Raw genomic sequence first — 45000 nt, 5'->3', positions numbered from 1 at the left:
CCTATCATATTCGCTATCACGAAGTTCCGTGACTTCAAGGAGACCTTGAAGCCACTGGATGTTCAGATTAGCTGTGTTTAGGAAAGACAAGGGTATTGACTGCCTTGCGGCAGACTTTACCTTGCCCGTATCACAAGCTTTCTATTAGCTGGCACACTATTTTCTTGTCAAAGAGCGATAAGTCTCCCGAACCGGGAGCCTCGGAACGCTACCAGTCACAGTCGCAAATCCTTTGTGAAGGAACAACTGCCCGATCAGCGGACGACCAATATACGTATGGCAAGGGCGATGTCAAGGGGATTGATTGAGAAATTTCGGAAATATTTTAGGCAGGGTGAAAGTGTCCGGTTTTCGGGGGGATTGAAGCAGGTCGTCAAATCCATTCGTTGGTTGGAGTCGATGTTTGTGGGGGCGGGCAGTGGCTCGATAACGTGCGGAGGTCGTTGAGAGAGACGGGATTTGACCTACGAAGCTGAGAATGTGACATAGCTGAAAGGAGATTGCTTCGTCGCCAGCACGGGCGGAGACAGGTTGCGTGAGCGTTGGCTCCTCGAAATGACGAAACTCACACGGTGCGGGAATAGTGAGGTTGCAGAGAGGTCAAGGTTTCCCACCGTTCCAGTGGGGTACATCGACAGGATCGGCCGGGTAGGGGCTTCCCTGCCCGGCCGGATTCGAAGTGCCCCGCAACAGTCAGTCTGAGCTAGTTCAGAAGCTCCATCTTCCGCACGGCCTGGTTGGTGCAGTGTGGATCCGGCTTACAGCGGGCTGGAGAGGACTTTGAGGATGGGGTTTTTGAAATTGCTCCAGCCTTTGGAGACATTGTCTTCGGTGGCGATTTCGACGACGGCGTCTCCGTACATCCAGTAATCTTTGGCGCCTTTGAGCTTGAGGTTTTCGGCGGCCTTGTGGACGCACTGGGTCTGGCGGGCTTCGTTGGGATGCCAGCGGTACTTGTTGCGGAAGTTGAGGCGATACTTGGTCGTGCCGGGCACGACGCTCCAGTTGATGTTCATGCTGCCGATGGCAAACTGCCAGTCGTGGTTGGAATACTTGCTTTGCGGGATCGCGACGGAGCCGGAGGTTCGGCCTTTCTGGACGGCGAGCATGATTTCGCGGGTGACTTCTTCGCGAACGCCTTCGTCGTCCACCAGGACCTTGCTCAGATTGACTTTCATGTCGATGCCGGTGCCTTTGAGGTAGGCATCGAGATGGAGCTGGGCGTTGCCGCCGGGGTCCATCGTGATGTAGCGCGCCAGCGCCAAAGTGTTCTCGTCGGAGAGTGTGGCGCACGCGAAGTCAATGAATATTTTGGTCGGAGGTGGGTCGCCCATAGTGCTTTCCTATGCGATTGGCTTGATTTCCGTAATTGTGCCGGTCCAGGGGTTGGAACCGAAGTTAACCTCGACCTTATCGCCCACCTGCTTGCCCATCAGCAAACGCGCCATCGGAGCCGAGATCGTGACCATATCGGAGACCAGATCGAGTTCGTATTCGACCGGACCGACGATGTTGAAGGTGTGATTGGCGCCGGACTTGTCGTCGACGACCGTGACGGAACAGCCGAAGGTGATCTTCTCGGGACGGTCGCCGTTGAGGTCGATGATGCGGCCACGGAGGTAACCGTTGAAACGCTGCATCCGTTCGAGCAGGAGCACTTGGCGTTCGCGTGCGCTGTGATAAGCGGAATTCTCCTTGAGGTCGCCCAGCGCAGCGGCAGCGCCGATATCTTTGGAGTTTTGGTCGATATCCTTTTTCAGGGCGGCAATACGTTCAGTCAGGGTTTTGTAAGTGCTTCTGAGAATCGGGACCTGCATTACGCCTCTTTCATTACCTTGGCAAGTATCGGCAAAACTGCGGCACTCGTCAACAGTTGACGCGCCTTCGGGTCAGTGCCAATGCTTGAGCCGTATTGACCGTTATACGCAACATTACTCCCGCTCATTGCAGGCTGCCGGCGAGAATCTCGCGGGATACCCGCCTGAGTCAAGCGGCCCGGGAGCCCAAATCGGGCTCCCGGGTTGTGTTGGACGCTTCGCCCCGCTACGGACAGCCCGCGCACGGACGCGCACCGCCGGCGAAGATATAATTGATCAAGAAGACGGCATCGGAAATCGTCACCTGATTGCTGCAGTCGGCATCGCCGGCCAGAACCGGATTCGGAGGCGCACCGCCGGCGAAGATGTAGTTGATCAGGTAGACGGCATCGGAGATCGTGACGGCACCGCTGGCGTCGGCATCGCCGCAGATGTAGCAGCGGGAGCAATAGCCGGCGTTGCAGACAGCCTCGCAGTCGTCAGGGACGCCGTTGCCGTTGGCATCCAGCGACGTGCCCGCGCCGATATCGACCAGATCGTCGACACCGTTGCCGTTGCAGTCGACGATCGACAACGGCTGTACCGCGCCGGCGCCGATCGGGTCATAGACGCCATCGTTGTCGTCATCGACGGAAAAGAGGATCGTCGGCATCGTGAGTGCTTCGAATTCAGTCAGAGCCAACTCGACCTGGATGTTGTCGGTTGAACCAAGACTGATCGAGCGCTGGCCCAGAACCGGTTCGCCGGGAGGCAGGCCGTTGAGGCTGACGATGCCGGACGGTAACTCACCATGGTCATCGAGCGCGTTGATGCGATAGCGCAGTATTCCCGAGGAGTCCTCGTCGTTGAGGAGGTTAAACAGCATTGCCTGCGGCTGCCCAACGCGCAGGGGACTCGGGAAGTTCGGCTCGACCGCGATGAAGCACCACTTCCCTGGCGCCACGAACTTGCCCGAACAGGTCGAGCTGGCACCGGTGACGGGATCGATAATCGAGACCGAGAAACAAGCGATGTTGCCGGCTACGAACGAGAAGGGCCTGGTCACGGTGATCGGGATAGTGATGCACTGCCCCGGCGCCAGCAGCGGCGTGGTGCCGTTGGCGGGTGAGAACGTGAAGCCGATGCCGGAAACGTTGCAGCCACTTCCGGAAGCCATGCCGGCCAGCGAGTAATTGATAGTGGCCGGCGAAGCACCGTCGTTGCAGATCGTCAGGTTCAGAATCTTGGTGTTCTGTCCCTTACAGAAGATCAGCATCGACGGAATCTTGCAGTGCACGCGGCATTTGCCGGAACTGCCGGCGGCGTAAAGCGATTGGACTTCGCTCTGGGCAAGAGCGCGGTTGAACAGTTCCAACTCGTCGATCCAGCCGTCGAAATAGCGGTTGGTCAGGTAGCAGCTGCCGGTGTTCAAGAAAGTACCGTGGCCGATGTCGAGGATCGGTCCGGCATTGGTGCTGAAGAGCGGACCGGCGATCGGCGTGAAGGTGCCGACGACAACGCCGTTCAAATAGAACGTGCCGACGCCGGTGCTGCGCGAGACCGTCACAGCCACGTGCTGCCACTGATTGAGAGCGACCACGCCGGGGGGTGTCATGAAGGTCGTCTGCGGAGTCGGGAAGCTGCTCATCACCAAGCCGAGGTTACCGGTGTTGGTGCCCTGGCCATCATCCTTGACGAAGAAACAGACGCCATCGAGACCCGAGCCGCCGAAGAACCACTGACGGTTGTCAAAGATCGGGTCAACGCACGGCGCATTGCCGGGGTTGGTCAGGAAGACACTGCAATTGGCGCTGAAGCTGGTCGGATGAATCCAGGCATCGGCGGAGAAATCGCCGCCGGCAACGGTGACAAACGGATCGCTGTAAACGCGAACGATGTCTTGATTCGCCAGTGTCGGACCGAAACGATAGGCGCCGTTCACCTGTCCGGGACCAAACGAAAAGGTCCCCAGATGGGTGCCGGGATTGTCGCCGCCGGCAAGATCGAAGGCCGTGGCCGGAGCGGTTTCGTCAAACGAGTACCAGGCAATCATCTGCCCCGGGACGCGGGCGCAGCAGGTGTCCGCCGGGTTGTCCGAGCACATGAAATTGCCGAAGTCGATGTTCGTCTGGTTGGTACCGGAGCCGAGAGTGAGATTGTGAACGCTCGGCGACGGATAGGTTTGCACCCAGTTGGGCTGGTTGACCTCGACCACCGTGAAGGTCGTGCAGGGCAGATTGGTGAAAGCATAAGCACCATTGGCGGCGGTGGTAGTGCTGGCGTAAAGCGGGCCGCCCTGATAGTAGAGCTCGATCGTCCAGCCGCCGAGACCCGGCTCGCCGGGATCGTGCACGCCGTCGCGGTCGTAATCGTTCCACTTGCGGCCGCTGATGCTGCAATCGTTGGCGGCACCGGGGCAACAGCGTCCGACTTCGAGGCGCAAGAAGTCGATCATGGTGTCGTCGTGCAGGAGGAAGTCGATCTTGCCGTCCTGCAGGAGCGGCATGACGCTGGTGATGAAGCCGTACGGCGGAAGATTGGCCAGATCGAGGCAGACGGTCATGGTGTCGCCTGGATTCCAGATCGTGTCGGCGCCGGCGGTGTGGATCCCGAGCAATTGGCTCAAGCTGAGATGATAGATGCTGGCCGTACCGGGATAGTCGCCCAACTGCAGGTCGTCATCCTCGCAGCCAGCGTTGATCCCCATCAGGCGCAGGCAGAGCGTGGCGGAGACGACACAGCAGGAGGTATCGAAGCAGTTATTGAAGGTGTGGCCAAAGCACTGATTAAACGCCGGTTGGTCGAATGCCAAATTGGGCGCGCCCTGACACAGCTCAGCCAAGAAAGTCTGCAGTGCCGGTGAGGGCGTCGGCAGTTCCGGCGCATCGGGCTGGAAATGGTCCGGCTTGCCGGCAACGCAGGTATCGTATGCGATCGCGGCACACTTGGAGGTGTCGAGGTTGCCAAAGTCATAGCCGGTCATGATCGAGTTGTAAAGCGGCTGGTAGACGTTGTACTGGATCGTAGACGGCGCGGTCTGAATCCAGCCCGGCTGCTGTGTCTCGTAGACAAAGTGGAGGTAGGTCGAGGCCAGACCGTAGATCGCGTAAGCACCGGTGGCATCGGTCGTGTCGCAGAACGTTCCGTAGTAATCGGTCGTGCAAATGATCCAGTTAGCGAGCCCCGGTTCACCCGGATCGTGCACACCGTCGCAGTCTAAGTCTTCATACTTCACACCGTGAAGTTCGCCTTGCGGCGTGGGTCAGCCACCGCTGCAGCCGCCGCCGGAGTAGTCGACCTCGGTATTGTTACGCAGATAGATATCGAGGTCGCCGTCCTGAAGGGCGGCCATGATGTTCGTGATGCCACGGTCGGCGAGAGGCAGATTGGCCAGATCGAGGGTAACCGTCATCGTGTCGCCCGGATCCCAACTGACATCGGCACCGCCCGTTGCCAGTTCCAGCAGATTGCTAAGACTCGCATGCCAGATGCTCCCCGGACTCGGCCAAGCGCCGAAGTGGAGTTCGTCATCCTGACTGCCGGCGGCCGAGGCGCGCAGCCGCATTTGAATTGTCGCCCGGATCGGGGCGCATGTTCCCCAACAATTACTGAGGGTATGCCCGAAGCAGGCATCGGCACCCGCCGGTTGATCGAAAAACGTCAACGCACTGCCGCAGGAATTCAATTGAGCCAGCAGGCCGGCGCTGGGCGAGGCCGGTTCCGGACCGTTGCCGCCGTCGAAGTTGTCGTTAACGCCGCCCAGACAGGAAAAGGTCTGGGTCGTGTCGCAAGTGGCGATCGCTTTGACTGCGAAGGTCCGGCCGCTGACAACATCGCCGGCGCCGAGCGTCAGGCGATAGTCGACCGAGTGAGGGGCTGACTGCAGGTAACCTGGTCGCTGTTGAATCGCGACAGCATAGTCACCGGCCGGCAGTCCGGCGAAGGTGAAGAGTCCGTCGGTTGTGGTGGTCGCCGAGTCGAGGCTGGGCGGCAGACCGCCGCCGATTGCGCGCAGATAGACAGTCCAACCCGGCAGCGCCGGGTCGAACGAGTCCTGGCTGCCATCGCAGTCGCGGTCGGTAAAGACGAGGCCGGAAATGGTCGCAGCTCCGGCCCATGCCGGCGTCGTGGCCATCAGGCAGACGAGGATCAGGCGCCAACTTAGAGCTTGCCGCCGATCACGCCAACTTGCCATGTTCCCTCCAGAGGAAGCAGATACAGTACTTGCGGCCGGTCTGGTTACCCACCAGTGCCGACCAGTGGCTATGTGAGCAATGGATTTATGAAAATGGGAAGCGACTTTCGTCGATACTCAGAAGCAAGTTAGCCTAAATGGGGCTGTTTAGTCAACAATAATTTATTAAGACTTCGTCCGAAGCCACTTTACAGGGAGCGAGGTTGAGGAAAGATCCGCGCTTAGATAAGCCACCCATCGGATTCGAACCGATGACCTGCTGATTACGAATCAGCTGCTCTACCAGCTGAGCTAGGGTGGCCGATAAACAGGCGGTGCGAATAACGATCGAAACAGCAAGGGATTCGATCGATCAAAGTGGCGCCCCCCAGAATCGAACTGGGGACACGCAGATTTTCAGTCTGCTGCTCTACCAACTGAGCTAGGGCGCCAGTTTGCAAGGCGGGTAATCTATCGATTGAATTCAAAATGTCAACGATTTTAGCAGTTGCCTCGCGACAGGCGCGTCTGCCTCCGTGCAGAGGTTTTGCAGGCGGGCAAGTCTTCCGCGCCTCTGCCTACCCAGGAGTCGTGAAACCCCGGACGGCGGTGAGTTTGAGAAGATAATCTAATTACTTGACAAAATCGATCTATGATGTACAGTGTATTACAGGACGGCAACACCCCTGCGCCGCGCTTCGCATGCGCCCAGTATCACCGGCGACTACCAAGGCACGAGAGGTGACGCCGTCAGGGCGCAAGTTACGACTCAATCCCTAATCGGGAAATCACATAAATCGAATCATGGAGGCGTGACTATGCGTGTTTCTCTAACGGCGGCCGCTCTGGCGATGACGTACCTGGTGCTCTTCGCTCCACTTCAACCGGTCCGGGCCAAGATTGTCAATCTTTCCAAAATCGTGTGCGGTGATGCCGACAGCTCCGGTACGGTCAATCTCGCGGACGTGAATTTCACCGTGAACTATCTCTTCAGTGGGGGGCCGGCGCCCGATCCGCTCGAGCTGGGAGATCAGGACTGCAGCGGCGCCATCGACATCGCCGATTGCGTTTACCTGATCAGCTATCTCTACGACCTTGGCGGGCCGGCGCCTTGTTGCCCAACCGGTGCCGACTATTGTCCGCGCCCGACAACAACATCATTTGATCTGGTCACGGCACTGCAGATGGCTAAACTCGCGAATCACGCCTACAAGGCCGGACCGGCGCTTTCAGCGGCGGATATTATTACGAGTTGCTGGGAGGGAATCAGGTTTCTCCAGTCCGACCCGAATTTCGACTGTGATGTTCCGCAAATTCCCAGTTTTGAGGATACGCAGTTGTTTCTGGCACGCGATCCCTGGACGGGAGACATTGTCGTCTCGTTTCGCGGCTCGGGCACGCTCCAGGACTGGATCAGCAACGCGCAATTTGCTGATGCGGTTGACTGGCAGTTCGACGATGGCACGATCATTCCCAATTCGGTACACAAAGGATTTCTCTGCGCCTACCAAAGCGTGGAGGCTGCACTGAAGACTGAGCTCGAATCTGCTATCGACGAACTCGATGAGGTAGCGAATGTACGCGTCTACTTCACCGGGCATAGCTTGGGTGGCGCGTTGGCGACGATCGCTGCTCTCGATCTCGTCGACTGGCTGGTTGACACGAAGGGGTTTCAACGCGATCACGTCGTGATGTATTCGGTGGCGGCGCCACGGGCGTTCAAGCCGTCATTGCAGGGTTCGTTTTCGGCGCGAGTACCCAACAGCTGCGCCATCATGGAAAAGACCGACCCCGTGCCCTACCTGCTCCCGACGTATGAGCATATTTGGCGCGTTGCCATCATCAATTCCCGCGTCTCGGGCACCGGCGCGATCACGGCAACACGCCTCGAATTTGCGGGGGGCGAAGACATAAGCGACTGCGGGCCGGTTACACAATTGGTGCCGTGGAGTTATGAAGCATTGGTCGGTCACGATCGCGAGAAATACATCACGCGGTTGGAGGAGGTCGAAACACCCGGCTTGCCGACTGTCGCGATCAGCGTCGACAACGGCCGCATGAAACTCGCTTGGAGCGGCGTCGTCCAGGGGCCCTGCGATCGCGTCATTCTCTGCGACAATTGCCCTACGGAGATTGACTTTTTCAACCCCCTGGCGAACGATTGGGAATGGGTCGTCAAAGCCAGCTCCAAGCAAACTCCGCAAGCCAAGAGCGAAGGCCTTCGGGCAGCCTATGTTGACGGTTTTGGCCGCGTCATTGCCCGCTCCGCGCCGTATACCGCGAAAACGCCAGCAAAGCTGACGCTGACGCGCCGGCCGCTGGGATTTCTTGAAGTTACCTGGAAGGTGAGCGATGAGGGGCTTTACGACTACGTCGCGTTGTACAAGCAGAACCCCAACACGGCCGGCCCCGATGGCTATGTTGCGGGCAGCAAGCACCTGGTCTATTCCGACACTGACGATGTGTGGTCATCGGTGCGCCCCGGCGGGCCATTCTGGGTGGCGTATGTAACAGCTGACGCCCTTGTCGGCGGCCAGCGGCGGATCCTGAGGGTTACCGGTCCGGTGGAGTAGGATCGGCGGCAGAGAGTTCGACAATGGCGAACGGATTGCGTTAGTCCAGTTGTTTGAAAGCCCAGTCGAACAGCTTCTGCGCCTGCGTGAAGCGCTGGCCGTTGGAATGAGCGCCGAGCACCACGGCGGTCAGGTCGTGGCCGTCGCGGTCGGTAGCGCGGGCGGTGAAACACCAACCGGCTTCTTCGATGTAGCCGGTTTTGCCGCCTTCAACCTCGTAGCGGCCGTGCAACAGGCGGTTGGTATTGCCGAAGGTATATTGGCGGTGCTTGTTGACCGAGGAAAACGTGTACTGCTTCTCCTGCAAGATTTGCGAGATCGTTTGGTTGTTGGCAGCGGTATTGAGCAGACGAGCGACGTCTTCGGCATTGGCGACGTTATTTTCCGACAAGCCGGTCGGTTCTTCGACGTGGATCGACAGCAGTCCCAGTTCGCGCGCCTTGGCGTTCATGGCGATGACGAAGGAATCGGGGCTGACGCCGGTCGAGCGCGCCAGAGCACGGGTGGCGCGGTTATCGGAGCCCATCAGACTAGCATGGATCAGGTCACGGACGCGATAGATGTGTCCGGCACGGAGCACCGAGCGGCTGGAGTTCTCGACGTCAGCCATGATCATCGGGACCTCCTTGTTCCAGTCGACTTTATAGTCGAGGAAGGTGAGTGCGGTGAGAAGTTTGGTGATGCTGGCGATGGGGCGGACAATGTGCTCATCCTTGCCGTAGAGTTTGATGGAGTTGTAGTTGTCGAACAGGCAGGCGGATTCGCAGTTCAGATACGGCGCTGGTCGGGTGATATCCACTTTCGGTGGCAGCGGTCCGACGAGGCCGCTGGTGATAGCGAGATTGGCGGGGGACACCAAGGCGACCATCAGCGTAAACGCCGTGGCTCCCAAGAGGAGGAAGATTCGCTTTAGTGCCTTAAGAGACATCAAGCATCTCCAGAATCTGCCGGGCATTGGTAACCGCTTGCCCTTGATGGCAGTTGTTGAAAAACAAGTACACGGTCTTTGCCTCTAACCGCAGTGCCTCGATCTTAGTTATCCACTCTTGCAATTCCGATTCGCTGTAGAGATAGTCATAGCGATCGGACCCCTCACCGGTATACCATTTATCGGCATTTCGGCCGTGGAATCTGACATAGCCGACCGGAATCGTGGCCACCGCGACCGGCGGAACCATTTGTTCCAGTTGGGGTTCGTCCACAGAAACGAAGCCGATCTCCAAGGCGCGCAATAAGTCAAAGATCTCCGTTCGAATCCAGCTGGCGTGCCGGAATTCGACGAACAAATTATAATCGATTAAAAGCTCGCGGCAAGTCTTAATGTGATCCAGATTTTGCGGGTTGCGCACGAACGACCACGGGAATTGCGCCAAAATCCCCTGAAGCCGCCCCGATTCAGCCAGGGGAGCAATAGCGTCGCGGAATACCGGTGTCAGTTCGCGAGCCTGGTGCCGTTTGTGGGTGAGCGATTCGTGCGCTTTGACCATGAACTCGAAGTGGGGTTTGGTGCGCCTGACCATACTTGCGAATGTCGGCGGCGGCGGGATGCGGTAGTAAGTGGCGTTGATCTCGACAGTATCGAACTGGGTGGCATAATAGTCGAGCATTTTGGCCTTGGGCAATCGCGGCGGATAGAACACGGTTTGCCAGTCGGCGAACGAGTAGCCGGAAGTTCCGACTTTGACAGTGCCCTTCGTCGTCATTCGCTCTTTCCTTTCGGCTGCTGAAAGCGTACCCGGCCGCAGCGGGGACAAACCCATTTGCGCTGTTTATGGAAGGAGCGTTTTTCTTCCTTCATGCGAACCTTGCAGCGCGGACAGGTCATAGCAGTTTCAGGAAGTCCCCCAGCAGGAATTCGATCCGGCCGATCAGCAAAGTGATGCGCGAGGTCACCGTATAGCCAAAAGTTGCGCCAAAGAAGATCATCAGGAAATATACGCCGACATTGCTGCCCCAGCGAGCGAGGCCGCGGTTACTGCGGGTGTAGAAGAAATACACCATCACGCTCAAACAGCCGATCAGTCCCACCGATGCGTCAATCAGCAGCCCCCAATCGGTGCCGGGAGCTGCGCCGATGGCGGCGAAGGGGGCGATTGTTGCCGTCATCTGCTTGAGGATGCGCGCATCGAGCATGGCAGGGATCGAGAGTCCGGCGCCAGCGCCGATGACCAGCGCAATTACTGGTCTGCTCAAGCCGACCCAGGCGGAGCGCAAGCGGAGCAGCATCAGCAGGCTTAAGGCCAGGGGAATCAACGACCAGAGATTTCCCTGTCCAAATAACGGCAACAGCAGTTTCGGGCGCAGCACGGAAGTCCACAACAACACGACGGTGAAGCCGACGGAAAGGCCAATCAGGATGTGTTCGGCCGCACGATAGAGAGGGTTGTCGCGATATAGGAATGAAAGGATCGCGATCGTTGCCGCGGCGGCTGCGAGGGTGGCCCAGTCCATCAGTTCCCTGCTTCCGGCGATGTGCTTCGACGTCGACGATCGGCGACGTTGCCGGCAACGATAATCAGGACGATTACAATTTGGGCGACGGAGAGTGCAAACATGCCGCGCGCCCCTGCGGCCGGTTGTTTCAGGAGGGTTTCGTATTCAGCGGCGCCCTTGAGTCCCGACGCCAGGGCCACAATCTGTCCCGAAGAGATATAGGGTGAAAACGAGGTCGCCATGGTTGCGGTCAACATCGTCAGGAGACGAACTTTGTAAGGGAGCACGGCGTGTTCGACCCAATAGGTCGGCATCGAGCCATCGGCGAGCGAGACGACAAAAGCCAGGTTGTCGTAGTTGACGACTTCGCGCAATAACGGCAGTCCTGCGGATCTTCGGCCGTAGTAATCGCTGGGAAACTCCTTGGTGATAGTATCGGCCAGAGCGAGGATTGCCGAGCGAAATTGCGGGCGAAAGCCGAGGAAAGCGTAGTCGACGCCGTACGTTTTGCCGGCTTCATCAGCGGCGGATTGCAGCAATTGCGCGCCGAGGGCGGTGCCTTCGGCAAAGAGTGACAGCCCGAGGATGCGGACGTTGCGCGCAAATGCGTGCCGCACCAACGCATCGCCAAGCGGTTTAATTTCGGCGTAGGCCGAGGCCTCGAAATCGAAGGAAACCAGGATGGTCGCGCCGGCCGGCAACGAGTCAATCGCGGCAAAGAAGTTGCGAGTTTCGTCGGACGGCTCATTCGCCGGGTGCAATTGCAGCAGCACCGGCAACGTGACGGCGAGGGCGACGACGAGGAAGACGATTTGGCGGCCGCTCGGTTTGGTCATGATTGCCTCAACTGTAGCTCCGTTCGACGCCGAGGATTACGCGCAAGGCGGTGGCGACCGAGCCGAGTCCGACGCCGATCAGGAGCCCGCGTTTGGCGGCCGAGGAGGGGTTGTTGAAGATCCAGGCGGCGACATCGGGGAGCACCCGGCTGACGGTTTCGCCGATGACATTCCGGCCAAGCAGGACGATCACCGCCGTCAGCGCCAGCACCAACGCCGGCCGGGAGCGCACACGGAAGCCGCGATAGGCTGCCGAGGCCACAAAGAAGGCCAGCAAAGAAAAGGTGGTGGCCTGCAGTGGGGCTTGCAGATTATTGAAGGCCCACTGATACGGCGAATTTGCATCGATGCCGAAGATGGCGGCGGCGATGACCATGAACAGCAGTGAGGCAATCGTCAAGCCGCTGTAGATCGCAGCAGAGCGGCCGGCCCGGGCTCTCAGGGCGTGATGCTTGAGCACGCTAATACCGCCAACGACCATTGTCGCGGCAAAGATGATCTGGTAGTAGTCGAGCAAGGTGCGATAGATAGTCGCGGTGACGCCGGTCTGAACGAAGTATTGCGCGACCATGAACAGCCCGACGATCGTGGCAACGATAGCAGCCAAACGCGCACTCATGGCAATAGACTCCGGTGTCCATTAATGCCGAATAGCGCCAGTACCGGCAACAACAACAGCAGCGCCACCAAGAGCAAGCGGAGAGCATCCTGTGCGATCATCGAAGCGCGCACTTTCTCGTCGGCGGTCAAATACGCCGAGGCGGTAAACAGCTCCTCGCCGATGAGGGTGTAGTCACAAGCGACGATGAAAAACGACAGTTGAATCGTCGAGTCGGTACCGGCAATTTGCAGGGCGCCGTTGATGTTGCCGGTTTCGGCGAGAATCAGGGCCTCACCTTCGAAACTCCCGAGGAGAAAGAGCGCGCCCGGTTTTTCGCGGGAGACGATGCCGTCGACGCCGGCGGCATAGCCGAATTGCGAGGGCGACACAAAGACGATATCGTCTTCGCGGAACAGGTCGGCATGTCCCTGCTCGGCGTAGGCAGCCTTGATGATCTCGCGGGCGGCCTCGGCGATCACCGGGTCGTGTGTCGGAAATATCAGACGGGTGCCATAACTGGCCGCTCGGGCAGCGACGGGGCGCAGCATATTGAGCGCCGCGATAGTCGTGGCGCGCTGGATATCACCGCCCCAACCGGTCGTGAAGACGATCGGGCGGCCCTGCTCGGTCGATCGGCCGATGGCCTCGTCAACGGCTTTGAGGCCGGGGATCATCCGCAGCTCGCGGCGGAGGGCGCGCGGCCGCAGGGTAAAGAACAACACGACGGCGGCGACGAGCAGAACCCAGATCAGGAGCAATAGATTTGACTGCGGCAAGTGCGCTCCGTTGGCCGCGGACAACGGCAATCGCGACGCAGGGCCGGATGCCGTGCCCGGGCGGAATGATTAATCGCTCAGAATTCGGTCGTTGCCAAAAGCAGTGAGTATCATGGCTGCGCCAGCGAGGGCGGTCAACAAAAACTTGGCGCCGGAGTTACAGTGTTTTGGTTGATTTGCGTGCCGCAAGTCGGCACAGTTGTGGCATGATGAAGTCTCGACTCTTATTGCTAATCATGATCGGCCTGATGGGGGCCGGGTGTTCGCAGCAAGCCGGCGGACCGCAGCAGTTGACCTGGTGGCAGTTCTGGACCAGCCCCGATGTGCGGCCGGTGGTCACGAGGATGGCGGCGGATTTCGAAGCCAAGGCGGCCGCGAAAGTCCAGTTGGGCGATCTCACCTGGGCGGATGGCCACGAGAAGATCGCGATCGGACTGGCCGCCAGCGGTGGTCCCGACGTGATCGAGCTCGGCTCCGACTGGGTGGCCGAATTCGCGGCGGGCGGGCGATTGCTGGATTTGACGCCTTACCTTGGGGGCCTGCGCGACAGTCTGCTGATGTGGGAGCCGGCGGAGTTTGCCGGGGGGACTTATGCCGTGCCGTGGATGCTGGGGACACGGGTCTTGTTCTGTAACAAGTCATTGCTCGCGCAAGCGGGGTATCCGCCGGAATTTGTACCGAGGACGTGGCCGGAGCTGCTGGATGCGGCGCGCAAGGTGGATGCGCTCGGCAACGACATTTTTGGTTTCGCCAGCAATTCGGCGGAGCGGCATCGGCTTTACAAGAAGTTCCTTCCCTTCTTCTGGAGCGCCGGCGGCGAAGTTTTCGGCGTCGACCAAGCCTCCACGCAGTTCAGCAGTTCTGCCGGTCTGCGCAGTCTGGAATTCTACTTGCAGTTGTCCGATGCCGGCTTGATCGAGACGCAAGCGCGGTTGGAGGAATATTTCGTGGCCGGCAAGGTCGGTTTCGTCATTTCCGGAGAGTGGCTGGTGCGCCGCCTGCGGCAGGATCGCCCCGCGTTGCAGTGGGAAGTGGCCGCGATGCCGGCCGACACGGTGACCGGAGTCGGCGTCTCGTTTGTCGGCGGCGAATACCTGGTCGTGAATACGCAGAGTGCAAATCCCGCATTGGCGATGGCACTGCTGCGTCACTTGACACTGCCGGAGAATGACGGCAAATTCGCAGCGGCGACGGGGAGTTTTACGCCGGTGAATCGTTATTCCCCGTTGCCGTTAGACTCGGCGCTGGCGCCGGTTGCGGCGGTGTTTCAGCAGCAGCTGAAGGTATCGCGAGCGACGCCGGTGCACCCGGATTGGGTGGCGGTTGAGGAGATTCTGGAGCGGGGGCTTGAACAGGCAATTTTCAAGAAACTCTCCGCCGCCGAGGCGCTCGCGATGATCGACCGCGAATGCGGCGAGGTGTTGCAGCGTCGTTATGGCCGGTAATTCACGGAGTTTTCGCCGCACCGATCTGCTGTTTCTCTCGCCGTGGCTGGCGACGCTGCTGCTGTTCTGGCTCTTCCCGATCATCGCTTCGTTTGCCGTTTCGCTGACGGACTACCAACTCCTCTCGGGGAACTTCGCGTATGTCGGCTCGGAGAATTTCCGCCGGCTGTTTGCCGACGATGTCTTCCTGCGCGCGATCCTGAATACGGTGGTCTTCACGGTGGGCACGCTGCCGGTGACGACGGCGTGCGCGATTCTGCTGGCATTGTTTCTCAATGCCAACCTGCCGGCGCGGCGGTTCTTTCAATCGGTTTACTTTTTCCCATCGGTCGTCTCGCTGGTCGTGGTGGCGCTGATTTTCAGTTCGCTGTATGCGCGCGGCGGGTATATCCAGATGCTCGGCGAACTGGCCGGTTTGAGCGCGCCGGAACACGGTTTTCTCTTCTCGCAGATGACGGCGCTGCCGGCGATCATGGCGATGGATATCTGGATGTCGAGCGGTTACTACATGCTGTTGTTTCTGGCGGCACTGCAGTCGATTCCGCGCGAGCTGTACGACGCCGCCGCGCTGGAGGGGGCCTCGTGGTGGCAGCGGTTTCGGATTGTGACGTTGCCGCACCTCAAACCGATGCTCTTGTTCGTCGTGATTCTCAACACGATCAAGTCGTTTCAGATCTTCGTCGAGGTTTTCGTGATGACGAAAGGCGGACCGTTGAATTCGACGATGACGATCGTCTATTTCGTGTACGAGGAGGGGCTGCACAAGTTTAACATCGGATATGGCGCAGCAGCGGCCAATCTGCTCTTCGCGCTGATCGCGCTGATCGCCTGGCTGGAGTTGAAGTTGATCCGGGAGCGGACGGTGTAACGTGAAGCCTCAGCCCCTGAAGTCAACCCTGCGAATCCTGATCGCACTCGTGATTGCGGCGGTCTTCGTGGCGCCGTTCGTTTACATGCTGATCGGCTCATTCTCCACCGCGTTCACGTTAACGGGGACTCTCGACTGGAGCGCAATTACGTGGACGCTGACCAACTACGCGTTCCTCTTCTCGCAGTCGCAGTTGTACATCCCGCTGCTGAATTCCCTGCTGGTGGCGGCCGTGGTCACGCTGGGCAATTTGTTGTTTTGCACGCTGGCCGGCTATGTCTTGGCGCGGCGCGAGTTTCGCGGCCAGAAGCTGGTGATGTTGTCGGTGATCCTGGTGCTGATGATTCCGGCGCACGTGGTCATCATTCCGATGTATCTGCTTGCGAACTGGCTGGGGATTTTCGACACGTACCTGGCGTTGATCCTGCCGTTCCTCGTGTTGCCGCTGGGCGTGTTCATGATGCGGCAGTACATTTCCGCAATCCCGGCCGACATGGAAGAAGCGGCGCGGATCGAGGGCGCGAGCGAGTGGACGATCATCTGGCGGGTGGTGATGCCGCTGTGTCGACCGGCGCTGGCGGTGTTGGGCGTGCAGGTTTTTCTGGTCAACTGGAATTCCTTCATCTACCCCTTCATTCTGACGTCATCGGAGTCGATGCGCACCCTGCCGGTGGCGCTGGCGCTGTTACAGGGTTATCAGAGCATCAATCTGCCGCAGTTGTTTGCCGCCGCCACGATTTCGGCGTTACCGACGATGGTGCTGTTTGTGCTGTTTTCGCGCCGAATCACCGAGGGGATCATTGCCGGCGCATTGAAGGGCTGATCACTTCCCGATCGCGGCGCGCGCGCGTTCGCGTTCAATGAAATCGCAAATGCCGTCGGCGATGGCCTGCGCGATCCGGTGACGAAACGCCGTCGTCTGCAGGTCGATCTCATGCTCCGGCAGCATCATGAATGCGCACTCCACCAGAATTGACAGGTAGCCGGTGGGACGGATCACGGCGAAGTTGCCGTGCCAGAGGCCGTAGTCGTTGTAGCCGGTGGCGGCGACCATGCGGCGGTGAACCGTTTCGGCCAGTTCCATGGACTGCGGGTGATAATAGAAACACGAGGTGCCGTTGTTGGTGAAGGGATTGACGCCGTCGGGCAGGGCGTTGTTGTGCACCGAGACGAAGATATCGGCATTGAAGGCGTAGGCGCGCGGCGCCCGGTCGTGCAATGCCAAAGGCGTGTCGCCTTCGCGCGTCATCAGCACCGAGGCGCCTTTCTCGGTCAGGAGATTGCGCAGTTCCAGCGCGATTTGGAGATTGGCGTCCTTCTCCTTGAATCCGGTCGGTCCGATGGCGCCGGGATCGGGCGAATGGCCGGGATCGACAGCGATGCGCAACCCGCTGAGAGCGGTGTCCAAGTGGGGTCGGTCATCGAGTTTCAGGTTGAGTTGGGTTTGATCGTAGTGGCAGTCGTAGCCCCAGAGCGTGCGCGAGAGATCGATTGCGAGCTCGACGACGCCGGTTTGCGGTTGGTCGTACCGAATCGAGGCGATCAGGCTGTCGCTGGTGTCGTAACGCACCCAGTCGATATTGGAGGTGCAGTTGTAAACCCGCAGATACAGCCGATTGGCGAGGCGGTCGTATTCGACATCAAACGGCAGCTTGGCGCCCGGGTTGAGCGTGATAACTACGCCGCCGTCGGTCTTGCGAGTGCGGATCAGGCTGAATTCGCCGCCGGGAATACGGCTTCCCTCCGGAAGCAGTTTCAGGCTGGTGTCGGCGATCCAGACGTCCTGGCCTTCGACCAGGCGCGCGCGATACGAGTTATTGGCGAAGCCGGTGATGCGGAAGCGCAGGCCGCGCGGTTGAAACACGGAGAAGTAGCCCTTGCGCGGGCCAACGCGCAAGGTTTGCAGCGAGTCTTTCAATTCACCGACGACGACTTTGTTTTGGGGCCAGACGGTAAGAACGGCATCGCTTTCGCGCGTCACGCAACCGCAGGTCTCAAGCTGTCTCTTGAAGCCCCGCTCTTTGCTGTCGAGGTCTTTGAGCGGCCTGCGACAGAGGTAGTAAGTCACGGTGAGCGAGTCGCTGACGTGCCGACTTTGCAGCACACTGCTTCCGGTGAAGCTGCCCTTGACAAGCAGAGAATCCGGAACTTCGCCTTCGCCGAAGAGCGCCTGTGCCCAGTAGCTTTGCGGCGCCGGGGGAGATTCGGTCATTACGCTCAGTCTCTCGTCGTGCGAGAGGCGAAAATAGGCTTTCAAGCCGGGGGTGCCACGGAAGGCGAAATTGACGAGGTCGCCTTCCATCCAGGTTTGTCGGCCGCTCGGCACCAGGTAGCCGGGGACAATCACGGTCGACTCGGCCGGCGGTATGCGGTAGGGTTCGGGTACAATGATCGCTACCTCGTGCGTCTTCTTCTGGCCACCCAAGGCGGCTTCGAGCCGGAAGGTGAAGCGCCCCGAGGAAATCGGCAGGAAGGCCAGGAACGCGCCGTTGGAATAGACCGGAACCGAAGTGCCGTTGATCGTTAGCGTGGCGCCGGGGGTGACGTTGCCAAAGATGAACTGCGAATCGACTGCGGCGATGCGCTGGTTCTGGGTGGGGTAGATGACATCGATCTTAAGGGTAGGCTGCGTTTGCGCCGAGGTACCAGCCAGCCAGAGCAACGCGATGAGCGATGCAAGTCCGGCGATGCGTCGGGATGAAGAATGAGTTGCGATCGCCTTAGGCAAGAATGGTCTCCTCGCTGGCGATGCCGATGCCGCTGCCGCCCGGAAGCAGCAGCCGGTCGCATTCAAAATGCGCGCCCCAGAACGGGTCGTCTTCGGTCAACAGGATGGCATCGAGGTCGAAGTAGTCAAACAGCGACGCCAGGTGCAGGGCCGCGGTGATACCGATCGCTGATTCGATCATGCAGCCCAAGAGCAACTTGAGCCCGTGCGTGCGTGCCCGTTTCGCCATCTCGATGACTCGGGTGATGCCGCCGCACTTGGACAGCTTAAGGTTGATGCCGTCGCAGACGGAGCGGAAGGTCTCGATGTCGGCGATGGTCTTGATGGATTCGTCCAGAATCAGGGTACACTCCGCCCGGGTTTTGATCTCGTCGAGATCGCGCAGTGCCGGTTGTGGCAGGGGCTGTTCATAGAAGTCGATCGGATAGCCGTTCAGGGCCTTGATGCGCGCGATGGCTTCCGATTTCGTCCAGCCGCCGTTGGCATCGAGCCGCAACCGTGCTTCGCGCAGTTTGAGCACTTCATCGACAAAGCGCAGATCATCCTTGAATCCGACTTTCAGCTTGAGGGCGCGAAACTCCCGAAATTCATCCATCTGCCGCTTCAGTTCGTCAGCGGAGCCGGGCGTGACCGTAGCCGAACTGGCGATTTCGCCGGGCGGATCCAGTTCGAGGAAGTGGTAGAGGGGGAGCTCGCGGCGGCGCGCGTCGTGATCGAGCAGGGCCATCTCGATGGCGCAGCGGCTGACGTTCAGGGACGGCGGGAGGACGGCGACCTGGCTTTCAAGCGAGGCGCGCGCGGGGCTGTCACCCAGCCGCCCCAGCAGGTCGTTTGTCAGTTGCAGACACTCGGCGCTGGGGACGCCGTAATGAATCGACGAGGAGCCCTCGCCGCGGCCGCTGCCATAGCGCGCGACCAGCGTCTGCTTGGTTTCCGCGCTCCCCTGCGACAGATTAAACGCCTTCTTCAATCGCAGCTGCACGAGGCGCAATTCCAACCGGGGATCAGCCAGCCGTGACCTCCTGCAGTAGTGTCAGCGACCTCGATTTGGTATCCAGGCGGGCGCGCGCGCCATACGGAATCGTGATCGACTTGTCGATGTGCCCGAACGGCACGCCGAACAAGATCGGGATTTCTTTGCGGAAAATCGTCCGCAGGCGATCGCAGATCAGGGAATTGGTCTTGCGCGCCGACAGCTTCGCTTCGGTTTCCCGCCAACTGATGTCGCCGACAATGACGCCCTTGACCCCGTAGAGGAGCCCGGCCAGTTTGAGGTGATGCAGGAAGCTGTCGATATGATCCACCGTCTCGTTGATATCCTCGAAGAAGAAGATCGCGTCATTCAGGCGCGGCAAGAAACCGGTACCGATTAATTGTACCAGCGAGAACAAATTGCCGCCGAGCAAAACGCCCTCGGCCTCGCCGTCGCTCAGCACCTCGATCCGGACCTTGCTCTTCTCCGGGATCAGGTCGATCCCGGTTGTTGGTTGCGTCAGAAGCGGCAGCAAACGGCTGAGCGCCGCAGAGTCAAGATTGATCGGCATCGGTCCGGAGAACGAAATCAGTTGCAGTTTCTGGTACAGGGCGGCCTGCAGGATCGTGATATCCGAGAAGCCGATCAGAGCCTTGGGGGAGCGCGCGGCAGCGTCGAAGTCAAGGGCGTTAAGAATACGCAGGCAGCCGTAGCCGCCACGACCGGCGATCAGGGCGTGAATGCGATCCGACCGCCACGCCTGGTTCAGTTCATCGGCCCGTTGTTCATCACTGCCGGCAAACCCGTCCGCCTCGCGCTCGAGCAGCCGGGAGCCTTCGATCGCAAAATGTGCCTCGAGAAGCGAGATGCCGTCGTTGTAATAGCGAACGCGGTTGCGGCTGCCCTTGAGCGGGCCGGCCGGGAAAATGACTTTCAGGCGGCTGCCCGGAATCAGTCGTTGCGGCAGAATCATGGTATCACCCGCCGAATGGTTGTGATTTTGTCAGCGAGATCGGCGCGGAAGTTTTCGCTGCCGGCCAGCAACGACTCGATCTGCACGCCAGCCCGCAAGCGGGAGGAATGCAGGATCTGTCCTTCGCCGAGATAGAGCGCAACGTGTCCCGGAAAGCAAACCAGATCGCCGGAGGCCGCCTCCGCCAGATTGACCTCGGTGCCAGTCGCAGCCTGATCCTTGCTGTCGCGCGGCAACACGATACCGCAGCGTCGATAGATGGCCTGCACCAGGCCGCTGCAATCGTAGCCGAACGACGAAGTACCGCCCCACAGGTACGGCACGGAAATCAACGATTGCGCTTCGCGGAGGGCTTCCGGCAGATCCACCTTGTCGGCCAGGCTCAAGCGACCAAAGACGAGATGCAGGTCGCGGCCATGGACGTCATAGAAAAGCTCGCCGCCGGCCGAGCGGAGCACGGCGCCGTAAGGCAGACTCAGGCGGCGTTTGTCGTCATTGCCGCTGAAGACAGCAATTTGCGATGTGACGACCGTCATATTCCCTGCCAAGATTGACTGAGGCTGCAAGTAGTCCGAAGCAATCCAGCCGGAGTAGCCGTCGTCGGCACGCGTCCGTACAAATTCATCTTGTTGTGCGAGGACTTCAACTGCGTGTCCGTAGAGCGCCTGGGATATTCGCTCGGCGCGATGCTGGGGCGCGGAACGCATATCCGCCACCGGGACCCGGACGACCAATTTCTCCATCGAGGGGAATTTGGCAAATCGCGCGAGTGGCTTCAACTAAAAGTCGCGAGTCGTTGGCGGCTATACAAAACCGGCGGAGACTGGTGTCTCCGCCGGTGGAAGGTGCGATACGAACGCGTCTTAGAACGCGAATTTAACCGTGAAATACTGGTTGTCGTCAAAGCCGTTGACGTCCACCTGTTGCCAGGAGTAGTCCAACGAGATATGCGACTCGCCCCAGTGGAGTTTCACGCCAGCACCGAATGAGCCGCCAAACGTGTAGTCATCCTGGCTGGATCCAACGAATCCGCCGCGCAGGAAGAACATGTCGTTATAGCTGTATTCGGCGCCGCCCTTGAACTCATCCTGCGAGAAGTTGTTCGCCTGGAAAGTGCCGGAAACTTCGAGATTGTTCATCTCGTTGGTTTCCAGGGCGTTCCATGCCACGCCGAATTGAATCGACGACGGCAGGTCGAACCCTTCGCTTTCGCTGCGCAGGGTTTTGTTGGCGGAGTTGGGATCGGTTCCGGGCGGCTGGGTCTTGATGTCAAACCCCGATCCGCTGAATTGCATCTGCGGTCCGAAGTTTTTCAAGACTACGCCGAACTTCAACGCGCGCCAATTGGGCACGTAGGTGAAGCCGAAATCGAAAGCCACGCCGCGAGCCTCAACGAGATCGATTTTCTCGTTGATGAAGTACCCGGTCGCGCCGAAGGAGACGCGGTCGGTGAACTGCCGGGCGTAGGTCAGACCGATCACAGAAAACGTCGGGCCAAAGGTTTCGCCCGCCGTTCCCTGGGGATCGCTGGCTGTAGTTTTCAAGATGTCACCAACCGAGAGCACCTTGACGGAGGCTCCGAGCGTGCCGAAGCCCTCGATGGTCGTCGCCATGGCGACGTATTCGAGGTTCATATCGGCGAAGTACTCGAGGTGCGAGAACATCGCCTCGGTGCCGCTCATGGAGGCGACCCCGGCCGGGTTCCAGTACAACGCTTCCGCGCCGCTGGCATTGGCGATCGCCGATCCCCCCAAGGCCGAACCGCGCGATCCGATCGGAATGCGCAGCTCTTGCGCGCCGGCAGTTCCGATTCGCTGCTCATTACCGGCGAGGAGCACAGCGCTCATAACCAGAAGCAGCGCCAACGAAAGCAAGAATATCTTCTTCATCGTTATCACTCCTCTCCTCTTAGTAAGTATCCAATTGTTCGACTTCGGGGAAGACCGCCATCTTGCCGAACTTGGTTCCCAAGCCGTCCGCTTCGACGACCCAAATGTAGATACCCGAGGCTACCCACAGACCCGACTCGGTTTTGAGATCCCAGCTGAATCGGGTGGAGTTATTCGCGGGTTTTACAATCGTGCGTACCAGGTCACCGGCGATGTTGTAAATGCAGAAGGTCATCTCCTTGCCTGGCGGCACGTTCTCGAAGTACATGATGCGATCGAACTGGTCGAGTTCTTCCGGATTGAAGGCGTAGTACGGATTCGGCCACACCCTGATGTCATCCAGACTCTGGCGGACGAAGGTGCCGTTGCCCTGATCGTACTTCGTCGTTTTGAAGGTGAAGCGATCGGCTGTCGTGTTCGCCTTATTGGTGAGAATGCGCACGACAGTTCCGGCCGGCGGATAACCTTCAACGTCGCCGGCAGCGCTATAGAAGCGGAAGCGGCGATAGCTCCAGAGCAGGACATCCGGGTCGTAGTTGCCGGCATTGTCGTTGGGGTCATTCCAGTTCACGTCATCATACGGAATCTCATGGAAGTAGATCCCGTCGCCCCAGTTGAATTCGCCAATCGGATCAGTGTCATCCAGCAACATGAACGACACGCGGCGGTCGTCGGAGGGGTCATTGACCGTATTGGAACCGATGTTCCAGAGTTCGATCGGAACCTTGAACGGATTGACGTAACCGTAATCCGCCGAACCATCGGGGCCAAACCAGTCGAAACAGCTCTCCGTCAGCCCGTCGACGATACGAATCTCGTAATCGTCGAGGGTCGGATACGACCAATTATAGCGCGGGAACGAGTGGTCGCCGAGATTGTCCATGTACCAATCGCCGGTAGAATTCAGCGAGAAGTTCACGTTATCGGGCGGGTCGACCACGGCGGTGCCATTGTGCACTTCGCGGACGCTCTTGACTCCGCGCGAGGGGCCCATGACGCGAATCATGAAGCCATCGACAATCGGGAACTCATAACCCGGCGTCTGATTGTCCTGGTTTTCGAGCAGGACCTCGCCGGAGGTTTTGTCGGTCAGATTCCAGGTGTCATCCTCGTTGAAAGTCACCTCGTAATCATGGCCGGTAATCGAATCGGGATAGATGTATTCGATGACCACCGAGCCGTCGGAATTGCCGATGTGTGTCGCGGTATCCGCATAGGTACCGGGCCAGGTCAGCGGCCGGACTTCGATCGGTCGGACAGGGCTCTCCAGCGACTCGGTAATGAAGCCGAGGAAGTTGCCGTTGGGGTCATTAAACGGTGTGATATTGCGCACATCGTAAGAATAGGATGTGACACCGAAATAGTATGGTCGGTTGTTGAGTAGAGGCACGCCATCGATCTGGCTGTTCGTCAGTCGGATCTGGAACTCCAGACCTGACTCCGAACCTTGCTGGATGATGACGCGCTGGATACCGCCGGCCTCGGGGTTGACCTGATCGTTGTAGATCAGGGCGACCGGGCAAGAGAGATCTTCACCACAGAGCGCTTCGCTCTCCAGATCGTAGGTCGCGAACTTCTTCCACGGTCCCTGCGGTCCTTCGCCCTGATAAAGATTGAATCCCTCGAAATGGAATTCCTGGTTCAGCGTCGCGTTGGAATCAACATCGCCGACCGGGAGATCGTCCCAAATCAATTCCACCGCGCCGTCCATCGGCCGCGCGTAGACATTCGGCGAGGGGGGCGGTGACGGGATATCGAAGTTCAGGTCGAACACGACCTGGGCCTGGCGATCCACTTCCTTCAACGCGATGATTGAATTGAGCGGATCGGCGCCTTGCGCCACGATCACTGCCGCGACCACTTCCTGCGTGTCGCCGGGAGCCATCGTGAATGGGCCAGCAGACATCATGAAGCGGCGGTCGGCGGCCGACGCGTCAACCCAGCCGGTCTGCGTCACCGGATCGCCGGAAACCGCAAACGTGGTGACCTCGCTGGTTGTCGGATTCACGGTCGGGATCATCGCCTGCGAATTCGGGTCTTTGGTCAGACCGCGCATGTACCCGTAGGTTTCGACGCGGCTGGCCGGGTCGGTACCGTTGATGTACTTGTTGAAAGAGTACATCGGCAGGTTGCGAAAGCCCTGACGCCACTTACCGTCAACGAGCGCCGAGTCGCCCTCGGACGGGACGATCGGGCCTTCGAAGAAGTCAAAGCCGACGGCCGGCGGTTTGGAGCCGTAGTCGGTGTCGCCGCCTTCGTTGTAGCAGTAGCCGAGAGAGACGGTGGTGTCGCAGCCGACAAGGTCGTCGGAGGCATCACCAAGGTCGGGGTCGGCCCAGAGCGCCACAAAAGTGGAGTCGAGAGTGTTGGTACCCTTGTTGATGATCTTGTACTTCAAGAACAGGGTGTTTCCCAGCGCACCGCCACGGGCAAAGCCGAAGGCCGACTGCTGGACTTCGATGCCCAGCGGCTGAGTGCCGGCTGCGTCATTGATGTGACCAGCCGCGTCGGCATCGTTAAATACCGACCAGCACATCTGGTCGCCGAGAATCTTGGGGTTGCCCTCTTCGTCCACGGGGGCGCCATCGGCCACCGGCCAATTCGCGTAGTCGGGATTGGATGCCGGAGTGTCGCCGCGTTCCACCTGATAGACTTTGAAATTAGCGTTGTCCGGCTGGTAGGTGCCGTCCTTCATGGGACCCGGCACGAACTCCGAGGAGTACTCGGCGATGGCGAGGCGAATATCACTACCCACCTTGGCGCCGATCCAGATACCGGCCGCGTAGATCACGGTCTTCTTCGTTCCGCGCGGGAAATAGAGACCGTCGGTTTTGCCCAGTACGTTGGCGTTGTCGTAGGCAAAGTTACCGTCGTTGTATACGAACATTTCCAGATTGTTCATATTCAAGCGGGTATCCGTGTCCTTGAACAACGCAGTCGACGGGGTCTGCCACTTCCCAGTGACGTTACTGACGCCCCACGCGAGCGTGGTCATCATCAGGAACATCATCAAGGAAATTAAGATCTTGGTTTTTTTCATCTGCTTCCTCCTGAAGCCTTCCTATGATAACTCGCCTTAGAAGTTCAGCCGCAAGCCCAAGCGGACCTGACGCGGCGTGTCATAGTTGCCGGGATTGGCCTGTTTGAAGTTGTACTTGTCAACTCCCTCCTGGCCGTAGGTCTCGGCGTAAGTCCGGCCCTCGGCGGTCGCCAGCCAACCGGTGTTGTCGGCGCGCCCGGTACCTTCGTAAACGTCGATCGCATTGTCGGTGTCAAAGACGTTGATCACCCAGAGATAGACATCCCAGTTCAGGCGAGCGACCTGGAAGCCCTTATTCGCCTTGATATCCAGGCGATAGGTCCACGGGCCTGAGCGCGAGTTGATCTTGCCCACGGGAGTCGGCGTAACCGACGCCAGCGAGATTTCGTTGTAGACCGCCATCGGGGTGTACGGCGTACCGGAGGCAGCGCGGAACACGAAGTTCAACCCGGCGTTTTCGAGCGGGTGAATCGTGCCCATCAGCGGCCCCTGATTTTCACCGGCGCGCACGTCGAGGATCGCGGTGATCTTGTGGCGCTGGTCGAAGTCGAGCGGCGAGATGCGGATCGGGCGCTCGGTGTTGGTCCAGGCGATGTTACCCTGCGAAGTCGCGTACGAGCCGGTGCCGGCGGCGTAAGACAACGAGTAGTTCAATTCGCCCTGGATCGAGCGGGTGCGACGCATCTTGAGCGCGACTTCCAGTCCCTTGACGGTGCCGAAGTCGGTGTTGCGATAAGTCGCGAACGCGTTTGGCGAGGACGGCTGATTAATGACCTGGGTCAGGCCCTTGAGGTCCTTGAAGTAGGCGGTGATGTTGAAGCTGGTGAAATCGCCTAACTGGTGCGCCATACCAACTTCATACGCCGTTGTCTCTTCCGGCTGCAGATTGGGATTACCAATCGCCGCATAATACGGGGCGTCCTTCACCATGCGCTGCAGGTACTGCGTACCGACGTAGAGGTACTGCAGTTCCGGGCGCTGGAAGAACTTGCCGTAATTCACGTGCAGGACGGTGCGGTCGGAGACCGGGAAGCCGATGCCGAGACGCGGCGAGAGCTTCTGCTCCGCCTTGGCCTTCTCGAAGTCGGAGTCGGTCAACTGCGTGGCGCCCTGGATCTCTTCCGGAGTATGCGCGGCCGGATTGGCCAGGATGTTATCCGGATCGAGCGGGCGCTCTTCGTTGCGCAGACGGTCGGTGTTGACGTTCAGGTAGTCGTAGCGCAGACCGGCGTTGACGACCAGGCCTTCCCACTCGAACTTATCCTGAAGATAGACCGCGAAGTTGTATGGCTTCTTGGCGCCGTCGGGGCCATTGTCGACGTTTTCCTGGCCGGTCTTGTCATAGCCGTAGAAATTGGCATCCTGCCAGGAAACGCGGTCGCGGTCCGCCGGATCGGCAATGGTCGTGTCGATACGGGTGGGATCGAGGTGGTTGTAATAGCGCAATTGGTGGCGTTCAAAATCGACGCCGAACTGCACTTCGTTGAATTCGTTGACCTGGCTGGTCATATCGAAGTTGAGGCCGATGTAGGACGAATGACGTTTCAGCACGTCTTCCCACACGTGACCTTCATCTTCCGGCGTGCTCAGATCATCGCCCGCCCAGAATAGCCGGGTATCATCAAAGGTCGGATTGCCGTCGGGACGCTGGTACGAATAGATGTCGGTCCAATGCGTGGCGTCACCGCGGAACCGCTTGGTGATGTAGTAGGTCCCGCCGAGTTCGAAGAAGGTTTTCTGGGTGATGTTGTTCGTCCACTTGGCGTAGTACGAGTAGTTTTCATCCAGATAGCGCGGCGCGTGAGTCCCATTGAAGTAGTAGTTCATGCGGAACTCGTTCCACTCCTCGTAAGATCCAAGGGTGCCGATGCGCAGGATGTTCTTCTGGTTGAGATCGTAGCGCACCTTGCCCTGCCAGGTCCAGCCGGACAGGTCGTTGTGCGGCAGCCGGCCACCGGCAGTTGCGCGGGGTGCGCGATCGCCGAGCCGGCGGCGTTCCATTGAAGCGAAGAAGCTCGCCTTATCGTTATTCGGCATGATCGGGCCATCGAGATTGAAGGCCAGAACATTGTAATTGAAGCGATTGTCCGATCCCATGAACTCGTCGGTGACCGCTTCAATCGCGCCGGAGTACTGCTTGGCGCCCTCCTTGGTCGTGACGTTGATCGCGCCCGAGGAAATCCAGCCGTATTCGGCGTTGAAACCGCCATTGGAGATCGAAATCTCCTCAATGGCGTTGTTGTTGATCGCGGTCGTCGACATGTTCGTCAGCGGATCCTGCTGGGAGAAACCGTCGACGAAATAGGCGACGTCGCCCTGCCGGCCACCGCGGATGTTCAACGCCGGCTGGTTGGAAGCCTCACGGCCACCGCGCGTACCGACGGCGGACGCTTCCACGTTTTCCGAGTAGGCGACGACGCCCGCCGACAGGCCGACGACATCGGTATAACCGCGCGTCGGCAGTTGTTGGATTTCATCGCCGCTGACGATTTTCAGCGACTTGGTTTGATCCAGAATCACCAGCGGACGTTCGGCGATCACGATTTGCGTCTGGCCGATGTCGAGCACCTTGGACGACAGTTGGAAATCCGCTGATGCCGTCAGATCGACGGAAACGGCAAGACCCTGCAGTTCGACCGGGGCATAGCCGATGATTTCGGCCTTGAGCGTGTAAGTTCCGACGGGAACGTTGAGGATGAAGTATCTCCCCTCCACATCCGTGAGCGCTCCCATGGTCGTGCCGTTGATCGTCACAGCGACACCCGGCAGCGGAGCGCCTGTTTCCTTATCCGTCACCTTGCCGGCGATTTTGCCGACCGTTGCAGCCATCGAGAAGCTGCAGAGCGCGAGGATCAGAAACAGAACCAGTGCTACTTTTGGTTTGAGTTTCAAAACCAAAACCTCCTGTTATAGATTTGAATTCGCATGCAAAAGTGCAGAGTTAACATACGGGTTCAATAGGATTCCTCCTCTGTGCTGATGATGGGTTTCACTTCCAAATCTCACTTGCCTCCAATTAAAATCAACGCGCGAAAGTCCTCATTGTGTATCCTGAAGTCCCTTTGATCTGCGGCGTTACCGTGCGGTGTATAGAGGCGGGGGCGTCTGCGTGTCGACGAATCCTTGCGGCGGCACGACAAACGTGATCTTCTCCGCCACTCCTTGCCGGAGACCATGAAACATCACGAGCTTATTCTTCTTTCGAAAAGTGCGTTGAAAAACGCAAAACTGTCAACATAAAACTTTTCGCTAACTACAAGAGAGATCAGCGCTTTGCTTAAGTGATCGGCGTTTCAGCTTGGGGCTTTAGGGGGCGGAAAGAGAAAATGGGAGAAAACTGAACAGCGTTATCGGCGGTGACTAACCTTTAGATCGCCAGCGGCTTTGTTCTATACAGGCGACGACTGTGCGGATTCTGAACGCAGCAGCCGACAAGGTTATGTTTCTAAGTGGTTCATTCTACCAGACTTAGAGTACCAGCGTGACCCCAAACACTTTCTCGATAGAATTTGATAACTGGTAGAAGACGCGACTGCGGTCGACCGCGGAACCAGCTACTTCGGTGAGGCTGGTCACAGAGTCGGGGGCGAAACCGCAGGGATTGATCAGTTGAAAATATGAGAGGTCGGTATCGAGATTAAGCGCCAGTCCGTGATAGCTAACCCAGCGTTTCACAGCGATACCGATAGCGCAGATCTTCTTGCCGCCGACCCAGACACCCGTTTTGCCGGCGATGCGCTCCCCTTCGATACTGTATTCCTTGAGAAAGAGAATCACGACTTCTTCAAGGTCGCGGAGGAACTTGTGCAAGTCGCGGCCGCGCTGTTCGAGGTTGACGATCGGATAGACAATTTGCTGTCCGGGGCCGTGGAAGGTGACATCGCCGCCGCGCTCGACCTCGTATTTGGCGACGCCGCGCTTTTGCAGTTCCTCATCCGAGGCCAGGATGTTGGCGACGTCGCTACCGCGGCCGACGGTGATGGTCGGGGGGTGGCTGGTGAAGATGAAAGTATCGGGCGCTTCACCGGCGATCACCCTGTCAACCATTTGCAGTTGCAGTTGGCGGGCTTTCTCGTAATCGGAAAGGCCGAGATCGAAGATGCGGGCCTGGGGTTTGGTCGTTGGAGTATGGGTCGTGTCGTTCATAAGTATTGGTGATACGTTCGATTCGCTGGTGATGGTGGTGGTTGTGTTTGGCGCGAGGCGAAGGATGGATGTGGCCTACGAAACGAGATTGCTTCGTCGCGGTCGAGGGCGGAGGACGGGTCGACGGAAGGGGCGCTCCTCGCAATGACACACGGCGGGAGTGTGGAGGAAGAGTATGCAGGTGTTGTGCGGGGGAACGAGGAATCCGACTCTCTGGCTCCCATTGTTAAGGGGGATTCGGGATCGGCGAGTGCGGTGGGTTGACAGAAAGTGCGGGTTGGTCGTGTTGGCCGGTTAGAGCGGCAGGTCGCCCCACGAAGTGCGCGAGAGTCGTGGATCGGTAGGGATCGATGGCGCTTCGCGGGAAGACCTGCCGCAACGACGATCCCTTGTTCATCTGGACGTGCCGGCGGTGGGGCACTGAATGAACCTGGATTCCCGCCTTCGCGGGAATGACGCGAGAGCTTTCGCGAGAATGACGCGAGCACGCAGCTCAGGAATTACGATGAGCTAAAGCAGCATCAGTTCCGGTTCTTCGATGTAGCCGATCAGTTTGCGCAGGAACTGCACGGCGTAGTGGCCGTCGATCAGGCGATGGTCGAAGGAGAGTCCGAAATTCATCATGTCGCGGATGACGATCTGGTTGTCGCGCACGACCGGGCGTTTTTGGATCGCGTGGATGCCGAGAATCGCCACTTGCGGCTGGCTGATGATCGGCGTCGAATTGAGCGCGCCATAACCGCCTGCATTGGTGAGCGAGAAGGTGCCGTCCTCGATATCCTGCGGCAGGAGGCGTTCGGCGCGAGCGCGATCGCCGAGGTCTTTCAGCTCTTTCATGATCTGAACCACGCCCTTCTGGTCGGCGGCCTTGATCACCGGCACGATCAGACCCGACTCGCGGGCGACGGCGATGCCGATGTTGAAGTAGTGCTTGACGATGATCTTGTCCTCGGTCATCGAGGCGTTCATCAGCGGGAAGTCTTTCAGGGCTTTGCAGGCGGCGGCCACGATAAACGGCATGTAAGTGATGCGGATGCCGTGCTCTTTTTCGAGGCGGTCGACGTTGCGGGCGCGGAACTCGACGAGGCGAGTGAAATCGCATTCATCGAAGGTCGTGACGTGCGGCGAAGTCTGTTTCGATTTCACCATATGGTCGGCGATCAGCTTGCGGACGCGCGGCAAGGGGATTTCCTCCACGCGCTTGCTGGTATCAAAGACCTGTTTGGGCGCGGCCGCCGGAGTGTAGGTCGCTGCCGGAGCTGCAGCAGCAGGAGCACCACCACCGCGCTGGGCGATGTAGTCCTCGACATCCTTTTGGGTCACGCGGCCGTCGGTGCCGGTACCGTGCAGTTGGGTGACGTCGATGCCGTGTTCCTTAATCAGCCGGCGCACAACGGGCGAGAGGCGCATTGGTCCAGCCGGAGCAGTTGCCACCGGGGCGTGAACCGCCACCGGCGCTGCGGGAGCAGCTTTGGCCGCCGCTTTGGGCGCAGCAGCCGCCGGAGCCGGCGCACTCGCTGTGGCGGCACCGGGTTTCTCACCGGGGGCACCGATAATGGCGATTTCTTTTCCGACAGGAACGATGTCGCCGACCTTGGCCTTAATCTCGAGGAGGACGCCGTCGGATTCGGCCGGCACCGAGACATTGACCTTGTCGGTGAGCAGTTCAACGATCGGCTGATCCTTCTTGATCGCCTGGCCGACTTCGACAAACCATTGATTGATAGTCCCTTCCACCACGGATTCACCCATTTGCGGGACTTTCAAGACATAAGCCATTATCGCAACTCCTTATCGCAAATAACTACATTCAGAATCAATTCGAGCGTCCCGCCCGATTTGCCGCCCCGTAAACAGCTTGAGATGATAACAGGATCATCCAGCGATGGCAAGCATTCTTTCCAAAGCTATGCGCGCGTTGTGCTTGACGTCGTCATAGACCGTCATCGGCTTCAAAGTCTCCAAGTGATCGAGCGTATAAGCCAGATCATTGAGCGTGGTGCGGTACATGTTCACGCACATGGCGCAAGTTTGTCCGGCCAATTCGAGAATTTTCTTATCGGTGTGAAGGTGCGCCAAGCGGTCGACCAGATTCAATTCGGTGCCGATGGCAATCACGCTTCCCGCCGGCTGTTCGGCGACATACTTGACGATGTGGCTGGTCGACCCGACTGAATCGGCCAGCGCAACCAGTTCTTCAGTGCATTCGGGATGCACGACGATCTTGATGCCCGGGTACTGAGCGCGCATTTCGGTGATGTGATGCGGCTGGAAGACGGAATGCACGTGGCAGTAGCCTTTCCAAGCGATCACTTTCGCGCGCTGGACGGCGGCAGTATCGCGCTTCCCTGCCGCGGCGTTAAAGTCCCAGACGAAGAACTGGTCTTTGGGAATGCCGTAGCGATTGGCGGTATTGCGGCCAAGGTGTTCATCGGGGAAGAAGAAAATCTTGTCGCCGCGCTGGAAGGCCCATTCGAACGCCTTATGCGCGTTGGACGAAGTGCAGATGACGCCGTCGTTTTTGCCGCAGAAGGCTTTGAGGTCGGCAGCGGAATTCATGTAAGAAATCGGGATAATCTTCGCACCCGGGAGAAGCGTCTGCAGTTCGTCCCAGGCGGCGTAGACCGAGTCGATCGCGGCCATGTCAGCCATCGGGCAGCCGGCGAGCGGATTCGGCAGAAAGACCTTCTGTTCCGGTCGCGCGAGAATGACGGCGGCCTCCGCCATGAAGTGGACGCCGCAGAACACGATGAACTCGGCTTCGACAGCGGCACCGATCTTGCACAGGCCATAGGAATCGCCCTGATGGTCGCCGAACTCGACCACAGCGCGGCGCTGATAATGGTGGGTCATGATTACCAAGCGCTTGCCGTATTCGGCCTTCATGGCGGTGATGCGCCGGCGGAGTTCATCGTCGCTCATGGCGCGATAAGTTTCCGGAGTGGTGCTGTAGGCGGCAGGCATCATCGTTGAATCTCGTTTCTCGTAGCGCAAACTAACTGAATCACACTCATGATACAACAGATACGAATCACTGCGCCGTGCTCTTTGCGGCAGCCGGTGAGCCAAAGATCGCCAAATCTATCCGCGACGACTAAGCCGAAGGCATTGCCGCGCCGATAAGAGGATTAAGATGGAGAGGAAATGACCCGCCCAATGACGGAAATCTATCGCAAAGAGTGCCCGTACTGCAAGGCTTGGATCAACCTCGATCAGCTGGTTAATGATCCGCAGGTGCGGTTGATCGGCATGACTTTTGCCGACGACTCGATCGAATGCGTTTACTATTTCTTCCAGCACGATTTGGTCGATTGCGGCACGAGCTTTGTGGTCAAAGCCGAGTTCTTCCTCGACTACATTGGCGAACCACTTCCGAGCCATAAGCTGACCAATCGGGACTGCTGCGAGCAGCACTGCGTCAACCTGAACGATTTGGCGGCTTGCGGCCAAGAGTGCTATTTTGCCCCTTTCCGACGCTTCATGCACCAGATGATCGCCGCGAAAGGTGGCGAGGTGTCCCAGCTCAAGCCGGTCACCGGCGCCCCGCGGCCGAAGAGCTTTGCCGTTTAGGCGGCGATGCTTAGAAGTGAATATCTTTGTGCCAGTTGGTCCCGTGCTTCTTGATTTCGGTTAGTTCCCGCTCCCATTTCACCCGACATTCCGCACAAATCATATTGTTGACGCGATTGGTGTAGCAGTTGCCGGTGCAGGAATACGTCTTCTTGCAGTAGGGACACTGGTGATAATGCAAAGCTTCAGTCAAGGTTTCCATCCTGTCGTAGTTGACACCGGCGCCGGCAATACGGACCCGGCGCTTGACGTTTACCTAACTACATACGTACACTATTTGTCTGATTGAGAGCAAGCGTAAACCGCGAACCTTTTTGGGATTGAGAGACTATCCATGCCCCACTATGTGATCATGTACCGTCCGCCGCGCGCGAGTTTTCCCAGCGATGCTACTGCCGAGGAAGGTGCTGCGGTTTCTCAGCATTTTGCCTACCTGACGGAGCTAATGAACCGCGGTATCTTGCTGATGGCAGGGCGTCGCGACGACGCCGAGTACGGTATTGCGATCATCGAATGCACCGATTTGTCCGCAGCACGTGAGATTGTGTCAGGCGATCCGGTGGTGCAGGCGGGCGTTTTCAGCGCGCGCGTGGATGATTTCAAGCTGGCGCTGTGGCGGAAGTAGCGCGGCGCTGGAATCTAATTCTTGCTCAGCAGCGCGTGCAGAGCCACGAGGCGCTCAGCCCAGAATCGTTTGGTGCGCGTGCGGGTTGAGGCGTTCGGCAATCGGCTGTGTTCGATCTGAACGAGGCATTTATTCTCCCCCTTCTCATAGAAATTGACCACGACCCGGCTATCTGGTCGGAGCCAAGCGATCCGGATGGTCTTGGCTTTTGATGCTGTGCTGATGCGCATCTCATCCTGTCCGAGCCAGCGGCCTCGGAGGCGAGAATCAACAAAGGCACGATACACCGACGACAACGGCAGAGAGAAGGTCTTGCTCGCATTTGCGGAGAAGCCGTCAGTTTTTTGCCCGACCGCCCGCATACCGCACTTCTGTTCATAGCCGACGGTGATCATCTGACACCACCAGGCGCTGAGGACATCACCGTAATTTGCCCGCAGCAACTTGGCAATGTCTTTGTGAGAGAGCTTACGAGCGCCGGCCCGGTCGAGGATACGTGTCCACTCATTCCAGCCGCGGCCGGTGGCTTTTTCGACTGCCGCCGTCGTAACTCCCGCATACTTTTCGGTAACAGTACCAGAACCGGTCGTTTTCATGAATCCTCTTTGGCGCCGGCGCGGCCAGGCGCAGATTTCAGTTCTCGTCAATGATGACATAATATAATCGCTTCGACTTTCACCGGGCAATCTCTATCTTTAGTGGTCAATTCGAGGAGAAGTCTGCTTATGCCCCATTACGTCGTGCTGATCAACTATTGTCGCCCCTTCGCCGAGTTTGAGGCAATCGTGCCGGACCACCGGGCTCATTTGCAGCGGGGCGTCGAGGCCGGTATCGTGTTGCTGTCGGGGCCGCAAAACCCGCGCACCGGCGGCGTGATCATCGCCCGTGCCGAATCGCGCGCGGCATTGGATCGATTTCTTGCCGACGACCCTTATCGGATTAACGGCGTGGCGGATTTTCAGCCGATCGAGTTCACTCCCGGCCGGCACCAGGCGTTCCTCGCCGAGTGGCTAGGGACAAATCCGCAGGTGTAGTCCCGGCGGTGTCAAAAAGGGCTTGGCGGTGAGGATTGTGCATCTCATCTTGCCGGTCGATTGAAGTGAATTCTGTGGAGGAATTGTCTGCTTGTATAAGCTCGTATTGCTTCGCCATGGCGAGTCGGTCTGGAACAAGGAGAATCGCTTCACCGGCTGGACTGACGTCGATCTCTCCGAACAGGGCCGCAAGGAAGCGCAGGAAGCGGCGATAACGCTGCGCGAGCGCGGCTACACGTTTGATCTGGCGTACACTTCCGTGTTGAAGCGCGCCATTCGCACGCTGTGGTACGTGATGGACGGGATGGATCTGATGTGGATTCCCGTGATCCGCAGTTGGCGGTTAAATGAACGGCACTACGGCGCGTTGCAGGGTCTCGACAAGGCTGAGATTGCCGCCAAGTACGGCGATGCGCAGGTGTTGATCTGGCGTCGGTCGTATGATGTGCCGCCGCCGGCGCTGGAGGAGAGCGACGAACGCCATCCCGGCCGCGATCCGCGCTATCGGGCGCTGACCCGGGAGCAATTGCCGCGGACCGAGTGTCTCAAGGATGCGGTCGCGCGCGTGCTGCCGTTCTGGCATGAGCAGATCGCACCGGCGATCAAGTCGGGTCAGCGCGTCTTAATTGCCGCCCACGGCAACAGCCTGCGCGCGCTGATCAAATATCTCGACAACGTTTCCGAGAAGGATATCATCGAACTCAATATTCCCACGGCGATTCCGCTGGTATACGAGTTGGATGCCGACCTCAAGCCGATCCAGCACTATTATCTGGCCGACCCTGAGAAGGTTCAGGCAGCCGTGGCGGCCGTGGCGGCGCAGGGCAAGGCCAAGAAGTAGCTCGCGGAAAGGAGACTCTGATGCCGTACTCGAAGTTTTCGTTGATGCCGAAGCTGCGGTTGCGGGAAGGCGATTGCCTGCTGTTGCCGTACCTTGACAGCGAGAAGGCGATGTATGTCAAATCGGCGCTGCCGAAGGAAATTCAGAAGATCGCGCACTCGCCGAAGGACGCCGGCGGCAATCTCACCCTCTGGCGCGGCAAGAGCGGCGGCCGGGACCTGCTGGTGCGCAGCGTGCGCCTCGACGCCAAATACTCGGACTCGCACCGCGAGCTGAAGAAGGCCGTCGCGGCGACGGTCGCAACGGCTGCGAAGGAAGGTTGCAGGCGGCTGGTGGTTTTGCTCAATACGCAGCACAGCGACTGGCTACTTGATGTGCATGAAGCCGCCTGGCTGGGCGCGTATTCGTTTGACCGCTACCTTTCCAAGAAAGCCAAGCCGATTCCGATCGTCGCGACCGGGCTGAACGCTACCGGCGCACTCGGTCGTCTGCTGCGCGAGCGGGAGGTGATCTTTGAGGCCACGAACATCGCGCGCGACTTGATGAACGAGCCGTCGAACGTCAAGAATCCGGTTACACTGGCGAAAGAATATGAGCGTTGGGCGCGCAAGTCGGGGCTGCGCGTCAAGGTCTGGGATGACCGGCGACTGGTGCGTGAGGGCTGCGGCGGGCTGCTGGGCGTCGGCATGGGCGCCAAGGCGAAGCCGCGAATGGTAATCGCCGAGTACGCACCGCGGGGCGCGCGCAAACATCTATGTCTGGTCGGCAAGGGGGTGACCTACGACACCGGCGGTTATGGCCTGAAGTCCGCGGCGTCGCAGATCGGCATGAAATACGACATGGGCGGATCGGCGACGATGTTCGGTGCGGCGACGGCGATTGCGCGGTTGCGTTTGCCGCTCAGAGTGACTGTTATCACGCCGCTGGCGGAAAACGACATTTCGGGCGAGGCCATCCACACGACCGCCGTGCTGACAACGCGTTCCGGCAAGACGATTGAAGTCGAGCACACCGACGCCGAGGGACGCATCATTCTCGCCGACGCGTTGACACTTGCGGGCGAGCGCAAGCCGGATTGGATCATTGATGCCGCCACGCTCACCGGCGCGTGCGTCGTGGCGCTGGGAGAAGAGATCGCCGGCGTTTTCGGCACCGACCCGAAGTTCACGCAGTCGTTGATTGCGGCGGGTCAGGCTGAGGGTGAGTTGTTCTGGGAGTTGCCGCTCCATCTGCCGCACAGCGAGAAAATCAAGACCACGATCGCCGACGTGAAGAATCGCGGCGATGCCTGGGGCGGCGCGGTAACGGCGGCCGTATTCCTGAAGCAATGGGTAGCCGATGACGCCAGGTGGGTGCACATCGACATGGCCGGTCCCGGCTGCAAGGAGGCCGCGCTCGACCATCTCGGCAAAGGCGCGAAAGGATTCGGCGTCAAAACGCTGGTGCGGCTCGCCCGCATCCTCTCCACTGGAAAGTAGTCCAACAAGGAGCGAGCAAAGCAAGACGGGCGGTCAAGTGACCGCCCGTCGGACATAAAAAGGAAGTGACACGGGTCTAATGGCCGGCGCCGGCCGCGGCCGGTTTGCCCAAGACGACCGGGACGGTGAAGTGCGTCGTCTGGTCGTCGCTGCATTCAAGGGTGAATGACTTTTCGAATGCGTTGGCTTTACACTTGGGATCGACCTGGACTTTGATAGCGGCGGTCTGATTCGGAGCGATGGGAGTGGACGGCAGGGTCACCTTGAGGAATCCCAGCGGCAGGCTGGCCATCTTGAGGGTCAACGGCTGGTCGGAGACGTTCTTTACAGCTATTGACAACTCCTTGGCCCTCTCCCCTTCCGCGATTTCGAGGCTCCACGGCGCCAATTGAATCGGCTTGGCGCTATCGGGAACAGTATTGAACTGCGCGCTGAACCGAAGCAGGAAGCTGCCGCGCTCGTCGTCGTTGCAGGTGACCGTAGCTGTTTTCTGCGTCTTGCCTCGATAGGCTTCGCTGGAGGTGAAGATCAGTTCGACGCCGGTCGAATCGCCGGGCGCCACAACTTCTTTTTCCAGCGGCGCCTTGGTGCAGCCGCATCCCGGCTTGATTCCGAGGATGCGCAGGGAGTCGGTGCCGGTGGATTTCATGTAGTAAGTATGGCTGACTTTTCCAACCTGGGGTATGATCCCGAAGTCGAAGGTCGTGGAGCTGATATCAAGCTTGGCGCCGGCAAACGCTGTGGTCAGGCTGCAAATCAGAAAGATCGAGGCTGCAAACAGAATTCTGCGATAGTTCAAGATTCCCTCCTTCCGGACGCGGCCGGCACAACGCGGTGATTGCTCACATCTCCATAACCAATAGCTGGTTATATCGTCATCTACAACAAATTACGCGCAAAGTTCCCGCGGCGATGGCAAAGCGCCAGCGGTCTCGTGGAGGGGTGTGTCGATTTTGATTCGGTATTAGTTGTGCGATTGGACGGCAATGCTTACCCTGCTGCTATTGAGTTGACCGATGACACTGGTTCCTTTGACCGACTCCCACATCACCGCGTGGCGCGAAGCTGTTGACCGCACCGGTATTTCTCCCTGTCCAACCGGCGGCCCCGAATATGCCGCGAGCATGGATGTCGCCTGGAATAACACGTTCATCTACAGCGCCGGCGACCTGTTCCTGCCGTTTTCACGGCGCAAAAGCACGCATATGGGATTGCTGACATCCGACCACTGGGTTGGCGTGCAGTATAACAGCTTCCTCGGTATCCCGAAAGTCACGGCCGATTGGCTGGACCGGCTAACAGAGCTGCCGCGCAATTGCGTGATCACGCTTCATGTCCCCAGCGCGGAATATGAACCCAACCGCGCGATGTTCGCCAAGCTCAACTACTATCAGTCGGGCGCCTACGATTTCCACAAGGCGGTGCTGGGGCCGACGTATGAGGACTGGTTCAACCAGAAGCCGGTTCAGCGCAACGTACTGCGGCGCGCCGCCAATGTCGGCATTGAGGTGAAATTCGGCGGCCGCGAGCAGTTGGAGAAGTTCTACGAAATCTATGAGCATTCGGTACGACGGTGGCAGGGTCGCGACCCGACCGCATCCTACCATCGTTTCGACCGCATCGAACGGCTCTTCCAATTCCCCGGATCGACAGCGGAAATTGCCGTGGGCTATTATCAGGGTGAGGCGATCTCGAGCGTCATTTTCGGCGGCTATCGGCGGACCGGCGCGTATTTGTTTGGCGGTTTCAAGTATGAATACCAGCAATTACGCGCCACGAATTATGTCCATGCCATGATTATCAAACGCCTGACTGAGCGCGGCATTCAGGAATACAGCCTGGGGATGAGCCTCGGCCGGTTCAACCTCGAGGGGTTTAAAGAGCGGCTCGGCGGCGTGCGCTATCGCTGTATCGTGCTGACGCGCCATCGTTTTCCGCGCCTCAAGAAGATCATCACGCAACTGCGTAAATCGCAATCCCCGACCCGCACTTCCGGCGAGGCCGCCGACCAGGGCGTCACGATCTGACCGGATAAGAAATCAGATTTTTCCGTTCGACCTACGCTAATTTGCCGCCCCGCTCCTCCGTATAGAATTCGGTACATTCAGAAAGAGACAGATGACGAAACCAATTCACGGCATTCACCACATCACTGCAATCTCCGCCGACCCGCAAGCCGGGATCAATTTCTACTCCGGCCTCCTCGGACTGCGGCTGGTCAAATTGACAGTCAATTTCGACGATCCCGGTACTTACCACCTGTATTTTGGCGATGCCCAGGGCAGCCCTGGATCGATCTTGACGTTTTTCCCCTATGTTGGTGCGCGACCCGGCAAGGTGGGCGAAGGCCAGGTTTCAGCTATCGCGTTCAGTATTGCCTCGTCGGCGGTGGAGTTCTGGGCGTTGCGCCTGGCCCGCGCGGGTATCAGCGCGATCGGCCCGATCGAGCGCAATGGTCGCGCCGTGATTGCGTTTGCCGATCCGGACGGCTTGCCGCTGGAGTTGGTCGCTGATGACTCCCGTGCCGGCAAGTACTGGGCGCCCGGCAAAATTCTTGCCGAGCATGCCATTCGCCGCTTCCATGGCGTGACCATGGCGATCACTAATCACGGCGAGACGGCGGAGTTGTTGAAGCGACATTTGGGTCTGAAGGAACTCGGCACGTCGGCGGATCGCGCCAGCTTCCGTGTCGGCGAGGGTGACAACGCGCAGTACGTAGATCTGCTCAAACCGCCCGCCGGCGCCAACGGACGCGGCGGATCCGGTACCGTGCACCATATCGCCTGGCGCTGCTACGATGCCGATCAGCCGGGATGGCGTTCGCGCATTGCCGAACTCGGCTACCAGGTAACGCCGATCGTCGACCGCAAGTATTTTCACTCGATTTACTTCCGCGAACCGGGCGGTGTGCTCTTCGAGATCGCCACTGACGAACCGGGTTTCACTGTTGATCAGACAGAGGAAGCGCTCGGCTCCAATCTTACTCTACCCGACTGGCTCGAAGGTAGCCGCGCGCAGATCGAACTGCGATTACCACCGGTGAAACTCCCCGCACTGACCTAAGACGATGCTGCAAGCCAACGATCTCGGATTTCAGTACGAATTTCTGCCGGCGCGCAGCCCCGATAACGATGTCACCTTGTTGGTGCTTCACGGCACCGGCGGCACGCAATACGATCTGATCCCTTTGGGCGAACGCCTATATCCGGCGGCAGCCATCCTCAGCCCACTGGGCAAAGTTTCCGAAAACGGGATGGCGCGTTTCTTCCGGCGGCTCTCTCCCGGGGTTTTCGATCTGGACGATTTGCGCTTCCGCACCAATGAGCTGGCTGATTTTGTGCGGCGCGCGGTGGCGACGCACCAACTGAACTCACACCGCGTCGTCGCAGCCGGTTACTCCAACGGCGCCAACATTGCCGCCAGTCTGCTGCTTCTGGCTCCCGACGTGCTCCGCTGCGCGGTCTTACTGCGGCCGATGGTGCCGCTGGTCCCCCAGAAGCTGCCTAACCTCGATGGCGTCCAGGTTTTCATCTCCGGCGGTCGTCACGATGAAATCGTGGCACCGGCGGAGGCGGTCCGGTTAGCGGAGCTGTTGCACGAGAGCGGCGCCACGGTGAGTATCCACTGGGCCGAAGCCGGGCATGGTTTGATTTCACAGGAGATTGCCGCCGCCCGCGACTGGCTCGCCGCGCATATCAAGTGCTCGGCGTCTTAGGGTTTCAGACCCCATCTGGCCAATTCTTCACGGAATGAAAAATCGGTCATGTCCATCTTGAGCGGCGTTATCGAGATGTAGCCCTCTTTCGTGGCCGAGTAGTCGGACAATTCGGCATCGCTCCATTCCGGCTCGCCGGCGATCCAGTAGTACTTTTCGCCGCGCGGGTCGATTTTCTCCACGACAATGTCGCGGTAGACGCGTTTGCCCAACCGTGTCGCCATGACTCCCTTGAAGCCGTCGGCCGGAGGGTTCGGCAGGTTGACATTCAGCAGCGTAAAATCGGGTAGCCCGCGCTCCAGCACCTTGGCTGTCAACTTGCGCGCAAAGCGTGCCATGACGACATAGTTGATGTTTTCAAACTCCACCGATGAGAAGGCGATCGACGGAATGCCCAGGATCGCGCCCTCAAAGGCTGCCGATACCGTCCCGGAGTAGGTGACATCATCACCCATGTTCGGTCCGCGATTGATGCCGGAGAGGATGATGTCGGGACGGCGATTATTGAGAATGCCGTACATCGCCACCATGACCGCATCGGTGGGCGTGCCGTCAACGGAATAGTAGTCGGGGCCGATGCGGTTGATCCGCAATGGCCGTTGCAGTGTCAGCGAGTGGCCGGCAGCCGACTGATTGATATGCGGGGCGACGACGAGTACCGAGCAGATCCTGGCGACCTCTTTGGCAAGGCGGCGCAGGCCTTCGGCCTCGTAACCGTCATCGTTCGTCAATAGGGCCAACATGAGTTTACCAAAATAGGGATCGCACCAGCATTTGCAAGAACCGAAGTGTGTCGCGCGCCGGGCGAATCGAGCTCGGGCTGTCGTTGTAGATAGTGCTGATGGGGATGCCCCGGACGCGGAATCCGGCGCGGACGGCACGGATCAGGAGTTCCGGTTCGAGGTCGTAGTGGGTCGACTGCAGGTTGATGCTGCGGAGCACGCGCGCGGGAATCAGCCGGAAACCGCACTGGCTGTCGCTGATCCGGGCCCCGGATACGACGGAGGCGACGAAGCTGGAGAGGGAGTTGGAAATCTTGCGCTCCAGCGGCATGCCGCTCCCTAATCGGCGCACGCCGATGAGGATCAGGTCATCCCAGAAATACTCGTCCAGGAAGCGCTGGATTTCCTCCGGCGCATGCTGCAAGTCGGCATCGAGCGTGATGACCGCGTCGAAGCCGTGCTCGAGGGCGTAGGTGAAGCCGGTTCTCAGCGCCGCGCCCTTGCCGCGATTGGTCTCGTGGCTGAGCACGGTCGCACCGTGCCAACGCGCGACGTCGCCGGAATTGTCAGTGGAACCATCATCAACGACGATGACGGAGAGATGCGGGTACGAGGTGTGAATCGCCTCGATCAGCGGCGAGAGCATGCCGGCGGCATTGAAGGCCGGAATGACGGCGGCGATTTTTTGCATTGGGAGATGATAATCGACGCGGCCGGAGGCGCAACAGCGCAGTTGGGAAATAATGATTGTCTACATAGTAGTGTTTCTGCGACGGCCGGGAGAATTCCTTGCGGCCGCCCGCGATTCTTCGTATCACAGAGTACGAATCCGCCCGCTGTGGGCGTATTTAACGGGAGAGACTGTGACTCAACGCGCGATCTTGTTCGACTTCTGGCAAACCCTTTTTTCCGACTGGAAGGAGCGGGAGACTCTTGCCGCCCGCAAGCAGTTCATGCTTCGGTTCCTGGCTGAGCGCGGCCACGACGGCCACGTCGCGCTGGATGCCGCTTTTGAGTCCTCCCGCCCGTGGTTCACGAATATCTACCTCAACGAGCAGCGCACCCCTTTGGTTGATGAGCGACTGGCGTGGGTGTTGAACCACTGCAATATCAGACTCGGCCCCGCCGAACTGGAGAGTCTGGCGCACGATTTCGCCGAGATGGGCTTGATGCTCGATCCAACGCTGGCGCCAAATGCTGCACCGATGTTGGCCGAGCTGGCGCGCGAGTTCAAGCTCGGCATTGTCTCCGACACCGGCTATACGCCGGGACGAATCTTGCGGCGGCACATGGCGAAGCACGGTGTTCTGGAATATTTCTCCGCGTTTTCGTTTTCGGATGAAACCGGGCGCGCCAAGCCGCATGCTGTGCAGTTCCAGAATGTGCTGCAACGTCTTCAGGTCGAGCCGGCGAACGCTGTTCACTGCGGCGATCTGCCGACGCACGATGTGCGCGGCGCCAAGGCGCTGGGCCTGACTGCGGTGCTCTATACCGGCTTCCACGCCGAGGCGGCCGACGGCAATCCGCCCGATTACGTGATCAGCGACTGGTCGGAACTCCCCGGCGTTGTTGAGCGAGTTTTTTCTTGAATGCCCCCGAGATTCTGCTAACGTTTTCAGCGCGCAACCACGACCGCGATCGACGCGCGCAGGCGATTGAGCGAGATAGCAGGCATGACTTCTTACCGACTTCCTGATTTCAGTTTCGCATGGCACCATTTTCTGCGCCGCCCGTGGAAATTGCGCTGGAGCCTGCGTACGATTCCGGCGCACTATGGTCCCGAATTCGCCGACTACTATGTGATGCTCGGCCAATCGCTGCACTGGCCGGCGGAGCGAATTGAGCAGTATCAATGGCAGCAGGTGAAGTCGCTCATTGCGCACGCCTTGCGCACGGTGCCGTTTTACCAGCGTTGGAGCGCCGAGCATCAGGCTACGGCGGAGGACTTCCGCAGTTGGGGCGATTTCCGCAAGCTGCCGATTATCAACCGCACGCACCTCGACGAAAACCTGCCCGATTTCACCTCATCGGAATATGCCCGGCATCGGGGCGCCCCGGCACAGACGTCGGGATCGACCGGCCGACTGCTGAAGTTCTATCGGTCCTGGAATACCGAAGCCATGCGGCGGGCGGTGCAGTGGCGGCATTTCAACCAGATCGGCTACGAATTCAAGCAGCGCCGCGTCTCACTCAACGTGCCTTTTGTCGGCGAGGAGGCGGACCTGCTGTATCGATACGACCCGATCGAAAATCTGGTCGCATTCAACGGCCGCTTCCTGCACGAGGAGAGCGTCGAGGCCATCGGCGCAGTGATCAGACGTTTTCAGCCGCGGATGTTCTATGCTCACCCGTCAGCGCTGGCAGCGCTGGCGACGGCGATGCGCAAGGCCAACTTGCTGCCGTTGAACATCCCCCTGGTGTATGTCTACTCCGAGGTGATCAGCGCCGCTCAACTTGAGTTGCTACGGCGATGGATCGGGCCGAACGTCCATGACCACTACGGCAATCGCGAGAATTCGGTCAGCGCGTCGCAATTGGCGTGCGGTCGCTACCACATCAACTCCGAGTTTGTCTACAATGAACTGGCGCCCAGTTCAGAGCAGTTTGCCGGCCGGCCGCTGGGCCGGGTACTGGGCACCAACCTCGTCAATTACGCGATGCCGCTGTTGCGCTATGACTGTCGCGATCTGGCGATTGAGATCCGTCCCTGTGACCGCTGCCGCAACGCGCATTCGACAATCGAATTCGTCGGCGGCCGCGACAAGAACTTCCTGATCTCGCGGCACGGGCTCGTGCACTGCCAGTATGACGATATCCTTCACAAGCAGGGGATTGCGATGCCGGAGGATATTCAAGTCGAGCAAATCGACCTCGATACGCTCGTCCTTCGCATGGTGCCTGGCGCACTGTATGAGCGCGAGCGCGACGAGCCGATCCTGGTGGAGCAGTTGCGGGAAGCGACCAAGGACTGGTTTGCGATCCGCGTCGAGTATGTCGATCGCATCCCGCCGACGTCCGGCTTCAAGAAGTCGAAGGTCGTGTCGCGGCTGGGCGAGGCGGCGATCACCGAGAGCGCATGAACCTGATCGAATTGGCCAAGCGTTCAGTGCGCTGGCGTCACCAAGTGACGCCGATTCCGTTTGCCTACGGCCGCGACTTCCGGCGCCAATTCGGATTCCTCAGACATTCGCTGTTGTACGGTGACGAACAACTCCAGGACTACGTCTGGGAGCGCTTATCGGCGGTGATCGCGTTCGCCTACAACGAGACCGCTTACTATCGACGCACTCTCGGCGCTGCCGGCTGTGAGCCGGGCGATATCAAGACGCCCGCCGATTTCGCCAAGTTGCCGACCACCAATCGCGCCGTCGTGCGCGAATTTCTTGAGGAGATGAAGCCGCGCAGCTTTGCGCAGACGCGCCCGATCCTGACCGTCACCTCCGGAACCACCGGCTTTCCGCTGACGCTTTATCGCAGCGCCCGGCACGAATCGCTGCGCAAGGCGGTGGTTTGGCGGCACTACAACGCCCTCGGCTATCGTTTCAAGGACCGGCGCGTAACATTGGGACGCCCGCTCGATTTCCCGCAGAAACATCATTACACGCACCTGGACCTGTTGGAAGCCAACCTCTGGCTGAATACGTTTCATCTGAATCCCCAGGATTTCCGACATATTTATGAGGCGGCGGCGGCGTACAAGCCACGCATGATTGTCGGGCATCCGTCGGCGCTGTATTCGTTCTGCCTGCAATCGGAGAAGTCGG

General features: G+C 59.1%; 40 protein-coding genes and 2 tRNA genes. 15 read left to right on the top strand and 27 right to left on the bottom strand.

The features are described from left to right. Positions 1-758: 758 nt before the first annotated feature. The 6 genes from IT585_00670 to IT585_00645 all read right to left on the bottom strand — a co-directional run bounded on the left by IT585_00670 (position 759) and on the right by IT585_00645 (position 6422). Positions 759-1334: a hypothetical protein gene (locus IT585_00670; GenBank protein MCC6961743.1), complete on the bottom strand. Its 576-nt coding sequence runs from the start codon at positions 1332-1334 to the stop codon at positions 759-761. Between the two features lie 9 nt (positions 1335-1343). Beyond that, positions 1344-1817 (bottom strand): GreA/GreB family elongation factor, encoded by a 474-nt coding sequence (locus IT585_00665; GenBank protein ID MCC6961742.1) that lies wholly within the window; start codon positions 1815-1817, stop codon positions 1344-1346. Positions 1818-2043: 226 nt separating this feature from the next. Next, positions 2044-5031, bottom strand: coding sequence for a hypothetical protein (locus tag IT585_00660; GenBank protein MCC6961741.1), 2988 nt, complete (start codon positions 5029-5031; stop codon positions 2044-2046). A 27-nt stretch (positions 5032-5058) separates the two neighbouring features. Continuing rightward, complete coding sequence (locus IT585_00655) at positions 5059-5991, bottom strand: hypothetical protein (protein MCC6961740.1); 933 nt, start codon at positions 5989-5991, stop codon at positions 5059-5061. Between the two features lie 228 nt (positions 5992-6219). Then, positions 6220-6292: transfer RNA gene (locus tag IT585_00650), tRNA-Thr, on the bottom strand. Between the two features lie 57 nt (positions 6293-6349). Further along, a tRNA-Phe gene (locus IT585_00645) sits at positions 6350-6422 on the bottom strand. Between the two features lie 366 nt (positions 6423-6788). Between IT585_00645 and IT585_00640 the strand changes: the two genes are divergently transcribed. Continuing rightward, positions 6789-8543, top strand: a complete 1755-nt coding sequence (locus IT585_00640; protein ID MCC6961739.1) for a hypothetical protein — start codon at positions 6789-6791, stop codon at positions 8541-8543. Between the two features lie 40 nt (positions 8544-8583). Here IT585_00640 and IT585_00635 read toward each other — a convergent pair whose 3' ends face one another. From IT585_00635 to IT585_00610, 6 genes are all read right to left on the bottom strand, one after another. Next, positions 8584-9471 carry a D-alanyl-D-alanine carboxypeptidase gene (locus IT585_00635; protein ID MCC6961738.1) on the bottom strand — a complete coding sequence of 296 codons (888 nt, stop codon included), beginning with the start codon at positions 9469-9471 and terminating at the stop codon, positions 8584-8586. After that, positions 9461-10246 (bottom strand): DUF72 domain-containing protein, encoded by a 786-nt coding sequence (locus tag IT585_00630; GenBank protein ID MCC6961737.1) that lies wholly within the window; start codon positions 10244-10246, stop codon positions 9461-9463. Before IT585_00630 ends, IT585_00635 begins: the two co-directional genes overlap by 11 nt. A gap of 118 nt (positions 10247-10364) precedes the next feature. Further along, positions 10365-10994, bottom strand: a complete 630-nt coding sequence (locus tag IT585_00625; GenBank protein MCC6961736.1) for a hypothetical protein — start codon at positions 10992-10994, stop codon at positions 10365-10367. Then, positions 10994-11812 (bottom strand): hypothetical protein, encoded by an 819-nt coding sequence (locus tag IT585_00620; protein ID MCC6961735.1) that lies wholly within the window; start codon positions 11810-11812, stop codon positions 10994-10996. Before IT585_00620 ends, IT585_00625 begins: the two co-directional genes overlap by 1 nt. A 7-nt stretch (positions 11813-11819) precedes the next feature. Beyond that, entirely contained in the window at positions 11820-12431 is a 612-nt protein-coding gene (locus tag IT585_00615) for a hypothetical protein (GenBank protein MCC6961734.1), read from the bottom strand. Next, positions 12428-13189, bottom strand: a complete 762-nt coding sequence (locus tag IT585_00610; GenBank protein MCC6961733.1) for a hypothetical protein — start codon at positions 13187-13189, stop codon at positions 12428-12430. The genes IT585_00615 and IT585_00610 overlap by 4 nt, the downstream gene beginning before the upstream one ends. A gap of 206 nt (positions 13190-13395) precedes the next feature. Here IT585_00610 and IT585_00605 point away from each other — a divergent pair, with 206 nt between their 5' ends. Genes IT585_00605 through IT585_00595 form a run of 3 tightly spaced genes read left to right on the top strand, consistent with a single transcriptional unit; the run spans position 13396 to position 16325 of the window. Further along, positions 13396-14634: an extracellular solute-binding protein gene (locus IT585_00605; protein MCC6961732.1), complete on the top strand. Its 1239-nt coding sequence runs from the start codon at positions 13396-13398 to the stop codon at positions 14632-14634. Then, positions 14624-15502, top strand: coding sequence for a sugar ABC transporter permease (locus tag IT585_00600; protein MCC6961731.1), 879 nt, complete (start codon positions 14624-14626; stop codon positions 15500-15502). Before IT585_00605 ends, IT585_00600 begins: the two co-directional genes overlap by 11 nt. A 1-nt stretch (position 15503) precedes the next feature. Continuing rightward, positions 15504-16325 carry a carbohydrate ABC transporter permease gene (locus IT585_00595; GenBank protein ID MCC6961730.1) on the top strand — a complete coding sequence of 274 codons (822 nt, stop codon included), beginning with the start codon at positions 15504-15506 and terminating at the stop codon, positions 16323-16325. Here IT585_00595 and IT585_00590 read toward each other — a convergent pair whose 3' ends face one another. The 10 genes from IT585_00590 to nadA form a co-directional block, all read right to left on the bottom strand. Next, positions 16326-18230, bottom strand: a complete 1905-nt coding sequence (locus IT585_00590) for an N-acetylmuramoyl-L-alanine amidase (protein ID MCC6961729.1) — start codon at positions 18228-18230, stop codon at positions 16326-16328. Further along, positions 18223-19212, bottom strand: coding sequence for a hypothetical protein (locus tag IT585_00585; GenBank protein ID MCC6961728.1), 990 nt, complete (start codon positions 19210-19212; stop codon positions 18223-18225). The genes IT585_00590 and IT585_00585 overlap by 8 nt, the downstream gene beginning before the upstream one ends. Positions 19213-19234: 22 nt before the next feature. Further along, positions 19235-20176 carry an LD-carboxypeptidase gene (locus IT585_00580; GenBank protein MCC6961727.1) on the bottom strand — a complete coding sequence of 314 codons (942 nt, stop codon included), beginning with the start codon at positions 20174-20176 and terminating at the stop codon, positions 19235-19237. Beyond that, on the bottom strand, positions 20173-20955 hold the full coding sequence (locus tag IT585_00575; GenBank protein MCC6961726.1) for a C40 family peptidase: 783 nt from the start codon (positions 20953-20955) through the stop codon (positions 20173-20175). The genes IT585_00580 and IT585_00575 overlap by 4 nt, the downstream gene beginning before the upstream one ends. A gap of 84 nt (positions 20956-21039) precedes the next feature. Continuing rightward, complete coding sequence (locus tag IT585_00570; protein MCC6961725.1) at positions 21040-22065, bottom strand: PorV/PorQ family protein; 1026 nt, start codon at positions 22063-22065, stop codon at positions 21040-21042. Positions 22066-22084: 19 nt separating this feature from the next. Then, entirely contained in the window at positions 22085-25105 is a 3021-nt protein-coding gene (locus IT585_00565; protein ID MCC6961724.1) for a hypothetical protein, read from the bottom strand. Positions 25106-25141: 36 nt separating this feature from the next. Further along, a complete protein-coding gene (locus IT585_00560) occupies positions 25142-27997 on the bottom strand; it encodes a TonB-dependent receptor (protein MCC6961723.1) in 2856 nt (951 codons plus the stop codon). A 576-nt stretch (positions 27998-28573) separates the two neighbouring features. Next, the gene (lipB, locus tag IT585_00555) at positions 28574-29251 is read right to left on the bottom strand and encodes a lipoyl(octanoyl) transferase LipB (GenBank protein MCC6961722.1); all 678 of its coding nucleotides are present in this window, start codon (positions 29249-29251) and stop codon (positions 28574-28576) included. A 510-nt stretch (positions 29252-29761) separates the two neighbouring features. Continuing rightward, positions 29762-31030, bottom strand: coding sequence for a dihydrolipoyllysine-residue succinyltransferase (sucB, locus tag IT585_00550; protein MCC6961721.1), 1269 nt, complete (start codon positions 31028-31030; stop codon positions 29762-29764). 96 nt (positions 31031-31126) lie between these two features. After that, a complete protein-coding gene (gene nadA, locus IT585_00545; protein MCC6961720.1) occupies positions 31127-32218 on the bottom strand; it encodes a quinolinate synthase NadA in 1092 nt (363 codons plus the stop codon). A gap of 177 nt (positions 32219-32395) precedes the next feature. Between nadA and IT585_00540 the strand changes: the two genes are divergently transcribed. Continuing rightward, positions 32396-32821, top strand: coding sequence for a hypothetical protein (locus IT585_00540; protein MCC6961719.1), 426 nt, complete (start codon positions 32396-32398; stop codon positions 32819-32821). A gap of 10 nt (positions 32822-32831) precedes the next feature. On the opposite strand, the gene IT585_00535 is transcribed toward IT585_00540, so the two are convergent. Continuing rightward, the gene (locus IT585_00535; protein MCC6961718.1) at positions 32832-33014 is read right to left on the bottom strand and encodes a hypothetical protein; all 183 of its coding nucleotides are present in this window, start codon (positions 33012-33014) and stop codon (positions 32832-32834) included. A 141-nt stretch (positions 33015-33155) separates the two neighbouring features. Here IT585_00535 and IT585_00530 point away from each other — a divergent pair, with 141 nt between their 5' ends. Beyond that, positions 33156-33446, top strand: coding sequence for a hypothetical protein (locus tag IT585_00530; GenBank protein MCC6961717.1), 291 nt, complete (start codon positions 33156-33158; stop codon positions 33444-33446). Between the two features lie 14 nt (positions 33447-33460). Here the strand turns inward: IT585_00530 and IT585_00525 are convergent, their stop codons facing one another. After that, entirely contained in the window at positions 33461-34042 is a 582-nt protein-coding gene (locus tag IT585_00525) for a hypothetical protein (protein MCC6961716.1), read from the bottom strand. Between the two features lie 129 nt (positions 34043-34171). Between IT585_00525 and IT585_00520 the strand changes: the two genes are divergently transcribed. From IT585_00520 to IT585_00510, 3 genes are all read left to right on the top strand, one after another. Then, positions 34172-34480 carry a hypothetical protein gene (locus IT585_00520; protein ID MCC6961715.1) on the top strand — a complete coding sequence of 103 codons (309 nt, stop codon included), beginning with the start codon at positions 34172-34174 and terminating at the stop codon, positions 34478-34480. Positions 34481-34571: 91 nt separating this feature from the next. Further along, entirely contained in the window at positions 34572-35321 is a 750-nt protein-coding gene (gpmA, locus tag IT585_00515; GenBank protein ID MCC6961714.1) for a 2,3-diphosphoglycerate-dependent phosphoglycerate mutase, read from the top strand. A 20-nt stretch (positions 35322-35341) separates the two neighbouring features. Continuing rightward, positions 35342-36799 carry a leucyl aminopeptidase family protein gene (locus tag IT585_00510; protein ID MCC6961713.1) on the top strand — a complete coding sequence of 486 codons (1458 nt, stop codon included), beginning with the start codon at positions 35342-35344 and terminating at the stop codon, positions 36797-36799. A 76-nt stretch (positions 36800-36875) separates the two neighbouring features. Here the strand turns inward: IT585_00510 and IT585_00505 are convergent, their stop codons facing one another. Then, entirely contained in the window at positions 36876-37598 is a 723-nt protein-coding gene (locus tag IT585_00505; protein MCC6961712.1) for a DUF1573 domain-containing protein, read from the bottom strand. A gap of 217 nt (positions 37599-37815) precedes the next feature. Here IT585_00505 and IT585_00500 point away from each other — a divergent pair, with 217 nt between their 5' ends. From IT585_00500 to IT585_00490, 3 genes are all read left to right on the top strand, one after another. Next, the gene (locus tag IT585_00500; GenBank protein ID MCC6961711.1) at positions 37816-38826 is read left to right on the top strand and encodes a GNAT family N-acetyltransferase; all 1011 of its coding nucleotides are present in this window, start codon (positions 37816-37818) and stop codon (positions 38824-38826) included. 91 nt (positions 38827-38917) lie between these two features. Then, positions 38918-39862 (top strand): ring-cleaving dioxygenase, encoded by a 945-nt coding sequence (locus IT585_00495; GenBank protein MCC6961710.1) that lies wholly within the window; start codon positions 38918-38920, stop codon positions 39860-39862. 4 nt (positions 39863-39866) lie between these two features. Beyond that, positions 39867-40514, top strand: a complete 648-nt coding sequence (locus IT585_00490) for an alpha/beta hydrolase (GenBank protein MCC6961709.1) — start codon at positions 39867-39869, stop codon at positions 40512-40514. Here IT585_00490 and surE read toward each other — a convergent pair. Both surE and IT585_00480 read right to left on the bottom strand, forming a co-directional pair. Beyond that, complete coding sequence (gene surE / locus IT585_00485) at positions 40511-41257, bottom strand: 5'/3'-nucleotidase SurE (protein ID MCC6961708.1); 747 nt, start codon at positions 41255-41257, stop codon at positions 40511-40513. The genes IT585_00490 and surE overlap by 4 nt on opposite strands. Positions 41258-41261: 4 nt before the next feature. After that, entirely contained in the window at positions 41262-41927 is a 666-nt protein-coding gene (locus IT585_00480; protein ID MCC6961707.1) for a glycosyltransferase family 2 protein, read from the bottom strand. A gap of 172 nt (positions 41928-42099) precedes the next feature. Here IT585_00480 and IT585_00475 point away from each other — a divergent pair, with 172 nt between their 5' ends. The 3 genes from IT585_00475 to IT585_00465 form a co-directional block, all read left to right on the top strand. Beyond that, complete coding sequence (locus tag IT585_00475) at positions 42100-42825, top strand: HAD family hydrolase (protein ID MCC6961706.1); 726 nt, start codon at positions 42100-42102, stop codon at positions 42823-42825. Positions 42826-42909: 84 nt separating this feature from the next. Further along, positions 42910-44316, top strand: coding sequence for a phenylacetate--CoA ligase family protein (locus IT585_00470; protein ID MCC6961705.1), 1407 nt, complete (start codon positions 42910-42912; stop codon positions 44314-44316). Continuing rightward, positions 44313-45000, top strand: a 688-nt coding sequence (locus tag IT585_00465) for a hypothetical protein (protein MCC6961704.1), incomplete at its 3' end; no start/stop codon positions are given. The genes IT585_00470 and IT585_00465, both read left to right, overlap by 4 nt.

The sequence above is a fragment of the Candidatus Zixiibacteriota bacterium genome, from assembly GCA_020853795.1.
Taxonomy (GTDB): Bacteria; Zixibacteria; MSB-5A5; order CAIYYT01; family CAIYYT01; genus JADJGC01.
This window is presented reverse-complemented; position numbering and strand designations above follow the sequence as displayed.

Bases quoted from the DNA above. Each gene is read 5' to 3' on its own strand.
- IT585_00670 (MCC6961743.1), bottom strand. From the start codon at position 1,334: ATGGGCGACCCACCTCCGACCAAAATATTCATTGACTTCGCGTGCGCC.
- IT585_00665 (MCC6961742.1), bottom strand. From the start codon at position 1,817: ATGCAGGTCCCGATTCTCAGAAGCACTTACAAAACCCTGACTGAACGT.
- IT585_00655 (MCC6961740.1), bottom strand. From the start codon at position 5,991: ATGGCAAGTTGGCGTGATCGGCGGCAAGCTCTAAGTTGGCGCCTGATC.
- IT585_00640 (MCC6961739.1), top strand. From the start codon at position 6,789: ATGCGTGTTTCTCTAACGGCGGCCGCTCTGGCGATGACGTACCTGGTG.
- IT585_00635 (MCC6961738.1), bottom strand. From the start codon at position 9,471: ATGTCTCTTAAGGCACTAAAGCGAATCTTCCTCCTCTTGGGAGCCACG.
- IT585_00630 (MCC6961737.1), bottom strand. From the start codon at position 10,246: ATGACGACGAAGGGCACTGTCAAAGTCGGAACTTCCGGCTACTCGTTC.
- IT585_00625 (MCC6961736.1), bottom strand. From the start codon at position 10,994: ATGGACTGGGCCACCCTCGCAGCCGCCGCGGCAACGATCGCGATCCTT.
- IT585_00620 (MCC6961735.1), bottom strand. From the start codon at position 11,812: ATGACCAAACCGAGCGGCCGCCAAATCGTCTTCCTCGTCGTCGCCCTC.
- IT585_00615 (MCC6961734.1), bottom strand. From the start codon at position 12,431: ATGAGTGCGCGTTTGGCTGCTATCGTTGCCACGATCGTCGGGCTGTTC.
- IT585_00605 (MCC6961732.1), top strand. From the start codon at position 13,396: ATGATGAAGTCTCGACTCTTATTGCTAATCATGATCGGCCTGATGGGG.
- IT585_00600 (MCC6961731.1), top strand. From the start codon at position 14,624: ATGGCCGGTAATTCACGGAGTTTTCGCCGCACCGATCTGCTGTTTCTC.
- IT585_00580 (MCC6961727.1), bottom strand. From the start codon at position 20,176: ATGATTCTGCCGCAACGACTGATTCCGGGCAGCCGCCTGAAAGTCATT.
- IT585_00570 (MCC6961725.1), bottom strand. From the start codon at position 22,065: ATGAAGAAGATATTCTTGCTTTCGTTGGCGCTGCTTCTGGTTATGAGC.
- IT585_00565 (MCC6961724.1), bottom strand. From the start codon at position 25,105: ATGAAAAAAACCAAGATCTTAATTTCCTTGATGATGTTCCTGATGATG.
- lipB (MCC6961722.1), bottom strand. From the start codon at position 29,251: ATGAACGACACGACCCATACTCCAACGACCAAACCCCAGGCCCGCATC.
- sucB (MCC6961721.1), bottom strand. From the start codon at position 31,030: ATGGCTTATGTCTTGAAAGTCCCGCAAATGGGTGAATCCGTGGTGGAA.
- nadA (MCC6961720.1), bottom strand. From the start codon at position 32,218: ATGATGCCTGCCGCCTACAGCACCACTCCGGAAACTTATCGCGCCATG.
- IT585_00540 (MCC6961719.1), top strand. From the start codon at position 32,396: ATGACCCGCCCAATGACGGAAATCTATCGCAAAGAGTGCCCGTACTGC.
- IT585_00530 (MCC6961717.1), top strand. From the start codon at position 33,156: ATGCCCCACTATGTGATCATGTACCGTCCGCCGCGCGCGAGTTTTCCC.
- IT585_00525 (MCC6961716.1), bottom strand. From the start codon at position 34,042: ATGAAAACGACCGGTTCTGGTACTGTTACCGAAAAGTATGCGGGAGTT.
- IT585_00520 (MCC6961715.1), top strand. From the start codon at position 34,172: ATGCCCCATTACGTCGTGCTGATCAACTATTGTCGCCCCTTCGCCGAG.
- IT585_00510 (MCC6961713.1), top strand. From the start codon at position 35,342: ATGCCGTACTCGAAGTTTTCGTTGATGCCGAAGCTGCGGTTGCGGGAA.
- IT585_00500 (MCC6961711.1), top strand. From the start codon at position 37,816: ATGACACTGGTTCCTTTGACCGACTCCCACATCACCGCGTGGCGCGAA.
- IT585_00495 (MCC6961710.1), top strand. From the start codon at position 38,918: ATGACGAAACCAATTCACGGCATTCACCACATCACTGCAATCTCCGCC.
- IT585_00490 (MCC6961709.1), top strand. From the start codon at position 39,867: ATGCTGCAAGCCAACGATCTCGGATTTCAGTACGAATTTCTGCCGGCG.
- surE (MCC6961708.1), bottom strand. From the start codon at position 41,257: ATGTTGGCCCTATTGACGAACGATGACGGTTACGAGGCCGAAGGCCTG.
- IT585_00480 (MCC6961707.1), bottom strand. From the start codon at position 41,927: ATGCAAAAAATCGCCGCCGTCATTCCGGCCTTCAATGCCGCCGGCATG.
- IT585_00470 (MCC6961705.1), top strand. From the start codon at position 42,910: ATGACTTCTTACCGACTTCCTGATTTCAGTTTCGCATGGCACCATTTT.